50 protein-coding genes, 1 tRNA gene and 1 pseudogene (1 of these 52 running past the window's edge) are annotated in these 57,671 nt (G+C 42.7%); 25 read left to right on the forward strand and 27 right to left on the reverse strand.

Going from position 1 to position 57,671, the window contains the following annotated elements:
- Positions 1-71: 71 nt before the first annotated feature.
- Positions 72-827, reverse strand: a complete 756-nt coding sequence (locus tag PY364_RS17080) for a hypothetical protein (RefSeq protein ID WP_275524284.1) — start codon at positions 825-827, stop codon at positions 72-74.
- A 280-nt stretch (positions 828-1,107) separates the two neighbouring features.
- On the opposite strand from PY364_RS17080, the gene PY364_RS17085 reads away from it, so the two are divergent.
- The 5 genes from PY364_RS17085 (at position 1,108) to PY364_RS17105 (ending at position 5,660) form a co-directional block, all read left to right on the forward strand.
- Entirely contained in the window at positions 1,108-1,623 is a 516-nt protein-coding gene (locus PY364_RS17085; RefSeq protein ID WP_275524286.1) for a hypothetical protein, read from the forward strand.
- A gap of 42 nt (positions 1,624-1,665) precedes the next feature.
- Entirely contained in the window at positions 1,666-1,899 is a 234-nt protein-coding gene (locus tag PY364_RS17090) for a type II toxin-antitoxin system prevent-host-death family antitoxin (RefSeq protein ID WP_275524288.1), read from the forward strand.
- Positions 1,896-2,282: a type II toxin-antitoxin system VapC family toxin gene (locus tag PY364_RS17095; RefSeq protein ID WP_275524290.1), complete on the forward strand. Its 387-nt coding sequence runs from the start codon at positions 1,896-1,898 to the stop codon at positions 2,280-2,282. The genes PY364_RS17090 and PY364_RS17095 overlap by 4 nt, the downstream gene beginning before the upstream one ends.
- A gap of 12 nt (positions 2,283-2,294) precedes the next feature.
- The gene (locus tag PY364_RS17100) at positions 2,295-5,198 is read left to right on the forward strand and encodes a CHAT domain-containing tetratricopeptide repeat protein (RefSeq protein WP_275524291.1); all 2,904 of its coding nucleotides are present in this window, start codon (positions 2,295-2,297) and stop codon (positions 5,196-5,198) included.
- A 171-nt stretch (positions 5,199-5,369) separates the two neighbouring features.
- On the forward strand, positions 5,370-5,660 hold the full coding sequence (locus PY364_RS17105) for a hypothetical protein (RefSeq protein WP_275524292.1): 291 nt from the start codon (positions 5,370-5,372) through the stop codon (positions 5,658-5,660).
- 283 nt (positions 5,661-5,943) lie between these two features.
- On the opposite strand, the gene PY364_RS17110 is transcribed toward PY364_RS17105, so the two are convergent.
- The 7 genes from PY364_RS17110 to rfbC all read right to left on the reverse strand — a co-directional run bounded on the left by PY364_RS17110 (position 5,944) and on the right by rfbC (position 12,974).
- Positions 5,944-6,795, reverse strand: coding sequence for a glycosyltransferase family 2 protein (locus PY364_RS17110; RefSeq protein WP_275524293.1), 852 nt, complete (start codon positions 6,793-6,795; stop codon positions 5,944-5,946).
- Positions 6,792-7,865: a glucose-1-phosphate thymidylyltransferase gene (locus PY364_RS17115; protein WP_275524294.1), complete on the reverse strand. Its 1,074-nt coding sequence runs from the start codon at positions 7,863-7,865 to the stop codon at positions 6,792-6,794. Before PY364_RS17115 ends, PY364_RS17110 begins: the two co-directional genes overlap by 4 nt.
- A 95-nt stretch (positions 7,866-7,960) precedes the next feature.
- Positions 7,961-8,596, reverse strand: coding sequence for a methyltransferase domain-containing protein (locus PY364_RS17120; RefSeq protein WP_275524295.1), 636 nt, complete (start codon positions 8,594-8,596; stop codon positions 7,961-7,963).
- A 79-nt stretch (positions 8,597-8,675) separates the two neighbouring features.
- Positions 8,676-9,659: a glycosyltransferase family 2 protein gene (locus PY364_RS17125; RefSeq protein WP_275524296.1), complete on the reverse strand. Its 984-nt coding sequence runs from the start codon at positions 9,657-9,659 to the stop codon at positions 8,676-8,678.
- A 2-nt stretch (positions 9,660-9,661) separates the two neighbouring features.
- Positions 9,662-11,557, reverse strand: coding sequence for a hypothetical protein (locus tag PY364_RS17130; RefSeq protein ID WP_275524297.1), 1,896 nt, complete (start codon positions 11,555-11,557; stop codon positions 9,662-9,664).
- Complete coding sequence (rfbD, locus tag PY364_RS17135; RefSeq protein WP_275524502.1) at positions 11,554-12,426, reverse strand: dTDP-4-dehydrorhamnose reductase; 873 nt, start codon at positions 12,424-12,426, stop codon at positions 11,554-11,556. The genes PY364_RS17130 and rfbD overlap by 4 nt, the downstream gene beginning before the upstream one ends.
- The gene (gene rfbC, locus PY364_RS17140) at positions 12,426-12,974 is read right to left on the reverse strand and encodes a dTDP-4-dehydrorhamnose 3,5-epimerase (protein ID WP_275524299.1); all 549 of its coding nucleotides are present in this window, start codon (positions 12,972-12,974) and stop codon (positions 12,426-12,428) included. Before rfbC ends, rfbD begins: the two co-directional genes overlap by 1 nt.
- A 130-nt stretch (positions 12,975-13,104) precedes the next feature.
- Between rfbC and PY364_RS17145 the strand changes: the two genes are divergently transcribed.
- Positions 13,105-13,785 (forward strand): methyltransferase domain-containing protein, encoded by a 681-nt coding sequence (locus PY364_RS17145; RefSeq protein WP_275524301.1) that lies wholly within the window; start codon positions 13,105-13,107, stop codon positions 13,783-13,785.
- Between the two features lie 273 nt (positions 13,786-14,058).
- Here PY364_RS17145 and PY364_RS17150 read toward each other — a convergent pair whose 3' ends face one another.
- From PY364_RS17150 to PY364_RS17190, 9 genes are all read right to left on the reverse strand, one after another.
- Positions 14,059-14,499, reverse strand: a complete 441-nt coding sequence (locus PY364_RS17150) for a DUF726 domain-containing protein (RefSeq protein ID WP_275524303.1) — start codon at positions 14,497-14,499, stop codon at positions 14,059-14,061.
- Positions 14,478-14,678 (reverse strand): hypothetical protein, encoded by a 201-nt coding sequence (locus PY364_RS17155; protein WP_275524304.1) that lies wholly within the window; start codon positions 14,676-14,678, stop codon positions 14,478-14,480. Before PY364_RS17155 ends, PY364_RS17150 begins: the two co-directional genes overlap by 22 nt.
- Positions 14,679-14,901: 223 nt before the next feature.
- On the reverse strand, positions 14,902-15,969 hold the full coding sequence (locus PY364_RS17160) for an NAD-dependent epimerase/dehydratase family protein (protein ID WP_275524305.1): 1,068 nt from the start codon (positions 15,967-15,969) through the stop codon (positions 14,902-14,904).
- Positions 15,962-16,723 (reverse strand): glycosyltransferase family 2 protein, encoded by a 762-nt coding sequence (locus PY364_RS17165; protein WP_275524306.1) that lies wholly within the window; start codon positions 16,721-16,723, stop codon positions 15,962-15,964. Before PY364_RS17165 ends, PY364_RS17160 begins: the two co-directional genes overlap by 8 nt.
- Positions 16,720-18,462: a hypothetical protein gene (locus PY364_RS17170; protein ID WP_275524307.1), complete on the reverse strand. Its 1,743-nt coding sequence runs from the start codon at positions 18,460-18,462 to the stop codon at positions 16,720-16,722. Before PY364_RS17170 ends, PY364_RS17165 begins: the two co-directional genes overlap by 4 nt.
- Positions 18,463-18,569: 107 nt before the next feature.
- On the reverse strand, positions 18,570-20,570 hold the full coding sequence (locus PY364_RS17175; RefSeq protein ID WP_275524308.1) for a biotin/lipoyl-binding protein: 2,001 nt from the start codon (positions 20,568-20,570) through the stop codon (positions 18,570-18,572).
- A 212-nt stretch (positions 20,571-20,782) separates the two neighbouring features.
- Positions 20,783-23,770, reverse strand: a complete 2,988-nt coding sequence (locus PY364_RS17180; RefSeq protein WP_275524309.1) for a peptidase domain-containing ABC transporter — start codon at positions 23,768-23,770, stop codon at positions 20,783-20,785.
- On the reverse strand, positions 23,767-24,519 hold the full coding sequence (locus PY364_RS17185; protein ID WP_275524310.1) for a peptidylprolyl isomerase: 753 nt from the start codon (positions 24,517-24,519) through the stop codon (positions 23,767-23,769). Before PY364_RS17185 ends, PY364_RS17180 begins: the two co-directional genes overlap by 4 nt.
- Before the next feature lie 371 nt (positions 24,520-24,890).
- On the reverse strand, positions 24,891-28,781 hold the full coding sequence (locus PY364_RS17190) for a glycosyltransferase (protein ID WP_275524312.1): 3,891 nt from the start codon (positions 28,779-28,781) through the stop codon (positions 24,891-24,893).
- Between the two features lie 200 nt (positions 28,782-28,981).
- Between PY364_RS17190 and PY364_RS17195 the strand changes: the two genes are divergently transcribed.
- Together PY364_RS17195 and PY364_RS17200 are read left to right on the forward strand one after the other, a co-directional pair.
- Positions 28,982-30,661, forward strand: a complete 1,680-nt coding sequence (locus tag PY364_RS17195) for a methyltransferase domain-containing protein (protein WP_275524314.1) — start codon at positions 28,982-28,984, stop codon at positions 30,659-30,661.
- A gap of 1 nt (position 30,662) precedes the next feature.
- A complete protein-coding gene (locus PY364_RS17200; RefSeq protein ID WP_275524316.1) occupies positions 30,663-31,532 on the forward strand; it encodes a calcium-binding protein in 870 nt (289 codons plus the stop codon).
- Between the two features lie 86 nt (positions 31,533-31,618).
- Here PY364_RS17200 and PY364_RS17205 read toward each other — a convergent pair whose 3' ends face one another.
- The 3 genes from PY364_RS17205 to PY364_RS17215 form a co-directional block, all read right to left on the reverse strand.
- Positions 31,619-32,566: a hypothetical protein gene (locus PY364_RS17205; protein ID WP_275524318.1), complete on the reverse strand. Its 948-nt coding sequence runs from the start codon at positions 32,564-32,566 to the stop codon at positions 31,619-31,621.
- Between the two features lie 130 nt (positions 32,567-32,696).
- Positions 32,697-33,761 (reverse strand): hypothetical protein, encoded by a 1,065-nt coding sequence (locus tag PY364_RS17210; RefSeq protein WP_275524320.1) that lies wholly within the window; start codon positions 33,759-33,761, stop codon positions 32,697-32,699.
- 145 nt (positions 33,762-33,906) lie between these two features.
- Positions 33,907-34,575 (reverse strand): Npun_F0813 family protein, encoded by a 669-nt coding sequence (locus PY364_RS17215; protein WP_275524322.1) that lies wholly within the window; start codon positions 34,573-34,575, stop codon positions 33,907-33,909.
- On the opposite strand from PY364_RS17215, the gene PY364_RS17220 reads away from it, so the two are divergent.
- The 3 genes from PY364_RS17220 (at position 34,574) to PY364_RS17230 (ending at position 35,532) form a co-directional block, all read left to right on the forward strand.
- Entirely contained in the window at positions 34,574-34,702 is a 129-nt protein-coding gene (locus tag PY364_RS17220; RefSeq protein WP_275524324.1) for a hypothetical protein, read from the forward strand. The genes PY364_RS17215 and PY364_RS17220 overlap by 2 nt on opposite strands.
- A 204-nt stretch (positions 34,703-34,906) precedes the next feature.
- Positions 34,907-34,980, forward strand: a tRNA-Arg gene (locus PY364_RS17225).
- 396 nt (positions 34,981-35,376) lie between these two features.
- On the forward strand, positions 35,377-35,532 hold the full coding sequence (locus PY364_RS17230) for a hypothetical protein (RefSeq protein ID WP_275524326.1): 156 nt from the start codon (positions 35,377-35,379) through the stop codon (positions 35,530-35,532).
- Between the two features lie 104 nt (positions 35,533-35,636).
- Here PY364_RS17230 and PY364_RS17235 read toward each other — a convergent pair.
- The 3 genes and pseudogenes from PY364_RS17235 to PY364_RS17245 form a co-directional block, all read right to left on the reverse strand.
- Positions 35,637-35,786: pseudogene (locus PY364_RS17235) on the reverse strand (peptide-methionine (R)-S-oxide reductase); the annotation flags it as partial.
- Positions 35,787-35,868: 82 nt separating this feature from the next.
- A complete protein-coding gene (locus PY364_RS17240; protein ID WP_275524327.1) occupies positions 35,869-37,788 on the reverse strand; it encodes a hypothetical protein in 1,920 nt (639 codons plus the stop codon).
- 115 nt (positions 37,789-37,903) lie between these two features.
- Positions 37,904-39,127 (reverse strand): glycosyltransferase family 4 protein, encoded by a 1,224-nt coding sequence (locus tag PY364_RS17245; protein ID WP_275524329.1) that lies wholly within the window; start codon positions 39,125-39,127, stop codon positions 37,904-37,906.
- A 130-nt stretch (positions 39,128-39,257) separates the two neighbouring features.
- Between PY364_RS17245 and PY364_RS17250 the strand changes: the two genes are divergently transcribed.
- Both PY364_RS17250 and PY364_RS17255 read left to right on the forward strand, forming a co-directional pair.
- Entirely contained in the window at positions 39,258-39,728 is a 471-nt protein-coding gene (locus PY364_RS17250) for a tetratricopeptide repeat protein (protein ID WP_275524331.1), read from the forward strand.
- A gap of 126 nt (positions 39,729-39,854) precedes the next feature.
- Entirely contained in the window at positions 39,855-40,802 is a 948-nt protein-coding gene (locus PY364_RS17255) for a glycosyltransferase family 2 protein (protein WP_275524332.1), read from the forward strand.
- A gap of 222 nt (positions 40,803-41,024) precedes the next feature.
- On the opposite strand, the gene PY364_RS17260 is transcribed toward PY364_RS17255, so the two are convergent.
- On the reverse strand, positions 41,025-41,675 hold the full coding sequence (locus PY364_RS17260; protein ID WP_275524333.1) for a hypothetical protein: 651 nt from the start codon (positions 41,673-41,675) through the stop codon (positions 41,025-41,027).
- A gap of 203 nt (positions 41,676-41,878) precedes the next feature.
- On the opposite strand from PY364_RS17260, the gene PY364_RS17265 reads away from it, so the two are divergent.
- The 3 genes from PY364_RS17265 (at position 41,879) to PY364_RS17275 (ending at position 45,570) form a co-directional block, all read left to right on the forward strand.
- Positions 41,879-43,048 carry an IscS subfamily cysteine desulfurase gene (locus tag PY364_RS17265; RefSeq protein ID WP_275524334.1) on the forward strand — a complete coding sequence of 390 codons (1,170 nt, stop codon included), beginning with the start codon at positions 41,879-41,881 and terminating at the stop codon, positions 43,046-43,048.
- Positions 43,049-43,395: 347 nt separating this feature from the next.
- Positions 43,396-44,304 carry a ribonuclease HI gene (rnhA, locus tag PY364_RS17270; RefSeq protein WP_275524335.1) on the forward strand — a complete coding sequence of 303 codons (909 nt, stop codon included), beginning with the start codon at positions 43,396-43,398 and terminating at the stop codon, positions 44,302-44,304.
- 135 nt (positions 44,305-44,439) lie between these two features.
- Positions 44,440-45,570 carry an AI-2E family transporter gene (locus PY364_RS17275; RefSeq protein WP_275524336.1) on the forward strand — a complete coding sequence of 377 codons (1,131 nt, stop codon included), beginning with the start codon at positions 44,440-44,442 and terminating at the stop codon, positions 45,568-45,570.
- A gap of 35 nt (positions 45,571-45,605) precedes the next feature.
- Here PY364_RS17275 and glgX read toward each other — a convergent pair whose 3' ends face one another.
- Positions 45,606-47,675 (reverse strand): glycogen debranching protein GlgX, encoded by a 2,070-nt coding sequence (glgX, locus tag PY364_RS17280; protein ID WP_275524337.1) that lies wholly within the window; start codon positions 47,673-47,675, stop codon positions 45,606-45,608.
- A gap of 151 nt (positions 47,676-47,826) precedes the next feature.
- Between glgX and PY364_RS17285 the strand changes: the two genes are divergently transcribed.
- Positions 47,827-48,027 (forward strand): hypothetical protein, encoded by a 201-nt coding sequence (locus tag PY364_RS17285; protein ID WP_275524339.1) that lies wholly within the window; start codon positions 47,827-47,829, stop codon positions 48,025-48,027.
- On the opposite strand, the gene PY364_RS17290 is transcribed toward PY364_RS17285, so the two are convergent.
- Positions 48,021-48,407 (reverse strand): DUF202 domain-containing protein, encoded by a 387-nt coding sequence (locus PY364_RS17290; protein ID WP_275524341.1) that lies wholly within the window; start codon positions 48,405-48,407, stop codon positions 48,021-48,023. The two genes, PY364_RS17285 and PY364_RS17290, sit on opposite strands and share 7 nt — an antisense overlap.
- A 299-nt stretch (positions 48,408-48,706) precedes the next feature.
- On the opposite strand from PY364_RS17290, the gene PY364_RS17295 reads away from it, so the two are divergent.
- Positions 48,707-50,068, forward strand: a complete 1,362-nt coding sequence (locus PY364_RS17295) for an EAL domain-containing response regulator (protein ID WP_275524343.1) — start codon at positions 48,707-48,709, stop codon at positions 50,066-50,068.
- A 120-nt stretch (positions 50,069-50,188) separates the two neighbouring features.
- Positions 50,189-50,884 carry a response regulator gene (locus PY364_RS17300; RefSeq protein WP_275524344.1) on the forward strand — a complete coding sequence of 232 codons (696 nt, stop codon included), beginning with the start codon at positions 50,189-50,191 and terminating at the stop codon, positions 50,882-50,884.
- Positions 50,885-51,112: 228 nt separating this feature from the next.
- On the opposite strand, the gene gatA is transcribed toward PY364_RS17300, so the two are convergent.
- A complete protein-coding gene (gene gatA, locus PY364_RS17305) occupies positions 51,113-52,570 on the reverse strand; it encodes an Asp-tRNA(Asn)/Glu-tRNA(Gln) amidotransferase subunit GatA (protein ID WP_275524346.1) in 1,458 nt (485 codons plus the stop codon).
- 288 nt (positions 52,571-52,858) lie between these two features.
- Between gatA and PY364_RS17310 the strand changes: the two genes are divergently transcribed.
- From PY364_RS17310 to PY364_RS17335, 6 genes are all read left to right on the forward strand, one after another.
- The gene (locus PY364_RS17310) at positions 52,859-54,109 is read left to right on the forward strand and encodes an HhoA/HhoB/HtrA family serine endopeptidase (RefSeq protein WP_275524348.1); all 1,251 of its coding nucleotides are present in this window, start codon (positions 52,859-52,861) and stop codon (positions 54,107-54,109) included.
- A 159-nt stretch (positions 54,110-54,268) separates the two neighbouring features.
- Positions 54,269-54,802, forward strand: coding sequence for a peptide deformylase (gene def / locus PY364_RS17315; protein WP_275524350.1), 534 nt, complete (start codon positions 54,269-54,271; stop codon positions 54,800-54,802).
- A 54-nt stretch (positions 54,803-54,856) separates the two neighbouring features.
- Positions 54,857-55,426, forward strand: coding sequence for a TerD family protein (locus tag PY364_RS17320; protein ID WP_275524352.1), 570 nt, complete (start codon positions 54,857-54,859; stop codon positions 55,424-55,426).
- Positions 55,427-55,479: 53 nt separating this feature from the next.
- Positions 55,480-55,629: a hypothetical protein gene (locus PY364_RS17325; RefSeq protein ID WP_275524354.1), complete on the forward strand. Its 150-nt coding sequence runs from the start codon at positions 55,480-55,482 to the stop codon at positions 55,627-55,629.
- Between the two features lie 38 nt (positions 55,630-55,667).
- Complete coding sequence (locus tag PY364_RS17330) at positions 55,668-57,113, forward strand: TerD family protein (protein ID WP_275524356.1); 1,446 nt, start codon at positions 55,668-55,670, stop codon at positions 57,111-57,113.
- A 95-nt stretch (positions 57,114-57,208) separates the two neighbouring features.
- Positions 57,209-57,671, forward strand: the 5' portion of a protein-coding gene (locus PY364_RS17335) for a TerD family protein (RefSeq protein ID WP_275524358.1). It continues 134 nt past the right edge of the window; the window shows 463 of its 597 coding nt (coding positions 1-463); the start codon lies at positions 57,209-57,211; its stop codon lies off the right edge, out of view.

Genomic DNA, 57,671 nt, shown 5'->3' on the forward strand with positions numbered 1-57,671 from the left:
CCTGATAGTTAGTCTTAAATCGTATCCATAACAAGGATGGAGTTATCAAGGAGCGGAATGATGCGAAAGTATCACGTTCCGTTCTGAAGGAGAGGTAGGAGTGGCAACGCTCCTATCGACTCTAACTGATCGCCGTTCGCACTTCCTTGAATAACAACAATTGTCGGGCGTTCTTTGGAATCGGCATTTGGCGGTAAGGAACGAAATAAATAGAAAAAGCCGTTGCGGTCAATTAATAATCGCCAAACTCTCTTATCGTTTTGCTCGTTGAGTTCTCTGCCGATGAGTTGATTATATCGCTTTGCATCGCCGATAATGCGGAAGCCAGAAGGATTATCTGTGCTGCCTAATTTGCGTCCAAGTCCTAAGTGCTTTTCAGGAGTAACGACAGTAACAGCAGGTAATGTTGATTGTAGGCCTGCATCCCGTCTCGCGTCCGCAGTTCCCTGGAAACGAGCTAACCAAAACAGAATAATTAGAATAACTGAAACTATCACTAATTCGTCGATGAAGGAGTCGTTTAAATTTACTTTAATCAATCTTTGTCTTTTAAGCAGTCTCAAGATAATTTGAATTAAAATAGCAGTGAAAGTCCATGTCAATACCGTTAGTAAGCACCTGAAAGGATCGCCTAAAAATACTTGTAATGGAACCATTAAAAATGACTCGAAGGGGAGGTCTAAGGTGGTGACTTCGAGTTGAAAAAAGCTGAAATATGCCCAGCGGTAAATCCAGCCCGTGAAGTAAAGGGCGGCTCCTAGTAAGGTGACGATTGAGGCAAATTTTCCTAGTATATTGGGTTGAGTTTGTGGGGAGGTTTCGGACACGGTGATACTTGCGGGATCGTAGGTGTAAAATTAACGTTAAACCATTAGTCCGTCAGGGGTTAAAACCCCCGCCTCAAAGCGAAAGTCCTCTTAAGAGGACTGAAGAAATAGCTAACAACTTATTAGTCCTCTAAAAAGGACTTTAGCTATTAGCCAGGGGTTTTAACCTCTGGCGGGCTTTCAGCTTAAGTTGATAGTAATGCTGTGGGAGGTGTGGCTACGGCAAAAGAAATTTGATCTATAATAATAGTGTAGCGCAGTTATAAGTGCTGTCAAAAAAATGAAAGTTTTTTCTAAGTTACTGGTTGTGGCATTGTTGATGGGAGCCAATGGTTTAGCGGGTTGTGGTCAGGTAATGACGGCTAACTCGGCACCAAAGGCAGACGAAATTGCCCTAGATTTGCCTAAGTTGGCAGATGTGCAGCTAAAGACGGGGGGCTCGAAATCGGGACAGGTCAAGGGGTTTGACGCGACGGGTCAGAAGTTGCTGATTGAGTCTGAGTCAGTGCCCATTGCCCAAATTGAGACAGTCACCTTTAAAGCCAATGACTCGGAGGGTCAAACGAATAAGGGGCCAGTGATTCGGGGACAGCCGGAAGTTTGGCGGGTACAGCCGATGAGTGCTTTTAAAATTGAGGGGGATAAAGCAAAGGTGAAGCTAGAGGCTAGAAACATAGAAAAGCAATCGCAGCCAGATGCGTTGGGAACTCCTAGTCGCTATCAACTTCGAGCAATTTGGTTTGATGCAGCATCTCCGGGAACGATGCGGTTGAAGGTGACAGGTATTCGCGATTAGGTGACAGAAATTCCAGTTAAATTGATAGAGGATTCAATCATTATGCAGCACAAAGATATTGCCGATGCGATCGCGAATATTTCCTCGTTACTAGAGGCGGCGATGGGTGGGGAAGAGGTGGTGATTCTCAAAGATAACCATCCTGTTGTGAAGTTAATGCCGATGTTACCTGAACAGAAGCGTTGGCCGGCCAAGGCGGGAAGTGCGATCGGTTTGGTGACATTATCGGCTGATTTTGAAGAGCCAATCGCCGATTTTGAGGATTATCTACAATGAGGCTATTGTTGGACACCCATACGTTTATTTGGTTTATTATCAATAGCCCTCAACTGAATTTGACGGTAAAGCAGTTAATTGAGGATGAAAAGAATGAAAAGTTAGTCAGTATAGCAAGTATTTGGGAGATTGCGATTAAGCAAAATACTGGTAAGCTGAGTTTCGGTCTACCTTTTCAGGAGTTTGTAGAGCAGCAGCTTAGTGTTAATAGCATAAGTCTGCAGAATATTAATTTAGACCATATTAATGTTATTGAGTCATTGCCGCTTCACCATCGCGATCCGTTTGACAGGTTGATTATTGCTCAGGGAATGGTGGAACATCTGCCGATTTTGAGTGCGGATTCTATCTTTGATGCTTACCCGATTCAGCGGTTTTGGTAAAGAGAGGAAGGAATGAAAAGAGTTTTAGCGGGTTTGTTGGGATTGGGTATTTGTCTATCGCCGTTGAGGGGGGTGGCAGGTGGTGTAGAAATTGATTTGCGGCCTTTGAGTGTGGGAAGTCAGGGGCGTGAGTTGTTGGCTCAAGGAATTGATAGTCGGAAAGCGGAAGCTAAGCGGCTTATGGATCAAGGGGATATGTATTATCAAGCCAGCCAATTTGAAGCCGCTATACAGCCTTGGGAACAGGCTCTTATAATCTATCAGCAAATCAAAGACCTTCAGGCAGAGGGAGCACTTCTCACCAATCTAGGTAATATTTACGGCCCATTAGGCTATTCTAAAAAAGCGATCGCTTACCATAAAAAAGCTTTGCTAATTCTACGGAAAATCAAAAGCCGTGAGGCAGAGGGAGCTACTCTCATCAACCTGGGTAATACTTACTACTCTCTTGGAGACTATAGAAAAGCGATTTTTTATCTTGAACAGGGGTTGCTCATTCTACAAACAATTAAAACCCGTTTGGGAGAGGGAACTGCACTTGGAATTCTGGGTAATACTTACAGCTTACTAGGAAATTATAAAAAAGCGATCGATTACCAGCAGAAGTATTTGACTATTGCAAAAGAAATAAAAGACCGTTTTCTAGAGGCAACTGCTCTCGGCAATTTGGGTTTTACTTACAACGAAGTAGGCGACTATGGAAAAGCAATCTTTTATCTTGAACAGGCGTTGGTTATTGCACGGATTATCAAATACCGCAACGGAGAGGCAAATCATCTGGGGAATCTAGCCGGTGCTTACATAGCTTTAGGCGACTATGGGAAAGGAATATTTTACTACAAAGAGGCATTAACCATATTTCAGGAAATCAAATACCGCAATGGAGAGGCAATTGCTCTAGGAAATTTGGGGAATGCTTATTCCTTACTAGGGGACTATAGAAAACAGATTGATTATAACAAGCAATATTTGACCATTGCACGGGAAATTAAAGACCGTCTTGGAGAAGCAAATGCCCTCGGTAATCTGGGTTATGCTTACGAGTCACTAGGAAATTATGAGAAAGGGATTGCATTCCATCAACAAGCTTTGGCTATTGCACGGGAAATCAAAGAGCGTAAGAGTGAAGGAAATGAGCTTAATAATTTAGGAAATGCTCTCCTCAAGTCTGGCAAACTATTAGAAGCAGAGCAAAGTCTACGTGAAGGAATTAAGGTGTGGGAATCCCTAAGAACAGGATTAGAAGATGCTGATAAAATATCAATTTTTGAAGGGCAAGCTAGAACTTACAAACTGTTGCAAAAAGTCTTGATTACACAGAATCGGTACACAGATGCTTTAGAAATTTCTGAACGCGGTAGAACAAGAGCCTTTGTCGAGTTACTAGCACAGCGCTTGAATGCCAATCAACCCTCATCAATCAGCATTCAACCACCCTCTATTGACTCAATTAAAACAACTGCGAAACAGCAAAATGCCACCATCGTTGAATATTCAATTATTTATGATACTTTTAAAATTCAAGACAGACTACAAGGCAAAGAATCAGAACTCTATATTTGGGTCATTCAGCCTAATGGTAATGTCACCTTTCGCGCCGTTGACCTCAAACCCTTGTGGCAAAGTCAAGAACCTGTAGAATCTCAAAACATTACCCCAATCAATCTATTTTGGCAACAAAACCTACAAACTTATAGCTATCCCATAATCATACTATTGTTGGTAATCGTTATGGGTAGCTTTACGACTCTAGCCTATTCAGCCGTTTATGCAGATAAAACCTCTAAAAAAAGTCAAGCTTTCCGCCCAAAACTCGCTCAAACTTTGCTAGGATTAGTCGCAACTAGCGGCACAATTAGCCTCATCTTCTTACTCATCCAAATGCAAAACCAGCAGAGCCTAGAGGTAGCCACTCGCTCCCCACAGCAACCCAAATCACCTCTCGCAAAACTGGTTTTCAGCGCTCAAGAATCCCTCGGAGTTCGCAATCGTGGTTTATTACAAATTACCAGCGGTCAAAGTAAAAAAACTATCAAAGAAAACTGGCAGCAACTCCATCAAATATTAATCCAACCCATTGCCGACTTACTGCCAACTGACCCCAACTCCCGCATCATTTTTATCCCGCAGAACGACTTATTTTTTGTTCCCTTTCCCGCCCTGATCGACGCTAATGGCAAATACTTAATCGAGAAACACACCATCCTCACCGCTCCCTCCATTCAAGTTTTATCATTGACTCACCAGCAACGGCAACGCCTGGGCGCATCTCGCTTAATTTCATCCATTACTAATCCGAATTTCCTAGTAGTCGGCAATCCCACTATGCCCAAAATTTCCCAATATCCGGGAGAACCGGCTATCCAATTAGATGATCTGCCAGGAGCAGAAAAAGAAGCCACAGAAATCGCTAATCTCCTCAAGACTAACGCGATTATTGGCAACCAAGCCACAAAAACTGCTATTGTTGAAAAGATGCCACAAGCGCGAATCATACATTTAGCAACGCACGGCTTACTCAATGACTTATATACTGGAGATATACCGGGTGCGATCGCTCTTGCTCCTAATAATCAAGGGGATGGTTTGCTGACTTCCAGGGAAATTTTGCAGATGAAACTCAATGCTGAATTAGTTGTTTTGAGTGCTTGCGATACAGGGAAAGGTAGAATTACTGGTGATGGTATTATCGGACTTTCTCGCGCTTTATTTACGGCCGGAGTTCCTAGTGCGATTGTATCTCTTTGGCCTATCAATGATGGTTCTACCGCCTTCCTGATGGCTAATTTCTATCAGAATTTGCAGCAGAATCCGAATAAAGCTCAGGCATTGCGGCAAGCGATGTTGGTGACAATGAAAAAATATCCAGATCCGAGAAGTTGGGCGGCTTTTACTTTAATGGGTGAAGCTGAGTAACAGGAAAGTCTGCTTTGAGGAAAAGTGCGATCGCTAAGAAGATATCGACCATAATAACTTCCTTGACCTAATTTTCACGATCGTGTTAGAGTTAGTTAACAGGAGTGATTCGGCTTTAAATCGAGGCTAACTTCCCTAGCACCAGTTGTGTTTTTGAGTGAGGACTTCAATATGACTACAGCAAAACCAACAAAAACAATAATCAACCCCAGAGAAATCAATAACCCAAGCAATATCGTCGCTGAAATTGCCCAAACTGAGCTAGAAAAACTCAACACACCTGACGCTACAATTACCTGGTATAACCCAGAAGACACAGAAAATCCCGAACAATCGATCAAATTTGATGAGCTTTCAGTAGAACTCCAACAAGCTATTCTGAACAAACTAGACCTTTGCCAACAAGGTAAATTTGTCTCCCTTGAAGAGTACAAAACTCAGAAACAAAAGAATAACAGTTAATAAAAAGGGAAGAGTTAAGTGTACGAAATATGGCTCTATCCAGTTGAACAAGTTCTCGAAAGTTTTGATAATGAGACAAGAGAAGAGATAATTTCTCAACTAGAAGAATGGTCACAAAGAGTAATTTTTGATAGACGAACGCAACCTCGCGGTTATTCAATTGCCCCTATAAAGACTTCAGAATACAGGGGTGTTCTTTGCTTAGTTGACCATATCCACAAAACCATTATTATTTTAGAATTTCTCCCCAGGGTTTAGTTTCTTAGAGAGATTTGGAGAAGCATTACAAAACAAATCGCCTGCAATACAGTAAAACTCCTTTTAGCTCATTAACAGATATCTTATTATTAGTTTGCAAAGAAATCAATGCTGACACAGTTATCCGACTCAATCTATAAAGTAAGACCAATTTACTCGTATGTTTTTCTAAAGTCAAGAGATAACTATAAGTGCTATGTTTTATTTTTTCATCAGGTATAGTCCCAGTAATAGATGATGGCTGGTGAATGATAGAGATTTGTTTAGTTAACGCAATAATATGTCCCTGTTTAGCATAGCGTCTACAAAAATCAAAATCTTCATAATATAAGAAGTAATCCTCATCAAATTGAGGACAATAATTAAAGTTTCTTAAGTTAATTATTAAACTACAACCCGTTACCCAGGTCATTTCTATATAAGGCAATACTTCTAATTCAGGTGACAAACAATCATCAGCAATAATTGTGCCCTTGTCCGCGAAAAATTGCCCATTCCCAAACCAAATTTTACCCGTAGGCTCGTAAACTACTGTCCCTAAAATTGAAACCTCTGGATAAGTCTCAAAGAACAGCGATGCTTGCTTAACAGAACTTTCCACCAAATAAGCATCAGGGTTAATTAGCCAGATAATAGCTTCTGAATTTTGATTAGAAATCCAGTTCAAACCTAAGTTACAGCCTTTCCCAAACCCTAAATTATCCCCAGCCTCAAGAATGAATATAAATTCAGACTTAAGGCTATGAATTGAGTCATCATCAGGAGAGTTATTAACGATAATAACTTGACAGTCAACATCCTGATTTAGTAGAATAGAACTAACTAACTTTTCTACAAGTGAAGTTGAATAATAATTGACAGTAACAAAGTAAATCACGTCAGTTCAATTAAACTATCATCACCAATCATAAACCGTAGAGCTTTAGGGCGTGCAGGGGCAGGGATTAGTTGAGCACGTTGTCCAATTACACTATCAACAATTCGCTCCTTAATACCAACAATTTTAGCTGATTGTAATATTACACTATGTTCCAGGTCAGCATCAATTAAAGTTGCGCGATCGGCAATACTACTGTAAGGGCCAATGAAAGAATTTTCTATGTGGCAGTTTTCGCCAATAACAACCGGGCCGCGAATGGTAGAATTAATTATCTGACTGCCTTTGCCAATTTGTACCCGTCCAATGATTTTAGTTGTAGCGTCTATTTCTACTTCTACTGCTGGAATTATACAGCTATCTAAGATGATTTGGTTAGCACTGAGCAAGTCATCTTTTTTCCCAGTATCTAACCACCAACCATCTAAATTGCAAGCTTCTACTCGCTTTCGTTCGTTGATAAGTTGTTGAATAGCATCTGTGATTTCTAGTTCCCCACGAGAAGAGGGTTGAATTTGCGAGATTGCATCATGTATAGTCTTAGAAAAAAAGTAAATCCCCACGAGTGCTAAATTAGATGGTGGCACTTTTGGTTTTTCTACTAACTCTAAAACGCGCCCCTGTGCATCCACTGTAGCGACACCAAAAGCACTAGGATTGGTTACAGGTCGCAGTAAAATTAAAGCATCAAGATTGTTATTTTTAAAAGTCTGCAAAAACGGGTCAAGCTGACTTTGAATCAAGTTATCTCCCAGATACATAATAAAGGGAGAATCGCCTAAAAATGGCTGAGCAACTTTAACAGCATGAGCGAGCCCAGCAGGTGTTTCTTGGAGAATATAGGTAATTTTAGCACCGAAGCGATCGCCATTTCCAGTTTTAGCCTTCACCTCTTCCCCAGTCTCAGGACTAATAATAATCCCAATGTCTGTAATTCCAGCCGCGACAATTCCCTCAATTCCGTACCAAAGTATCGGCTTATTTGCCACTGGTACGAGTTGTTTTGCACCCGTGTAAGTTAGGGGACGGAGGCGTGTACCTTTACCGCCAGAGAGGATTAATGCTTTCATATTTTCCCGGTATATAGTATCAGTTTGAGTGCGTGACGCTGATCGGGTTAACAGGTTCCCCAAGTTCATATTTTCCCACAGTTCAGGACAAAATATCACTTAACTTTAGCCAAAATTACCGTCCAAGGTAAAGGGGACTTTACTTTAATAATCTCAAATTTGGTTTGCACTAATTTTATAAATCCTCTTTTTGACCAGTGTTGAATGTGCCCTGGACTATTGCCAAATTGAGCAAAATGAGCTCCCCGAATAAAGTTTAATGTTCTAAATATCGGCTCTCGCGGCACACTCAAAAGGCAGTAAGGTGAAGCAACGTTGTATAATTTTTCCAGTCCTAAAATTGGCTCGTCTAAATGTTCTAATACTTCGCAGCAAACAACAATATCCGAGCGATCTGTTTCAGATTTTAATTCATAGATATTCTTATTTTCAAAGGATACGCGGGGAGAGGAAATAGCATCTTTGGCAATATTCAAAATCGTATGAGATATATCAGTACAGTGGATTTTAGCATCAGTGCTGTCAACTAGAACTTTAGTAATATGACCTTCTCCACATCCGACTTCTAAAATAGTTTTAGGATTAATTTCTTTGACGATTTCAGCAATTACGTCAGCAAAATTCTTCAATAATAATTGACCAATCGGATTTCGCATCTGATATTTATTCGATCCTGTTCCGACGACAATACCATTTTCAATCACAGGACTTTTCTGCCTTTGCTTAATCATTAAATACCTCCCTTTTTCGTAACGCCGCCCTCTGGGCGGTTTAATTAATTACCGCCCAGAGGGCGGCGTTACACTAATTTTAACAATTTTCGTCAAGAACTTCAGCAATTTGCTTGTCTACATAATCAGCATCTACATTGCGAGTGATTAACTCTGCTAAGATTCCCAAAGAGATCAACTGCACTGATAATATTGTACACAAAATCCCAAAAAATAGAAGGGGGCGAGTGCCGATCGGCCCTAAGTGCATACCACCTAAGTTAAGAAACCATACTATTATTAAGTAAGTCAGGGAGAGAAAACCTATTGAACCGAAAAATAATCCTAACCCTCCAAATAAATGACCTGGTTTATGTAAATAGTGAGTTGTCGCTAAAACAGTTAAAAGGTCAATAAATCCCCTTGCGTAACGTTCCCATCCATACTTTGATTGACCGTGTTTTCGGAAATGGTGTTCGACAACAACCTCGCCGATTTTAAAACCCAGATTGTTTGCTAAAACTGGAATATAGCGGTGCAATTCGCCGTACACTTTGATGGAATCTAAAACTTCTTTGCGATAAGCTTTGAATCCGCAATTTATATCATGCAATTGTACACCTGTCAGGATTGAAGTAACTGTATTAAACAGCTTCGATGGTAACGTTTTAGAAAGCGGGTCGTTTCGTTTTTTTCGCCAGCCGGAAACTAAATCGAAGCCCAATTCTAGATGCTGCAAAAAGTTAGGAATTTCTGCCGGATCGTCTTGCAGATCGGCATCTAGGGTAAAGATAACTTTACCCATTGATTTTCGGAAACCAGCGGAAAGAGCCGCAGATTTACCGAAATTACGCCGCAATTTAATCGCCTTAATTAAGCTAGGATATTGGTTAACTAAATTGCTGATTTCTATCCAAGAACGATCGCGACTACCATCATCTATAAAAATGATTTCGTAATTGTCAATTCTTTCTTGTAACATCACCTCACTAATTTTATCAAACAAGATTTTGAGGGTAGCTTCTTCATTGTGAACGGGAATCACGAAGCTGAGTTGTTTTGGTAAATTGTTATTGCTAATCAAGGTTAATTCTTCTGTAAAAATTGGGAATTACGCAATGCTATCCAACCTTCGCGGTTTTTAAATGAGGCATAAGCTGTCAACATTTTATCTACTGGTGATATCTCAATATATCCCCTCCAGGCCGAGAATTCGTAGGATTGCCCAAATATTTTAACTAAATCTGGACGGGGAAAACCTGACATGGCAAAACCTCTGATAACATTTTCTTGATTGAGAATAGCAATACATTTAACCTTATTTTCTGGATCTCCCACCCAACCTATTACTCTAGCTGCTTTAGGTGTAAATTTAGTCACTGTATCAAAATATCCCGGCACTCCATCTTTGGGTGGTGATAGTAAATTAGGATTAATTTTTTCATCTATTGCTGCGCAAAAGTTATGCTGTTTAACATCGCGATTAAAAGGAACTAAATTGTTAGCTTTCAAGGCATCAATTAACCCAATAAAAGCTGCTGGTTTGTTGCCTACCCGTTCTTTAATTAGGCTGACATCAGTTATTCCTAGCTGAAGTGACAGTGCTACCAATGGTTGATAAGTTGCTCTGTATGCGATCGCATCTGCCGTCTGCCCCCCAATTTGGTACATTGAAATAATAGCAAAGGCAACAACTGCTAGTAGCGGTATCAGGAAACGCCCTTGAATTTTAAAGGTTAATTGCCATTGCCGAAACCACAATATTGTTACTACAATTAAGCCGATCCAAAATAGTGCAGGCAGAGAAGCATAGCGTGAGGCGGTAGCCTGTTCTACACCAAATCCTGAACGGCTGACAGCGGCCATAAATGCAGTTGCGATCGCATAAGTTTGGATAGATAGCCAAGGCAGCCATTCTCGGCGATTAGGATTATTTTTTGACAACAGCCAATAAACTCCAAAACCTGTGGCAGCTATTAATCCTATTATCCCAACTATTAAGGAAATAGTAACTTTGTTGCTAAAAATACCACCTAGATAAACTGGAATATAGGTAATAGTATCGCCAAGACTGAGTTTAGCTAACGACGGGCTATTTGAGGGGGTTTTATAGGTTAAAAAGTAAGTACCAACAACTAAAATAGCGGCAGTAATATATGAGATAATAACTTTACGAGGCAACTTTACCAGCACTGGAAAAATACACAAAACAGGCCATAATGCTAGCGATGTGCTGTAACTCATAGAGCCTAATAGAGCAAAAACAATGCTAGCAATTAGCCATTTAATATATTTTGGTTTAGACATATCTCCGTCGTCTATTGCCATTACCCGCCAGGGATTAAAATCCTCGGCTAATAGCTGAATTCTTCTAAAGAAGGCTAAAGATTTAGATTGTTTTTCAGTCCTCTTTAGAGGACTTTTACTATGAGACAGGGATTTTAATCCCTGGGGGATATTGGGGACAGCGATAGATGCTATGTCCGCAATCTTTGTCATCGAAAAGATAGAAGCAATTACAAATAAATTAGCACCCATCCAGGCCACACCGCTAAACCCCCTCATCCAATTGTGAGCAGCAGCGGGAGTAAAATTAAAGATAGAAATGCAGAGTAGCAAGCAGATAAACATAAACCGCGATCGCCGTATACTTAAAGGTAGCATCGCGATTAATATGTGACACTGAATCCAAGCAAAAATCCAGGTAATTAACGATAAGCCAATATTAGACCCTTTGGTGACAACAATATTGAGAGCATAGATAACTGATGGAATTAGTAGAAAATGCTCGTTTGCCCGAAATATCCAGTTGAAAGGATTAGTAGAGAAGCCATCAACTGTATAAAAATTCCAGGTAATCCACCAATAGTCAAAATTAGATAGCTCTCCTGACTGGGATGTCAAGTACAAAATATAAGCCGCTGGTATCAGGATAGCGATAATTGCTGGGGCAATCAAAACAAACTGTGACTTCTGTTTCATTTCGCCTCTCTTGCTAACATTTTTCTGAGTCCTTCCCGCCAGTGAGGGGGATGATTACCCAAAACTGCTGATATCTTTGCAGACGAAAGAACAGAATAAGCGGGGCGTTTTGCGGGTGTAGGATATTCAGGAGTGGCAATAGGAATTACACGCTGTACTTTGAGGGGAAATCCTAGTTGTTTCGCTTCTTCAAAAATGGCGATCGCAAAATCATACCAACTAGCAACACCGCTGTTAGTGTAATGGTAAGTGCCAAAAATTTCAGGTTTAATGCAGGAAGTAATTTGAGATATGGCAGCCGCAAGATCGCCAGTCCAAGTCGGACTTCCTATCTGATCTGCTACCACCCGAATTTCTTCCCGATCCTTTCCTAATCTCAGCATGGTTTTGACAAAATTGCCTTTACCACCATTGCCATAAACCCAAGCTGTTCTAATAATAATATGTCTATCTGAAGCTTCCTGAATTGAAAATTCGCCAGCTAATTTAGACTTGCCATAAACACCCAATGGATTAGTAGAATCTGTTTCGCAATAAGGATAACCTTGGCTACCACTAAATACATAATCTGTAGAAATGTGAATTAATGTCGCTCCTAATTTTTCACATTCTTCTGCTAGAATACCAGGCGCAATTCCATTAACAGCATTTGCCAGTTCCGGTTCACTTTCCGCTTTATCCACAGCAGTATAAGCAGCACAATTGATGACTAAATCTGGTTTGATTTCCCCCATTAACTGACGAATGCTGTCTGGTTGGGATAAGTCTAAGAGAGTGCGATCGCCAGCAATAACCTCTCCTACCGATAATAGAATTGGTTCCAATTCTTGAGCGAGTTGTCCGCCGCTACCTGTAAGTAAAATTTTCATCATGAGAAAACTTCCGCTGTTTTCAAAGTTTGTCCTGCTCGATCTTTTGCCGACAATATAGGTTTCCCATCTGCTAGCGGCCATGCGATCGCTAAATCGGGGTCATTCCACAGAATACACCTTTCGTGTTCAGGTGCATAGTATTCAGTAGTTTTATATAGCACCTCCGCCACCTCCGAGACAACTAAAAAACCGTGAGCAAACCCCGCCGGAACCCACAATTGCCGCTTATTTTCAGCACTTAGCAAATAACCAACCCATTGCCCAAAAGTGGGGGAGTTTTTTCTAATATCCACCGCCACATCAAATATTTCTCCCATTCCTACTCTTACTAATTTACCTTGAGGTTGCTGCATTTGATAATGGAGGCCTCGCAGGACATTTTTAGCTGATTTGGAGTGATTGTCTTGCACAAAGTCGGTTTTAACCCCCGTCTTTTCGGCAAATGTGCGATGGTTGAAACTTTCAAAAAAGAACCCGCGATCGTCACCAAAAACACGAGGTTCAATTATTAAGACTTCTGAAATTTCAGTAAATACAATGTTCATGGTTCTAGAAAAAGTGGTAAGCTGAGTAGCAATCCTAATAGTATCAGGGTTTAGACCTTTTTGATGCAGCAACACTGCCTGTTTAGGTGGCGGCAAGTCACGATAACGGAGTTACCAAAATTATTTTACTATGAAACCAGACGAATATCTAAAAAAGTTGTATGCCAATCGCTTTGATGCCAAACAGATGCGCTCAAAAGTGACGCTTTGGAAAATTTTAATTGACGATTTCTTACAAAAATATGTTTCCCCCGAATCAAGTGTTTTAGATATTGGTGGTGGCTACTGCGAATTTATCAACCAAATTCAGGCAAAAGAAAAATACTTAATTGACCTCAATCCTGATTCTAAATTATTTGCGAATCCTGATGTTAATGTACTTAACTTGGATATTTTAAGTTTGAATGAGCAAAAATTACTCACTTGCCAATTTGACATAATTTTTATTTCCAACTTTTTTGAACATCTACGCAATAAAGAAGAACTAATTGAAATTCTAGCCTTTTGTTTAAACTCTCTTAAACCCCAAGGCTCTCTCTTAATCGTTCAACCCAATTTCAAATACTCCTTCAAAGAGTATTACGATTTTATCGACCATCAATTACCCATAACCCATCTATCACTTAAAGAAATTTTACAAACTGTAGGCTTTAAAATAGACTTAATTATACCAAGATTTTTACCTTTTTCCACAAAAGGTAGACCAGCCTCACCACTACTACTAAAATTTTACCTAAAAATGCCGTTACTTTGGCAATTTTTGGGAGGACAAATGTTTGTCAAAGCCTCCAAACCACATCTAGGTACGTAATTGGTGAAACAGGAGTAGGAAAATCCTCTACCCTCAACGCACTTTTTAATGCAGGTTTAGAGGTGAGTCATATCGAGGCTTGCACCCAAGAGGTGCGAGGAGTGGAAGTCTCATTAATAATTCTATAAACTCTTGCATGGTAGATTACTCCTATGTAGCTTTGCTGAGGCTTAAAGCAGCCACAACATAAATTTCAAAAGCGAAGCGATGTCAGATGAAATAATTTGCCCTTTTCTTGCTTGACTGCCTCATGTAGGATGAAAAGCGCTAATTTTACAGCCACAAGCTTCGCCCTACTGTTTCAGGCAAAACCCGCAGATAATGTTTTTCTGCATGGTCTGATGTTGCGATCGCAGACGTTGCATCTACATTAATAATTCTGGGGTGCGCGTCTTTTATCGGTTTTAGACCGCAGGGGCTTTTTAGATAAAGTTCTCCGATTTTGAAGTGTATGTTTAGCACTTCATCCTGGGAGTTGTAGACATTCACGAGTTTGCCTGCCAATATTGAAGCCCTGATTCCCCATTCTTTATTTCTGCGGACAGCACCACCTAAAAGAATTGTGTTGTTGATTATTTTTGGGGATTCCGAACAATATGCTAACCCATAGTATATAACGCGAACTCCTAGCGAGTAGCCGATTAGGGAGACGGATTTCTCAGGAATTTGTGAAATCAGTTCTATAAGCAGGTTTAGGCTCCTTTTTCCTCGCACAGACCAAAAACCTCAGCCACCCAATCAGAAACAGAGTTTTCGTAATACTCGATCGCCAGTTTCCCCGCAGCTTGGGTAGTAAACCAGTCCATGCCACCGCCGATCGCAGCCCCAATAACTGGAATTGCTTTTCCGAAAGATTTCTGAATGCTCTTTTCTACTGCTTTTCTACCTCCCACCTTCCAGAGTGCTTTGATCAGGTGCTTGGAAATTCCAGAGTAACTCTTCTGTAAGGGCTTGTCAATAGTTTCAATAACAAGTTTAAGCTCTTTAATTACTTAATGGTGTTGGCGGTTGCTATATAAACCGGATTTGGTATAAAAGAGGGCTAAAGCCCAACTACATACTTTTTTACCTTTCTTTTCCTTTTCCCTCTGCATCTCAGTGACGAAAGCGGTTCGCCTAATAAAATATCGAACTCAACACAGATTCATTAGCAAATATCCACTCATAAATATCCTGCAAAGCCGCTTTAGGTTCAATAGTCGGCTTCCATCCAGTTTTCTCAATCACTCTAGAAGAATCAGTAATAAAAATAGGGATATCCCCAGGTCGTTCTTCTAGCAAAGCATTAATCTCGATACATTCTCCCGTAATTTCTTGACATAACCTAGTAGTTTCCACCAAAGAAAGACTATTACTAAAACCGCCGCCCACATTAAAAACCTCTCCATCAAACTCAGCAAAATTTTCTAACTGATAATTAATTAGCCTCACTAAATCCTCAACGTGCAACAAATCTCTAACTTGCTTACCGCTACCACCAAAACCAATATAATTTAGCGATTTTTGGAAATAGTGAGCAGCCACCCATAACCCATAAACACCCTGATCGACTTTACCCATCTGCCAAGCTCCAGTTATTAGTCCACAACGGTTTATAATCGCTGGAATATTGTATGCTTCCCTGTATTCTTCTATTAGCAACTCCGAAGCTAGTTTAGTAGATCCGTACAGCGAACGATATCCTTTTAAAGGGAAATCTTCAGAAATACCTAGTTGAGAAATGCCTGGTAAAGTTTGCTCTGGTGCAATCGCAAACCTTGACGGTAATTCTAACAATTTTACAGATTTAAGAGCCGCAATTGGATAAACCCGACTCGTAGATAAAAACAACAAACCCGCACCCGTTTGTCTAGCCAACTCCAGAATATTAACAGTTCCTAGTAAATTAGTTTGGAGAACATATTTAGGTGAAGTAAAACCAGCCACCACAGAAGGCTCAGCAGCACAGTCTACAATACAATCTACTTTAAGAACAACTGGATCTAGATCCGCAGAAGAGCGAATATCTCCATAAACAAACTGGATATCAAAATGCTTCATCCTGGCAAGATTCAACTCCGAACCCCTGCGCCGCAGGTTATCCAAACAAATAATTTTCCACTGAGGATGAAGTTTTTTAAGTCCAATTGCCAAAGAACTACCGATGAAACCTGCACCTCCTAAAATCAAAATACTTTCAGGCATTAACTCTCAACTCACCCATTTGTTTATTCCGGTGATAATCGCCACGAGACAAGTGTTTTTCCAGCCAGACATACAGAACAATAAATAAATATCGGCTCCCCATCTCTTTAATTTTTAGCTTGGAAATCCCTGAAGTCCGATTATACCACCGCATCGGAATTACCGAGTAAGAGAAACCCCTAACAATTGCTTTCAATGGCAGTTCAACTGTCAGATTGAAATGATAGCTCAATATTGGTTGAACTCCAGCAATCGCTTCTCTACGGTAAATCTTAAAAGCATTAGTTACATCATTGTACGGCAAACCAAAAATGCTTTTAACAAACCAATTTGCCAAACGGTTAATCGCCAACTTATGAATCGGGTAGTCAACAACATAACCCCCCTTGATAAATCGGGAACCAAAGATGCAATCATAGCCTTCTAACAGTTTGTGATAACCCGCCACCAAGTCTTGAGCATCGTCTGAAGCATCCGCCATCATAATTGCTACAGCATCCCCTTCAAACTCATTCAAACCACGACGTACAGCAAAACCAAAACCATTTGGAGGTTGATTATTGATATACCTAACTGTTTGAAAAATCTCTGACAAATGTTGACAAATTTCAAGAGTTTTATCGGTACTATTGTCATTGATAATCAGAATTTCATGAGGTATTCGCTCTTGTAAGAGAGTGTCCGCGATCGCACTGACAGTGCCGCCCAAACTGCTCTCCTCGTTATGAGCTGGTATAATAACTGAAATTTTCACTCCTCCTCCACTGTGACTTTAACGCCACCATTCAACTTAACAAATTCCTTACCATCAGGATTATACACCCAAGCGCTGATTATTGTTTCGCCAACTGGGAGAGAATTAGCTGAAAAAGTGACTCCCCATCTCGCTTGCTTGTAGCGATTAGAGTTTAACGTCTTGGCAACGTCATCACTATCTAAGTTTACATAAGCACTGGCAAAAAAAGATTTTTTATTCCCGTAGGAAAGCAACGCGATTTTTGGTGATTCCAATTTGTCTGGCAAAATTGCCCACCCAGCAACCTGTAATGTATCGCTTTCTTTGACAATCAGTGACTTGTCTCTCGTCTGCGGATTATCAATATAACCGTAAATCTTACTAGGTTTATTCGTAAAAGTGATATCTTTCGCTAACTTTCTAAAACCTATTTTATCAAGAATTCCTGCCCCTTCCCTCACTAACTGCGTTTTTTCAGTCATTACCCATAAGCAGCTATCTGGTGAATTATCTAAAAAATTTGATGATTCTAGATAGTTGATTAACTCTAAGCAAGTTTTACTACCTTGTCTGTAAGAAAGTGCAGCTTGAGATTGCGCGATCGCTTGTTGTGAATTAAGAAATATTATACAGATTAAGATTCCCGCAAATCCTTTATATATAAATTGTGATGACCTTATTTTTACTATATGATTCTCTTTGTTAAACAGCAGCCATAACTGAATTATAGCAATCAATAAAAATATCGAAACTGTTGTATATCTTGACGATTCTATAGCATGATTAGCTCCAAATCTTGCCCTGCCAACCGTAATAAAAATAGCAGATAAAACTGAAAATAAACCTAGCGATAGCCAAGGCGCAGCATCGCGATCCTGATAGTAGTTTGCTGTCATAAAATTTTTGCTAAAATGAAAGACAAAAAATACAAAAAGTAAAAATACGATCAAGCCTACGAACCCAGAGATAACAGGTAAACGTACAATTGGAGAACCCAATAGATTAAAAAAATAGTTAACTGTAACTAAAGGTTTTTGCAACAGTAAAATAATGCTAAGCTGACGCTGGGGATGATAATCAATAAAATATAAAGTACAAGTTCCTATAAACAGTAGCATCCATACTAATAATCTTTTTCTGATCTGTGCAATACTTCCCTCAATAGCAACAACTGAAGGGATTACAGCCAACCAAGACAATAAACCTTGTGCCAGCGAGAAACTAGCGATTCCACAACATATAGCAGCAATAGCTAGTCTAACGTTAGGCAATAATTTATTTTCAATATTTAGCATGAAAATGGCAATAATTACACATAAATTAACTAAAAACCAGGCTAATTGAAATCCCCACAGCCAGTTTTCATGTTGAACTAAAGAAAAGACCCATAGGCAAGTTAAAATATTAGCTAAATGAAACAAGTTATCCCCTCGACCCTTAACTTGACTGGAGGATAACTTATAGATAAAAACAAAAGTTATGACCGACAAACAAATGCTCAAACAAATTTCATAATTAATATTCCAATTAGAAAGAAAAGCTAGAATTGTAATAATCATCTTTGGAAATACAATCCGGTGATTGCTATGTAAAGCCCAAAAATCTCCAAAAGTTGCATTGCCAACAGCTACTTTATCAAAAAGACTAACTAATCTCCACTGATCGTGGACAGGAAAATTGACGCTAAAACTAGCTACAAAGCCGATTAGTAAAGCAAGTGGAATCAGATAGAGAATTAATAAGGCAGTTTTTTTCATCAGTCTGCGATCGCACCCTTCGATCGTAACGCCGCCGTCCCGGCGGTAAAGAAACCGCCGTCCCGGCGGCGTTACGATTGTCTTCCTAATAGTCAAACTTGAAAAATTTACTTGACATTCTTGAAAGTATCAAGCTTGCCAGTAAACCTGTCAACAAACATCTGCAAAACACTCCGCTTGCCGATATTAATATTAGAACTAACAGACATTCCCGTCTGCAAGGCAACCTCAACTTGATTTTCCTTACCCTTGTTCAAAGTAAAATTTTGACTCTTCAACTTGATTGTAGTTTTGAAGGCATAGTATTTGCGAAGTTCAGTAGGAGGTTCGGCATCCTTACTAATCTTTGTAACTTCACCCTGTACCGTGCCAAACTCCATCGCCGGGAAAGCTTCAACATTAACCTCCACAGGTACGCAGTCGTAGCCTTTTAAGTCTAGTTTTTGTCTGTTTACTTCTTTTTCAGGGCAAACACAGGCTTTCCCTTTTTCACAATCAATCTTTTCACCATCTAATTCTTTACCGTTATATTTCTCCAACTTTTCCCGTTTCCGGCGCAAAGAATCTAATACCAAAGCTACATTGCTGTTTTCCAGATAAACTACCGCTTCAATCCCATTTTCATCAGGCAGAATTTTGAGCAGCTTCTCAGTTTGTTGGGCTTCATAATAAGCCTCCTTACATCTTTTCGGGCGAGGTTCCCCTGGCTTAAGCACAGAGTTAATCACGTATTGGCACACATCATCGTTCTTGAGTTCTAATTCAGCTTTCTCCTTCGATGAAGGCTTGAGATCGTAGATCACACCCGATATAGGAGCCTTCATCAATTGAGTATCGCGGGTTTGTTGAGCCTTTTCCAACTGAGCATTGACCTCAGACAGCTTTTTCTGGTTTTCTAGTTTTAATCTGCTGAGCTGAGAATCGCTACTTGCAATCTGTTTTTGGTTGTCAGCAATTCTGGTATAAAGCTCTTTAGCCCAGGCATCTTTAGTATTTTGTAACTGTTCCTGTGCACGGTTGATGGACTCTAAAATGCGTTCTTGTTCTCCCTTTTGGCGCTCTATATCTGCTTGAATTTTCTGGAAATCACCTTCGCGGGCATTGATTTCACCTCTGCGCGAATTGATTTCACCTCTGCGGGTGTTAATTTCACCTCTGCGGGAATTCATTTCACCTTCGCGCTGCTTAATTTGATCTTGCTGTCTGAGAACTTCACTTTCACTTTTTAATACTTCTTGATCTTGGCGTTCTTTTTGAAGCTCCGCGATCGCACCTTCTTGCACCAGTGGGGCAAGCCGATCGAGAATGTTTTTCTGTGACTTAAACACCTCTTGAGATTTCGTTAATTGTTCCTGAGCCAATCCTCTTTGCTGCTCGGCAGATTTTAATTGCTCCTGGGAGTAATTTAATTGCTGCTCGGTATTTTCTAATTGTTTCTGGGCATAATTTAATTGTTGATTGGCTATTAGTAATTGATCTCTAGCTGCTGTTTCAGCATCCACAGCCTGCTTCAATTGTTTTTCTAACTCTTGAACCTGTCCTTGGGCCGCTGCTACGCGAGATAGATATTCAGAGCGATAGTTAATATAAAGTCCTTGTTGACTTTGGTCAAAACTGCCGCCACCCCCTCTATTTAGGTACAACTCATCAATCAGAGCTTGCAAAACTTGATTTTGCGAAATTAAGCTCTGCCGATCCTTAATACTTGATTCCAGATTTGAGGGCAGAGGGCCTTGAATTCTGCCGCTGACAACATCTTCGTAAAATTTATTTTCTTTTTCTAGAGCCTCTTTAACTTTCTTGACAGAATCTAAATCAGCGCTGGGAGCAGTAGGGCTAAAGGTAAGTAAGGGTTGATTTTTTTCTACGCGATCGCCATCTTCTACGTGAAGTCTAACCACCGCTCCCGTTGTCGGTGCTTGAATATCTCTGGAGCCATCTTTTAGTTCCAACTGACCCACTGCTGGGACAGCTTGTTCAATTTTGGCAAGATAAGCCCAAACTAAAGCCGAAGTAGTCATGAGCATAATCATCCAGAGAAATAGGTGCGCCCAAAAGGCTGGCTTCTCTAGAATGACGGGTTGTTCGGAAAGTATTACCGATTTCATGGTTAGTTGTTAGTTGTTAGTTGGTAGTTGGTAGTTGTTAATTGTTAATTGTTAATTGTTCGTTGTTAAGGGGAATGGGGGTTAAATCCTTAACTCAAAACTGACTAACTCAAAACTCAAAACTGCTTAACTCAAAACCGCGTTGGCGTAGCTTAACCGCAGGATTTAACCTTGCGAGGAACGAAGCTTGCCGGTAGCAATCTATCAAAACTTTACTGAGCGGCTTCCTGTTGTTGGAACAGGCAATAGTAACGCCCTTTAAGAGCCATTAATTCATCGTGAGGGCCTTGCTCCACCACAGAGCCTTGATCCATCATAATAATCACGTCAGCATTTCTGACTGTGGTTAAACGGTGAGTAATAAAAAACACCGTTCGACCTTTAAAAGTTTCAGCTAAGTTATTGCAAACTTGGCGCTCAGAATGATAGTCAAGGGCACTCGTGGCTTCGTCCAAAATCAGTAGCTTCGGGTTTTGGAGTACAGTCCGCGCGATCGCAATCCGTTGTTTTTGACCCCCAGACAGCGAACCACCCCGCTCTCCCACCACCGTATTGTAACCAGAAGGCAGACCCATAATAAAATCGTGAGCCACTGCTGCTTTTGCAGCCCGGATCACCTCATCATCACTAGCATCAGGATTGCTCAAGGCGATATTTTCCCGCACAGTGGTGTTAAACAAGAGAGTATCTTGCAGCACCACCCCAATTTGACTGCGGAGCGAATACAATTCCACCTTAGACGTATCATAATCGTCAACAAAAACGCGACCAGTCAGCGGTGGGTAAAGGCGTTGCAACAACTTCATCAGCGTACTCTTCCCAGACCCAGAACCGCCTACAATCCCCACAAAACTACCAGCGGGGAATTGCAAATTCACATTTGCTAATTGTAGCGGGCCACTCTCACGAAACCGGAACGAAAGCTCCTCAAACTTAACAGAGCCAACAATGGATGGCATCCCAATATTACTGCGGTCTTCCTCACTCGTCTCCGTCGGGTGCTCCACCACATCTCGGAGCATATCAATAGACATCGTAACTTCTTGGAAACTCTGCCACACACTCACAAAACGCAGCAGCGCTCCAGTAACGTTGCCAGTAATAATTCGGAAAGCAATCAACTGACCTAAAGTCATCTCATTTTTCAACACTAAATGCGCTCCTACCCACAATTGAGCCAGGTTGCCCACCTGATTTAAAAAGCTACTAAATGTCCCCGCCGCCGTACCTGTGAGAATAGTTTTAAAACTTGCCGTAACGAATTTAGCATACCGACCCGACCACTCCCAGCGAGTTTTCAGTTCAATATTTTGAGCCTTAACCGTTTGAATCCCACTAATAACTTCTACTAGATAAGATTGAGCATCAGAAAAGCGAGCATTTCTCTGCTTAATCAGCCGTAGCACCATTGGGTTAATCAACACGATCATCAGAGCTAGTACAGGCACAACCCCCAAAGAAACAAAGGTTAACTGGGCGCTGTAGGAGAGCATCACGGCCATATAAACTACCGAGAAGATCGCATCCATGACTACAGTCAGGGCCGTCCCGGTCATAAATTCGCGGATGTGGCTGATCATCCCGAATTTATACACCAAATCTCCCACCCGCCGATTATCAAAATAGCCTTGGGGAAGCCGGAGTAAGTGGTCGATTACTTCCGCACTCAGTTTGACATCAATGCGGTTTGTGGTGTCTATAAACAAAAAGGTACGCAAACCATTAAGCAGCCCTTCAAACAGGGCAACTCCTAATAAAAACGCCCCTAAAACATCCAGGGTGTCAACACTGCGCTGTCCTAGTACCTTATCAATAATTATCTGGCTGATTAGAGGGTTTGCCAGACCGAATAGCTGTAAGAAAAACGAGGAAAGTAAAACCTCAAAAAAGACTGTTTTGTGTTCCGAAAGCGCGGGTACAAACCACCAGAAACTGAACTGTTCTTTCTGTTCAGCTTGGGCAGCCTGTAGCAGCAGCACTTCTCCGCCTTCACCCCAGATTTCCCTAAACTGTGCTATTCGCTTGCGAACAATCCCTTGCTCCGGCACTGCCATCACCAATTCTTGCTCGGTGATGCTGTAGATAATGGCAAAGCTGCCTTCCCATCTGATCATCAGCGGAGCTTTCAACCGATTGATGGCATCAGAGGGCACTTGGGCCAATTGAGGAACAATGCCCATGCTTTGGATAATGGCACCGCAGGCTTGCAAGGTAATTGAGCCGGTAGTTTTGTACTGATTTTCTACAGCTTTGCGGACTACCTCCCGGCGAAATCTGACCCCAAAATACTTGCTTAACATTTGGAAGCAGGCTAGGGGAGCGTCGATCGTTCCTTTTCCCCGGACAATTGGAAATTTTGATGGTACGGCAGGATCTGGAGTCTGGGGGGCTGCCAGTTCTGGGGCTGCGGGTACTGCGGAGATATCTAAGGGAGCTTTTAAGGCTGTCTGAGAGCCGTCAATGGCGATCGCTTGCTCTTGGGAAATTACGGCTTCCCGGAAGCCTACTAACCTCGCTCCTCTTGGGCCTTCCACTTTTAACGATCTATTGGTTCCGTCCAAGGACAGTCGGCTGCCGGTGGGAAAGTCCCCAATGACACCGCTGCTAACCAGCCAAATCCGGTCAGGGTCAAGTTGGTTGGCTAGTTCTTGGGTCTTTTTCTGACCGTTGGGTAAGTTGAGGACGATCGCATCGGCCCAAGATTGTTGGGTCAGTTCTTTCAGGTTCGATGTCCCGTCCGCTCGCCGCTGTAATTCCAAGCTCCACAGTTCAAAGACTTCGCTCAAGGAACAGCGATCGCCAAAGGCTTCTCTGAGTGCCGGCTCAGTTTGTACGAAGCTCAAGAAATCTTCTGCCGATAAAATTATGGCAATCACATCAGTGGAGGCGAGGGCCGTTTCACAGGGGACTCCCCGCAGCAACGAAGACCAGCCGAGAACTTCTTTGGGCCCCACCAAGCGCAAACTTACCAGGCGTTGCGATCGCTGGTCATAACCCAACTGGCGAGCCTGACCTTGAAAAATAATCGCCACCTGAGTCGGCATTCTTTCCCGTTCTAACAGGGGTTGCCCCGTTCGGTAGCCCAGGAGTTGACATTTCGACACTAAAGCTTGCAGGGATGCCTCCGAAAGTCGGTCGAACGGAGGTGTTTCTGCCAAAAAAGCTTGAATCTGGGACAGGGAAACTGCGGAAGAAGTCATGATGCTGAAGATACTGAGGATCGGAACGGCTGTAGCGGAGCAATTTGAGACAATTGCTCGGCGACCCAGGTTTCAAATAGTTCGTTGATTAAATGCCGACGCATTGAGTCGTCGAGCTGAGCTGGCATGAACTTATCTAATCGGATAATTACCATCCATTCTGCCAGAGCCCGGGGAGCCCACAGTTGGCCGGATTGACTAACTGACAAAAGCTTACTAATTGCTGGGTGCGGCTGTGAGAGAGATACTGGCCCCAATCTTCCCCCGGTCTGAGCTTCCGGGCCTTCGGAGTAGTCGCGGGCTACTTCCTCAAAGGTCTGTTCGCCTTCGGCGATGCGGAAGTAAAGCTCGTGGGCTAGTCCTGGATTTTTGGTGCGGATTAGGGAGTAGACTACGCGGTCTAGGTGGGTCTTGCGACCCAGAAAGTAGTTGTCTACTTTGCTGCTCCAAGTTTCCTGCTTAAATTTTTCTATAAGTACGGGTCGGATTGCCATCTGCACAAGTTCCTCTTCCGTTAGGTCTTGACTTTGCAGCCAAGCTGCTTTAGCTTCCGAGGATGTCAATTGGTGCTGCGCGTAGAATTGTTCGAGGGCTGCGCTGCGCTCTTCTTCCGTACAAGTAAAGGACGCGATCGCTTGGTCTTCGATCGTCCCCCGCAAAAATTGGGGCATCAATTGATACCGCTTCAACAGTGACGGGATATCCTGGGCTTGCAGCAATTTATCACCTATTTGAAAAAGTCCTGTCATTTTATAATCTCCAACTGAGGTTGCACTACCCTTTTAAATTTAGCTGTGGAAGTAAAAGAGCGACAGCCACCTCGATTTTCAGATGATAGCAGAACGCTAAGGGGGTGAGCGCTGTCGCTGTCAAATACCAGGGGGCGGGTTTGGCATCGGCATACGCTGCGGGTGGTGCTAGCTCAAATCAAGCAAGGCTTGATCTACTCGATCTATAGGGGCAATTCTATACTCACCTGTGACGCTCTGCCATCTGAGGGGTTCCCTCTACCAGGACGGGATCGAGTTTTGAGTTGACCTTTGGTAGTTGGCAGTTCAAGATTTTTCTGTCTTCTGCCTTCTGCCTTCTGCCTTCTGCCTCCTGTCTCCTGTCTCCTGCCTTACGAAGCAATCCCCCCACCTCCTTGCCTTAGCGATCGCCATAGTTGCTCAAATAGCGCTCCCATCTGAGCCGAGTAAGTGCGGCTGTCCAGAAATTTGGGGTTTTCTGCCATTTTTTGCTGGATGTGCTGCCTTACGCGATCGCGCAATTCTGGGTTGGTTCCCAATGCCACGCCTATATTGATATAAGAATTCTCCGTATTTGCTACTAATTCAGGAAGTTGCAATTCTCTCAATATTGCCCCAGATTGGCGCGATCGCGCTGTTTGTCCTTCTCTAACTACTGTCGGTACTCCCCCTAGTAATGGCTCTACCATTGATGCTGCGCCCGCGTAGGGGAATGAGTCTAAATAAACATCTGCCAGCTTCAAACATTCTCTGAAATCTGCCCGATTTGGCAGCACTTTGATTACAACAATTCGTTTTTTGTCAATACCTTTTTCCCAAAAAACTGATCGTATTTGGTTAAAGAAAGGAATTATCGGATAACTCTCGCCATCAGAGCGAAAAGGATGTAAAACCAGAATAGAATTCGGTACAGCCGCAATAATTTTAGCCCAGGTTTCCCTGATTTCAGGAATAATCTTAAACGCTCTAGCACCAGACATAAAAATGACAGTTTCCTCAGATGCTCCCCAACTCTTTTTAGTTGGGTGAACCGTAGCAATTTCAGATATTACAGGATAGCTAAAACAAATACCAGAGCTATTCAGAGCAATTAATTTTTCCCGATATTGTTCTGGGGCATCGACTACGGGCAAAGTCAAATTTCCCGCCAGAAAGTAGTCAATATTTCTGATGCCAGTAGTTGTAGCTGTTGGTATCGCCGCCGCCACTTGTAGCCGTGCCAATCGATGCAATGATAATAAAAAAGTAGGTTTACGAGCATCTGCCCAATTCGTCGCAATCAGCAGAATATCTAAATCATCCGAGCGAAGTGCTAGTACCTGACTTGGCAAAGATTCTGGTAGTTGAATCTGCTTATCTACCAAATTTTGACAGTAATCGGCCAGTTTACTATCCTGGACTTTTAAATTATACAATATAATTTCAAATTTAGTTTTATCTAAATATTCAAAAGCAGCAAGTGCGGCAAAAGTTTCTTTCCTAGAGCTAATTTCCTCCAGTAAAATGCCAACACGAATCTTGTTTCTGTCAGAGGGGATATCCCCAAATTCCCAGTCAATCTGACACCCCAAATTTCTGAGCGTAAATTCGACAATATTTGCTCTCTGAGTACAGATATGTCGAAGATTTTTATCGCTACAATACAAGGGAGTAAAATTGGCATTTTTGCTCACAAACAAAGCCAAATAACGCCAAACTTCAGCAGTGGAATCTTTAAAGATATTCTCATGGATGTAATCTATCAAAACCTGCATATAATCGGCATACTTTTCTGCATCTCCGTTTTTCTGAAAACAGGAAACAGCCTCAAATATAAAATTTAAAAAATCATTAAAAAACCACCTAGGAATTGCAGCATTTTTATAGGCAAATGGTAACTGATAAGCCTCACAGTAAAGCATAGCTGCTAAATACTGATTGATGTTATTACATACATCGTTACCTTTAGACAAAAGAGCAGATACTTTATCTACAAAACTCTGTTCTTCCTCAGTTAAAAATTCATTTCTAATACCGCTTTTCATTAACAGATTATGAGCTTTACCGATTTCGCCAGCATAAGTATTTTCCACGTTAGATGCTGGCAAATTTAGCCATTTTTGAGTGATTTGCTTACGGATTTGTCGAAGGCGAGAGAGAGTAGATTGATTAGTAGGAGATTTTTGATATTGTTCAACTAGCTTTGATAATTCAGATAAAGAAAACTGGGATTTTAAAGCTAATCTTTGTCTAATTTTATCTTTTGATTCTTGACTCAAAAAACTGTAATCATCACTCTGTAACATTTTCTCATAAAGTCTGCGGACATCCTTACTATTTTCTCCAGCCGCGAAGTTTTTCCAAGTTTGCTGTCCTGCATGAATCCGCAAAAAAGATAATTTTTCATCAACAAAACCAATTTTATAATTCCCCATAATTCTAAACCACATATCTAAATCTAGATATTGAGATAACTCACCATCAAATAACCCGATTTTGCGAAAAACATCAGCAGCAATCATCACCGTACTAGGTTCCCCAATTTTGTTAATTGGATTATTCATCCAATTAGGATCTGATAATAGCTCAATTCCCGGTTGAATTGGTTTTAAATTAGACCAACTCTTATGCAAATCTTTAATCGATTGAGAAGCACCCAGCAAAAGTGGATTGGATTTAGCATCGTCTCCAATAACAATACCGCGAGGGGAGAAAATCATGCCAATTTCTGCATCTTCTTGAGCCAAGGCTACCATTTTTGTAATACAGTCTGGCTCTAGCAAATCATCATGGAATAAAAATTTGATATATTTACCTTTCGCCTGAGAAATACAGAAATTCCAATTCTTAGCTAAGCCATAGTTGCGATGAAGAATAATCCGAAAATCAACGGCTGTTTTAGTTTGAAAAGACTGAGCAATTGCTACAGTTCTATCGCTCGAACCATCATCAGAAAGAATTACCTCTATGTTACTATAAGTCTGATTTAAAGCACTCTCTATCGCTTCAGCTATAAATGTTTCTCCATTGTAAGTAGGAATGCAAATACTAACTAGAGGCTGTGCTTGTTGTGGTTCTCCTTCCGAAGATTTTACCAGCTCAGCAAATTGTCGATCTGCACTTATTAACTGAGATTTTTTTTGCTCTATTGTCGGCTGAGACAATCTGGTAAAATTATTGGTAATATTGCCAATATATTCCAGCCGAGCTTTGATTTTATTGCCCATTGCCTGGGGACTAAGTAAAGACTTGATTTCCTCCGCACCTCTAGCTCCAATCTGCTTGGCTTCTTGATAGTTATTAAACACATATCGCATTAAATTAGCAGCGTGTTCAATGTCTGGACTTGCCCAAATATTTCCTTTCTTATAAGGCCCTAAATCTGCCTTGATTTCTTCCAATTTATATTTCACTAAAAAACTGTTACCTACATTCATAAACTCAGTATTAGATGAATAGGCAGTGGCAATTACTGGCTTTCCAAAAAACATAGCTTCAGCCATTGTCAAGCCAAAGCCTTCGCAGCGATGGAGGGATACATAGCAGTCACAATTGTAAAGCAGAGCGTTAACTTCATTTTTTGATAAATACCCGTCTATATGTTTAATAGATTGGCAATTTGCTATAGCAGATTTTAGTAGCTCTCGCTGCTCAGGAAAATATTCAGAGTTAGAAGATTTGATTATCAGTAACACATCTTCATTTGAATGAGCAAAAGCTTGTTTAAAGGCAGCAATCGTAGCCAAAGGATTTTTGCGTTCTATCCTGCTAAAAAAATCGAATAAAAACAGAAAAATAAATTTATTTTGTGGCAATCCTAGTGCTTCTCTGTCTAGAGAAGGCGTAACTAGAGAAATGCTAGGCATGATTTTAATAACTGGAATAGGGGATGCCATTGAGATTGCTTCCGCACAGTGATTGCTATAAGTCCAAATCTCCTGAAAGCCATTAAAAATTGAACTTAATTCTGGAGGAAATGTGGTGAGTTCCCATGCCCAAAACCCAATATTATATCGACGTTCGAGATAGTTATACCCAGCAGACTTAATAAACTTAGTCACTTCATCAGCATTTACTTGAATCAAGTTGACGGGGTAGGGATTATCTTGAGAAAAATCCTGATAGGTAGTATCTTGTTTTCTGTGAGGACTATTGGTAAAATTATTGAGGACGAAGGGGATGCCAGCAGCCTCAATTGCTCTAATATTGGCTCTAGCACCTTCTCCAACCCCAAATTCTCCATTAATATAGCCGCTGATGTTAATGCCAAAATTCAAGTTCATAGTTTTTGAGTTTGATAATAAGAAGGAAGAAGGAATGAGGAAGAAGGAATCAGGATTAAATTATTAGTGCTTGACAAATGTAGCAATCACCGTTGTATACTAACATCCAAATGCTAATTATGTCGTAACGCCGCCCTCTGGGCGGTAAAGAAACCGCCCAGAGGGCGGCGTTACGTAAAGCTTAGTAATCAGGAAATATTTTGGAACTGCTCCCTCTTATCAATCCCGATATCTTTAAACTGCTGCCACCGGATGCTAATATCGTCCTAGATGTTGGCTGCGGTACAGGAGCTTTAGGCGAACAATACAAGCGGATTAACCCCGATAGCTTATATATTGGCATTGAACGCAATCCAGAGAAAGCAAAAATAGCTTCAGAGCGACTGGATCGTGTCATAATTGGTGATGTAGAACAGCTAGATATCCAAAGCCTTGAAATTGCCGAGGACACAGTAAATTGTTTGGTTTACAACAATCTACTACCCTATTTAACAAACCCTTGGAAATTGCTTAGCCAGCACAGCACTTTACTAAATCCAGACGGGCAAATTTTAGCTACTATTCCCAATGTCCAACACTGGATAAAAATTGTCAATCTCCTGCAAGGACAGTGGGAAAATTCAGATAAAAAGATACAGCACTGGTTTACTATAGAAGCGATTAAAGCACTTTTTGCTCACGCAAAATTACAAGTTTATGAGCTGCAAGTACGGGGACAAAAAACTGAGAATTTTGTCCAGTTTCAGCAATTACTGACACCAATGGTTCAAGCTTTAGGCTTGGAAGCGGCAGACTTCGCTACCCAGACTGGTGCAGAATATTATATTGTGCGAGGGGGTAAGTCACAAACATCTCCCCGGCGAGTGCTGATTCAGACAGCGATTATGGCTCCAACGGGATGCGATCGCGTTAGAGTATTAGAGCCTGACAGATTTAGTGCTACAATTCCCGGAGTCCGCACTGCTTCTACAATTAAATCAGCACAATTAATTTTACCTCTGCCTGGAGAAGAAAAAGTATTTATTTGGCAGCGGACAATCATGTACTATCCAGCCTATATTCCTCCCCTAAAAGAACTTCTGCAAAATGATTATTTAATAGTGGCTGAAATTGATGATAATCCAATTAGACGTAAAGAATATGCAGATAATCAATACCTAAGTTACCGAGGTTGTCACTGCGTTCAAACTACTACGGAACCCCTAGCAGAATTTTTAAGGAAACTCAATCCCAATGTTGCCGTCTTTAACAATCAATTGGCATACTTGCCAAGTGAGCGCACCTATCCAGATAATAATTATATCACCATCTTTTTCGGCGCACTTAACCGAGAAAAAGATTGGCAACCCATCATCTCTGCGCTAAATCGAGTCTTGGTCGCTCACAAGCGCCGGATTCGAGTTAAAGTAATCCACGATCGCCATTTTTTTGATGCCTTGAAAATAGACAATAAAGAATTTGAGCCATTTTGCAGCTATGAGCGCTATCTAGAAATTATGCACTCTGGCGACATCGCTTTGCTTCCACTCCTTTCCAACCCAGTTAACGAGATGAAATCTGACCTCAAATTTGTTGAATGTGCGGGGAATGGAGTAGCAGTTTTAGCAAGTCCCACTGTTTACGAAAAATCTATCGCTGATGGCGAAACGGGCTTAATTTATCGCTCAGTTGCGGATTTTGAAGCGAAACTCAATTCGCTGATTGCTGACACCCAGATGCGGCGGAAAATAGCCGCTAATGCCTATAAATGGGTGCGGGAAAACCGTTTGCTGTCCCAGCATTATCGTCAGCGGCGAGACTGGTACTTACAAATGCGCGACGAAATGCCGCGCTTAAATGCAGAATTGCAAAGTCGCTTGCCAGAATTATTTACTAACTAAGATGCGAATTCTCTTCACGATTGCCCACTTTTTTAACCCTCACGGTGAAGGAAGGCACGCTTCCCAGCGAAATGACCCCCACCCACGTCTAAACGCTTTAACGGCCTGTTTGACGGCTTTGCAGGCACTCTATGGCAAGTCTCAGTCCATGATTCACATTGGTCAATGTGCCACAGTCCCAGTCAATGAATCCCAGACCCACGATATCGATATAGTTGTTTGTACGACCCAAGATTATCACCTAATTTCTCAACTCTCCCTTCCACCCAAATTATTTCTGCATAATGCTACAAGCGTTGAACCGCTGATGTTGGGATTTGAGTGTCAGGCAGTGATGCGTGCTTGCCTTGATAAATACGACTATTACTGTTATTTAGAAGATGATTTAATTCTACATGACCCTTGGCTATTCGTTAAATTAAACTGGTTTACTCACCATGCGGGTAATGGGAATTTACTTCAGCCTAACCGCTATGAAATATCTCCTCAAGGGTTAGTTCGCAAAGCCTATGTTGATGGCGATTTAATACCACAAGTAACTGCAAAATTTCAAAATGTGCAAGAGCAACCCCAGTTTGCTGGTTATGTTATGGAACAGCAGCTTATGTTCCATCGCGCTCTTAACCCCCATTCTGGATGCTATTTTTTGAATGCGGAGCAGATGGCTTATTGGACAAAGCAGCCATATTTTTTAGACGGTGACACGAGTTTTATTGGGCCATTAGAAAGTGCGGCAACTTTGGGGATTATGCGAAGCTTTAGAATTTACAAGCCTGCTCGTTCTAATGCGAATTTCCTAGAAATTCAGCATTTCGGTGCTAATTTTCTTAACTTAATTGGTAACAAAGTTAGCCATTCGCAGCCAGGATAAGAGTTCCGATGCTCTTTAAGAACTACCAACTACCAATTACCAACTACCAACTACCAATTACCAATTACCAACTACCAATTACCTAATTAAAGTGAATATACCTGACCATCAATCAACAACCGAGTAATTCCCTTTGCTTGTAAATAGGGAGCGGTTTTTTGTAGTAACTGGCCGTCAGGCACTTTGAAAACACGCTGGTTGCGCGTCGAAAAACGGCGTGCGACTCGGTGATTATCAAAAACAGGCAGAGTTTTCTCTCTAATTTCTTCTGGCGGAATCTGTCCGAGTTCGCCAAATGCTTTCAGAGGTCTAGTAATTAGTTCCGCAGCACGGTCAACTACCAAATAGCAGATTTTAGGAAGAGACGCTTCACTTAAGGGTAAAACTTGAAGTAAAGTTTTACTCCTAAGCTGGATAGAAATGCCGGGGTTCGAGCTCGCCATCCCCTCAAAATCGTCATCTTCCAAATCATCTGAGCCGAAATCATCTAAATCGTCATCTTCCTCATCCTCATCCTCGTCGAAATCAGTGAACTCTTCAGCTTCTAGGGGCCCTTCATCTCCGAGCATTTCCCCTAAATTTCTAGCCCCAGTACCATAATCATCATCCGCGAACTCTGCTGCATCCTCTTCTGGCAACTCAGAAGTATCCAAACGCCGAGGTATAATTTCTCGGATATCAATCGTCGCGCGGGTTTCAGGCGTAGCCATTGTGCGTTTACGGATCAGTTTTGAGTTTGGTATCGGGTCAGAGACTCCGAGATATCCAGACTCAGGCAGATTGCTATCTACTGGTTCGTCAACATCCCTTACTGTCGGCTGGGAAATACTGCTTTGGGAATGAGGCAAACGTTTTTGCTTTTGCTGGACTAGGGCATCATATTCTGCCTCTGACAAAGCGCTCTGGAGGATACGCCTGACTGTAGAACTGCTCACTCCGTAGCGCTTAGCCAGGGTAATAGTATTCTCCTCGGAATGTCTATACAGTCCGAGGATTTCGTGTTTGTCAGATTCGGAGAGTTTTGTAGGCGTCATGCCGAGTTTCCAAGCAAAGAGACGGGAGAGGGTGCAGCGTCGAGGCGCTGTATTTTAGATTTTAGATTTTAGTGTTTCAGGAGAAACCCATTGCTGGCGGCTAATCGCAAAATCCTGTCATCAAAAATCCCTAAGCCGAGCGCCGCCCGCGCCTACTCTGACGAGAACGGGTTGAGATGTCATGTTCTAAAACAGCTCCAACCCCAAATAGAATAGCGCTGAAAACAAAAAATACTTCCAGCAAGCTGCCACTTTGGTAATCACCCTCAGCCTGGGTATCGCGCCACTTGAAGTACATATCTGCAATGTAAAGGGAAAAAGTGGCAGCGGCAATCATTCGCCAAGACTGGGAAAAACGCCCACCCCAAAAGGCAAGGAGTAAGGCTGTAGCAATAATTAGCAGAAAAACATCGCCAACGATGTAAAACAAATTCACCCAATAGGCATAGGGAGTGAGTTGCACGTCAAGGGCCTTAACCCAAGCTGGTGCGTTTGATTCTTCGACTTGGGCTTCGGCTTCAGCTTCCGGGTCAGTGGCCGCAGCAGGTGTTGATGTTTGTGCCTTTGAGTTAGGTGAAGCTTGGAGTGCGGGAGCTTTTGCTGCTTTCAGGTCAGATGTGGCAACTGTTGCTACTTGGGGCGCAGGTGTAGAAGCGAAACCAAATTGTGACTTGAAAAAGTCAGGGGCCGCAACCCAGGAAGCTACAGCAATACCAATTATCGCAATTCCCCCTAACAGTCCCCACTGCCAAATTTCTAGATTCAACCGCTTGGAAGTAACAGCTAGAACCATGCCCCAAATCAGTACCACGTAGCTGCCTACATAAAAGACATCGGCTGGGGAAATATCGGGGTCGAGTCCAAAATATAACTCCCAAACGCCAAATACCACATTTGCTAGAAAGTAGAACAGCATCCCCAGACCAAGGCCTAGCCAGACGTTCCGTCCGCTGACCATTTGAGGGCTCTTCCAGTTTCTAAGACAGACTAAAGCTGCTCCCAGATAAGCCCCGCATTCAAAAATATAGGTGCCGAGGGAATACCACAGGGGTAGTCCCTCCTCCTTAGAGAGAGGGACGCTGAACAGCAGAAAGAACAACAGTGCCAATACAGCCCAAACAACTCCCAAAATCACGAGAGTCTGAGCTGAGAGGAAGGATGGAGAAGTAGATGACTTTTCTGAAGTGCTGCTCATAGGGGTTCAAGAGACATAATTAGCAATTGAATTGCAGAAAATGTAAGTGGGAGTGAAACTGTGTTAACAGTGGGGCTTTTTTATACAAGTCTGTCATCCAGCGTTGCATATTGGTGCCGCCTGCGGTGGAATTATCAAAGATTTTTTATTGTGTCCACAGTTTGGCAAGGGGGGATTGTTTCAGCCAAGCGATAAACTGGGAGCGATCGCCTGCTGGCATATCTTGCAAGATTTCACTGATTCCCTCGGCAAAGTTGGTATTGCCAAAATAGGATTTTCCTAACCTGTGGAGCTCTTGCAGTAAGGTATTAAGGTGCTGCTCTTGCCACGAAGGCATTTTGAGGCTGTTGAGCGGATCGACGGTTAGCAAGTTTTTGACCGCATCTGGGGAGTCTGCGTGCGGGAAGTTCCCCTGCTGAAATACCTTAGCGATATCTTTCTGAAACGATGCGGCTTGCCTAGCACCTAAAAGGTCTTCAACGTCGAAGTAAACAGCTTGGAGCAGCAGCAGACAAGCTTGTGCGAATAATGGAGCCTTGGCTTCGGAGCCGGCTGGTTCTTCACTGGCAAGCTGATCTAAACGGACTTTTCCCCAGACGCTATATCTATCCGGCTCTTCTAGCAAAACGCAGGCTTTGCCTCGATTGTCGGTTAGATCCCGCCACAAGGCTCTGGCTTCTTCTGCTTGTTTGCCGTTGAAGGCGCTGATTAGGCGAAAGGTCTGCCCCTGATAATTGAGAATTGGGATCTGCTGATCCCGTTTTGGATGTTGAAAGCTGGTGATTTCAACATCCTGTCGTTTCAGAATAAACATGACACTGCGATTTGACTCCTGTCATGGCCGGGGGTACTTTGCAAGTCATTGTACTCGCGCATCGCGTGAGTTGCTACCTGCGGACGACTGGTGGGTGGGTTTTGCTGAGTTGCGATCGCCCATCTAGGCTGAGCCGCTCAGATAAATCCCGTTAACTAACACCCTATCTTAATCTATGCTTGAATGATCTAGTCTGCTCTGTAAATTTGCAGCTAACCTCTCTGAGTCTATTTTTCCTCTGTACCCATTTTTTCTCAATTAGTGGTTTGACTCTGACGCAAGTTAAGATATAATTGAGTTATGTGCCTAGATTGGTTAGCTCAAGAATGTTGGGTGCGTAACTCAGTTGGATAGAGTAGCGGATTTCTAATCCGCCTGCCGCAGGTTCGAGCCCTGCCGTACCCGTTTTAATTTAATCTGAACCCTCGATACTTGCCTAGGCTAGACTAGCTGAGCAGTTTGAGGGTTCAGATTTTGTGCAGCACACCAAAAATAGGGGAGATATCCCTGCAACAAAGGCGATTTAAAAAATAAAAGGAATTTGAGCTGGGAAAAGAATTAAGAATTGGGATAGATGAATCCCCCAGAAGGATGAAGCGAATATCTCAGGATAATGATATTTATGCTAAGGATTCTATGTATACCAATATACATTTAATCATATTTTAATAACAGCATTCATAAATCGCATTAATTGTATGTAGTTAGTGCATAATTTGGCTTGAATTAAATTAGATAATAGAGTTAAGATATAAATTACTTATAAGCAACGGTCATCAGTCTGTTCAACAGGAAATTCTAATGAATACTCAAGTACGCAAGGAATCGAAGACTCCGCTTCCTGACGAAGCTCAAAGCAATAGTATTAATAGTTCTGACTTTGATAATTGGGCAAAAGCAGTCAAACGTCAGATGATTGCAGCACTCTCCAAAAAAGGTGCGATCGAACGTCCCTAAAGTTACCCTCTTTAATTGCTAGGCGGTTGAAACCGCTACTATACAAACTTTTGTCCGCCTAATTGGACTAAAGAATAAAGAGGGTATTAAAGTTGGATTCGGTCTCACTCTTTAGGAACAAACTTAAGCGCCGCTGAATTCATGCAATATCGTAGTCCAGTCGGTTTGGGGCCGTCATTAAATACATGGCCCAGATGAGCGTCACAGGCAGCGCACAGCACCTCTGTGCGGCGCATAAACAAACGGTAATCTGATTAGTGGTGGGTGATTGACTCTGACATTAATATTAGCCGCAGTGGGTCAATTAGAATATCTCAATGTAACCAAAGAACTCGCCTAGCCAGATTTCCTCTCAACGGCCGCCAATAAACGCAGCATACCATCGCGAAGTTGAAAAGCCTTTACCGTTGCTACCTCAATCTTTTGCTGACCATTTGGCATCGCCACCTCAATCTTAATCTTCGGGTCATTGTGCAGGCCTAACCGCTTCCAAAAACGCTTCACCTGAATAGAGGGAAAGGAACGCAGATCCAAGTCTAAAAACGGAGCCTGAACCAAACTTCTCCCATCAAAAAAACTTGTCACCTGCACTTGATACCAAACTTCTTGGGCTGCCAATTTTAGGCCTTGATTCGGTTCCGGTACTTGCCATTGTTCTGGATCTATACTATTAATTGGAAAAGCTGAACCAGTAATTTTACTCGTGTGACCCTCGAAACTTTCTAACTCAGAAACCGCATCACCCAGTCGATCGAGCAATCCCCGGATACGAGATTTAGTTTCGCCGTCAGTGTCAGGTAGTCGATCTAGCCAAGCAGCGGCCGATCGCTGACCTTCCTGAGCTGCTACAATTAAAGCCCCCCAAGCCTTTGCCCCTTCATCCTGTGAATTGACCTTCAGCGCCGCATCTACGCGATTCCAGAGGCGATTGCCATCATTTTTCAGCATCGCGGCAATTTCAGAACTACTCCCCAAATCCGCCTCAAATACTTGCAAAGCTTCACTCCAACGACCATCAATTAAATCTGCGAGAACTTGCTGACTGGGAGAAGCCCAAGATGCGATCGCCTGAGACCGAGTAACATTAGCGTGAAACTTAATCAAATCTAGCTGCGCTTGCGCCTGCGGCGACCAACCCCCCTGCGCCTTAGTCTTCAAAGCCCGCATCATTCCCAAAGCCGGCGACCACAAGCCACTTCTAGCCAACCGCAGCGCAGCCTTGTAAGCAGGGTCTTTTAACGCCGGTTCTTCCAAAGAAATTGCCGTCAACTGAATCGGGTTAGGTACAAACTTCCGAGGCTGAACCTGATAAATAGTAAATTGCGGTTCTAAACCTATAGTTTGATCGATCGCCAATTCTGGTTGGCCACCCCCCGTTACCTGTTGCCAACTCGGAACCTTTCCCGCCGCACCAGTCCACTCCAATAGAGAGAGCAAATGAGTTTGGCTAGGATTATAATGAACCACCTGCCCGTAGGGAATTTTCTTATCTGCCCGCAATAGTTGACCGCTGAGGTTAAACCAAGCCCCCGAACTGGGAACCTTACCCTCAAAGAGTCTCAAAGTTGTTAGCGGTAAAGACTTATTTGAGCCTTGGCTGTCATTAGCATCAGTGTGAGAAGCAATTACAAAAGATTCCGCCGGGCCTTCGACATTCACAGAACTCGCTAGCCGATAATATTGCTCAGTTTCATCACCTTGATAGGCAATTTGCACTGGCTGATAAACCCGCAATTCGACAATCTGGCGACAAGGATTTTTACACACTATAGACGTAGTGGGCTTCCGTTCTACCATCACAGGTACTAGCAAGTCTGGAACCTCGCGTTCGCTAGATTTCTCCTTGGGAAGCAGTAGCATTTCTCCGGGTATTAGTCCCACTTGCCCCAAACTGGTTCGGATTTGGGAGAGAGTCTGAATCGATTTACCGCTAGCAAAGGGAAGACGCGACCATTCTGGCAAAAACTGATTGATCCAGATGCTTGCATTCGGATCGACAATTAACTGGTAACTCAGCCAAGCACCTCCTCCCATTGCACCCGCACCACCCCACAAAACGGTAAGGGCGACAAAATTGGTAACTGCCTTTTTCCAGAAGAACTTAGCGGTGGATTTTACCAGCTTTGGCCTGGATTTTTGAGGATTTTGGCGTTGCTTGTTGACCGCCTTCCGGGGAAGTTGCGCCTTTCCCTGAGCTATTTTGACGTTCTCAGGAGGTTTTCGCTTGCGATTTGCCGGCTCAATCTTGTTTTCCATCGGTGGCGGGGGAGGGGGAGAGGGGGCGAGGGGTAGGGCTGTTTTATTGTTTTTAAATCTTATAGTCCGCCAGGGGGTTTTAACCCCTGGCGGGTTCTAGGAGATTGAATCAGTTCTAGAGAAGATGGGGAGGAACTAAGCAATCTTTCAAAACTTGCTCATAGCGTTGACCTATTATTTCCCAGGTATATTCGGTTTCAATTAGCGATCGCGCATTTACTGACAACTCCTCCCGCAGTTGTCCATCTTCAAATAAGCAACTAATCGCCTCAACATACTCCTCAAGTTGGTTCCCTCGCAAGGCCCTTAAAGGCGATCCTTCGCCATCAACGGCTAGTCCTTCTAAACCGCGATCGCTAGCTACAACAGGGGTTCCCGCTGCCATCGCCTCTAAAGTTTTATTTTTAATTCCTAAGCCAATTCGCATCGGTACTGCACAAACTGTAGCTTGATGCAAATATTTTGCCATTGAAGGGACTTGACCCGTTACTGTAATTCCAGGTCGCGATCGCAATGCCAATACCTCCGCTACTGGTTTTGATCCCACTATAGTCAGGGTAGCGTCAGGATACCGCTGCTGCAAGGCTGGCAACACTTCTAAACTCAGAAAGCGTACTGCGTCAATATTTGCCAAATTATCCATTGCCCCGATAAATATTAATCTATGTCCCCCCGGATCTACTTGTCTGTAGGGAAATTTTGCTAAATCTACACCGTTAGGTATTACTTCAGTAGGAAAGTTCTGTAACTGTCGCCGATCTTCCTCTGTTGTCACCACAATGCGGGAGAATTTGGAACAGTAGCGTTTTTCGTAGCGAGCGAGTAAAGGTAGATTGAGGCGATCGCGCAACGGTTTCTCGGAAGTACCAGTTTCTAGAATTTGTCGGCAAGTACCGTAAACTGAACTGTGAATATTTACTACCGTCCGCAGCCGTTTGGCCCACTCAGGACGTACATAAATCTCATTAACGCTATGTTCGCAGGCGATCGCATCGCATTTACCGGCTTCCACAAATTCATCTACCCAATTTTGCATCGCTGGAGAGTAGATAGATAGTACATTGGGAGGCGTTCCTTCCCATAAAAACCGACCAAATCGCTGCACCTTTCCCTGCCATCCTAAACCAAGGGGTATCTGGGGACGAGGGAAAATAGCTAACTCTTGGACATACTGTCGTAGTTCCTCTATTTCTCTATCTGTCACGTCGTGCGATGACAGTGTTGCCAGAGTGATAGAATGTCGCTGACTCAAATATTTCAACAAATTAAAAGTTCTTACTTGAGTTCCCCCCCGCCCTGGCGGATAAGGAAACGTTGAGGAAAGCATTAAAATCTTCATATTGGTATGCAAAAAGTCAACAAAAAAATATTAGGACGTAGCCAGATATCCTTATTCTCTCCTAGATCCCTAAATCCTTCTTCCCCTAACCCCTAACCCTGAGCATCGTAGCCCCTAGTCCCTAGCTATAATGGACGATTCATCTATCAAAGCATTACTTGAAGACCTCAAAGACTCTAACGAAAGGGTTCGCGATCGCGCTACTACAGAACTGTGGCGCAGTTGGTTTGAGCAAAAGGGAGCCTACGGAATGGAAATGCTCAGGCGATCCCAGATTTTACTCGATGCAGGTGACTTTTCCCGTGCCTTAGATATCCTGATGAAACTAATATCAGATAGTCCTGATTTTGCCGAAGCTTGGAACAGACGGGCTGTACTCTATTACGCTCAAGGTGAGTATAAAAAATCTCTCACTGATTGTGAAGTAGTTCTCGAACTCAACCCGATTCATTTTGGGGCGCTGCACGGTCTTGGTTTATGCTACGCTGCCCTTGGAAATTATAGAAAGGCTATCCCTGCTTTTCGTCGCGCATTGGAAATTCAACCCTATTCCCTAGTCAACCAAAAATTAATTCTCGAATGTACCGCTCGACTTAATTAAAATTATACACTTCTAACATAACGCCGCTGATTCTATTCCCTTCTTCCCTGAGCATCGGAGCATCGGAGCATCGGAGCATCGTAGCTATATATCCCTAAAATTTTAAACTAAAACTTATCTGAACTCGTGGCTAAAATTAGTGTTTGTATTCCTACTTACAATCGCGTGCATTTACTATTAAGCGCCATTGAAAGCGTTTTAAAGCAGACTTATACAGACTTTGAGTTAATCATCTGTGACGATGGTTCAACTGACAGCACTCCGGTAATTATGTCTGAATTTAATACTCCTAATATTCGCTACATCCGCCATTCTCAAAATATTGGGAAAAGTAACAATATGCGCTCAGGTTTTGCCACAGCGAAAGGGGAATATTTTATCAAGTTTGATGATGACGATCGGCTGGTTCCAGAGTTTCTAGCGCGGACATCTGCTATCCTAGATAAAAGCTCGAATATTGATTTTGTGAGCACAGATCACTGGATAATTGATAGTCAGAATTGTCGCGATCGAATCGCAACTAAACTCAATTCAGAGCGATGGGGACGCAGTGAACTTTCTGCTGGAACGATCGATAATTTGCTAGAGGTAGTTTTTATTAAACAAAGCCTGCAAGTTGGCGCAACTTTATTTCGCCGTAGCGCTTTGCAAGAAGTTGGTTTTATGCGCCCCAACCTCCAAAACTGCGAAGATAATGATTTATTTGTCCGTCTTGCCATAGCGAGGAAAAAATGCTATTATTTATCTGAATTACTAATGGAATATCGTTTTCATTCAGAACAGCAAGGTATTAACCGAGCCATCCCTTATTTAAGGGATAAATTGAGTTATTTAACGAGCTATGAGTTTGATTCAGAAAAGCTGGAATTAATTAGACTTAAACGGATTGCAGAAACAGAATTAGTGCTAGGTTTGCGATTAATTGAGATTGGTGAAACCGAAAAAGGTCGGGAGATGATTTTGGCAGGAAAGTCTTTTTCAACGTCGAAAACATTGACTGGTTTAGCAATTTCATTTTTGCCGATGGAGTTACGGAAAAAAGTATTTAAAATTTTGCGGCAATTACGCAATTGAGACAAAATAATAATGCTAAGTAGTCGGACATAAATAAACGCAACCATGTCATTGCGAGCCCAGCGAAGCATAAGCCCTTCGGGCAGGCTACGCCAACGCAGGGGTTTGGGATTGCTAAGCCCTAACGGGCAGGCTACGCCAACGCTGGGCTCGCAATGACATTATTTATTTTTGTCCAACTACTTAAAAAATTTGGTACTTTGTGCGTAAGTCCTGTTAACGCTAACTTCTAGTGTGTCTCTCCTGTAACTTTTCCATTTCCTCCTGTACGCCTACTGCTATTTGCAAAGCCTCATTTAACAATCGCCCTTGCTCGCTCGCCCTATCGTTAATTTGCAACGCAGTCAAAGCTCGGAAATTAGTATCAAACATATCGGCATTACTAGCAACAAATTTTTTATTTTCCCTGAGAATCCTCTCTGTTTTTAAAGCTCTAATCAAATCTTCTCTAATCAGATGCAAAGCTTCAATAACTTGTTCTCGATTACGAATAGTCACTTTTTGATTGCCAGCTTCTTCTATATTATCGTTAATTTCAATAGCTTTAATGATAGCATTATATCTATCCACATCGTCAAAAAGATTAACAAGATGTTTATTTCTGCTACTCAACCAGATTTTAGAAACGTCATCAACTATTAAGGCGACAGCCGCAGCTAGATGCAGGACAATCAATAACAAATAGTATCTCGGAAATATTAGCAAAAGTAGCAAACAACTAATGGCAACTAAAGCAATAACAGCTAAAGTTTTCAACCCTTCAGTGACAAACTTACGGAGTGCAGGTGGTCTGTACGTGCGGTCTGTTCCTACACCACTTAGGCGCTTGAGTTCACCCTTAGTAATTTCTAATCCCTGGATATCAGGTCGCATAAATAATTTTAACTGTTAATTTTAGTTGCAGGTGCTGGCACTGGTATAGAATAATCTAACACCTTGCTTGTAACTTTATAATTAGCTACTATGCTTGATATCTAAGTTGCAGCTATAGGAACGCTACACTGGAACGACCAAGTTGACAACTCAGTTGCCTACAATACGCGATCGCCAACCCAGTTGCCCAATTCTCTTCAACTATGTCTCAACGCCCTATTTACCTAGACAATCACGCGACAACCCCTGTTGATGAACGGGTACTCGCTGCCATGCTTCCCTACTTCCGGGAACACTTCGGCAACCCCGCTAGCATCAATCATATCTATGGTTGGGAAGCTGAAGCGGCAGTCAAACAGTCCCGGCAAGCGATCGCAGATGCCATCAATGCCTCACCCGAAGAAATTGTCTTCACTTCCGGCGCAACCGAAGCGAACAATTTAGCCGTCAAAGGTATTGCCGAAGCTTATTGCAACAAAGGCAGACATATCATCACCGTAGCAACGGAACACAACGCCGTGCTCGATCCCTGCCATTATTTGGAAAAATTGGGATTTGAAATCACCTTTCTCCCCGTCCAAAGTGACGGACTGATCGACTTAGGCAATTTAGCAAGATGTATCCGAGCCGATACAATTTTAGTCTCGGTGATGGCTGCTAATAATGAAATTGGAGTAATCCAACCCATCGGAGAAATTGCGGCAATTTGTCGCGGTGCAGAGGTGTTTTTCCATACAGATGCAGCACAAGCGATCGGCAAAATTCCTCTGGATGTCCAGGCCTTAAAAATTGATTTAATGTCCTTGACAGCGCACAAAATTTATGGGCCAAAAGGCATCGGCGCTCTTTATGTTCGCCGTCGCAACCCCAGAGTTCAGCTTGCGGCGCAAATGCACGGTGGCGGACACGAACGGGGAATGCGTTCCGGTACACTTTACACACCACAAATTGTGGGATTTGCCAAAGCTGTAGAACTGGCAATTTCAGAAATGGACTCGGAAGTGGAACGGGTGACAAATTTGCGTCAACGGTTGTGGGACTATTTATCTCCTTTGGGCGACATTGTTATCAATGGTCATCCTATTCATCGCTTGCCGGGAAATCTTAATATCAGTGTAGATGGAGTTGATGGTCAAGCGCTGCTGCTAGGACTACAACCTGTTGTAGCTGTTTCTTCGGGTTCGGCTTGCACCTCTGCGAAGATAGCACCTTCTCATGTGCTCGAAGCGATCGGGCGATCGGAAAAGTTGGCTTATGCTTCGCTACGTTTTGGCATTGGTCGATATAGTACCGTAGAAGAAATTGATACGGTAGCTAAACACTGTGTAGCAACTATCAAATCTCTGAGAAAAGTAGCAGTTGCCGAAGTTTAGTTTTGCGATCGCTCAGATACGATTGGTGCTGAGTGATTAGTGGTTAGTAGTTAGTAGTTAACTAATGAAAGAAACATTTTAAATTGGTGGGGATTTTTAACAATGATAACCCCATCTTTTTTTGACCACAAACTGGACTTACGCAAAATATGTAACGCCGCCAACAAGCACGGTAAAGAAACCGCCAGGATGGCGGCGTTACATAAAGCGTGCGTAAGTCCTGACAAAACGTTTCAAAGCTGCACAGACAAAGCTTTCGAGGGGGTTTTCACCCCGTGATTCCTTCTTCCCTCTTCCCTCTTCCTTCTTCCTTCTTCCTTCTTCCTTCTTCCTTCTTCCTTCTTCTTATGACTCTTCCCAAAATTAAAAGCATATACACTGATGGTGCGTGTTCTGGCAACCCTGGCCCTGGTGGGTGGGGCGTAGTCATCTGCTTCGCTAACGACAATATTCAGGAACTCGGTGGTGCCGATCCTAAAGCTACAAATAACCGCATGGAGATGCAAGCTGCGATCGCAGCTTTGGAATGGTTCGCTAAATCGGGTCAAACTGAACCTGTCACCCTTTACACAGACAGCGAATATCTCAAAAACGGCATTACAAAATGGATTCAAGGATGGAAAAAAAAGGGTTGGAAAACCTCAACAGGTGCTCCCGTGATCAACCAAGACCTCTGGGAGTTACTTGACGAACTAAATTGTAGACAGATACAGTGGCAGCACGTCCGAGGTCACTCAGGCGATCGTTATAACGATCGCTGCGATGCGATCGCTCGTGCCTTCTCTCTCCGTCAAACCCCCACTCTACAACAATTCGAGCAAACCACTAGCGGAGAATCAACTAATTTCAAACCTCCATCCCCATCTTTATCTTTCAATACAATTGTTTCACAGGCAACGGACAAAATTGGTAACAAAACGATAGAATCCAATCTCGTAGCCCCTGACCTTCTCATCTCCAATTCTGCTATGATCGACTCCACTGCCGATTTCCTAGATAACTTGCCACGCGAGGTGAGGGTTGAGCAACTCCGCAACCTGATAGAAACCTTGCACATTGCTGATGAAGTTGCCACTAAAGGCTATTTAATCACAAGTTCTGAATTGGCTGACCTCATGGATGTTAATGCCAGTGCTGTTACCAGTCGAGGCGACAAGTGGGTTTGGCGTAACTGGGTGGTATCTAGGGCACGCCGCGAAGGCAACCAAATTCTTTGGTTACTAGAACGCATAGACCATGTTAACTCTAATGATTAGGTAATAGTTAACAGTTAACAGTTAACTGTTAGCTGTTAACAGTTAACTGTTAACTATTACCAAAGATTTGAATTTTGACTTCTGAATAATGTATTCTAGAGTGATTTTATAAAGGGGAATGGGGGAGTGAGATAGATGAACTTTGGACAGTGGCTGGGCTTAGTCGCTCTGATACTTTCTCTCTCTATTCTTTGGGAAATTAGGCAACTGTTGCTACTGCTATTTGTGGCAGTAGTCTTTGCTATTGCCCTGAACAGACTTGTCCGGTTATTGGGGCGAGTAGGAATCAAGAGAGGTGTCGCTTCACTGATATCATCAGTCGGTTTGCTAGCACTCATTGGGCTGTTTGGGGGACTTGTTGTACCTCCTTTTCTGAGTCAGTTTAAGCAATTAACCCAATTAGTACCTCAAGGGTTAATATTATTGGAGAATTTGATTAACCAGTTGTTTGTCTGGCTACCTACCGAGGCTCGTCAATATCTCCCCAGTGTTGGAGAGTTGGGCAATCAAGTTCAACCTCTGGTAAGTGGACTAGCTAACAACTTTTTTAGGCTGTTTTCTGGTTTTCTAAACCTTACAGGTGGTTCGCTATTTGTGATCGTAATTACTATCATGTTGCTGCTTAATCCTCAAGCTTATCGCCAGGGTTTTTTGCGGCTATTTCCCTCTTTTTACCGCCGTCGCGCTAATGAGATTTTCTCTCTTTGCGAAACTGATTTGGTGGCTTGGATTGTGGGTACGCTATTCAATATGTTAGTGATTGGGTCAGTTAGCGGGATTATCTTGCAGATTTTGGGGGTAAAATTGGTTCTAGCCAATGCTCTGCTGGCAGGATTTCTAGAGGCTGTACCTAATGTGGGGCCTGTTTTGAGTACGGTTGCACCGGCTGCGATCGCTCTCCTAGATTCTCCCTGGAAAGCTCTTGCAGTTGTAATTTCTTACTTTTTGATTCAGCAGTTAGAACAGTTTTTGCTAGTTCCTATAGTTATGGGTCAACAGGTTTCTTTGTTACCTGCGGTGACGCTGTTAGCTCAGATTTTCTTTGCATCTTTCTTTGGTTTTTTGGGTTTATTTCTCGCTCTCCCTTTGGTGATTATTGTCCGAATTTTGATCCGCGAAATATTGGTGAAAGATGTGCTGGATCGATGGGAAGGAAATGTAGACTGGGAGAGTAAGAAAAGTGGAGAGGAGGAGAGGGAGAAAGGGGGAGAGAGGGAGACTGGGAAACTGGGAGAAACTGAAGATTTTCCCCCAATTAGCAATTAGCAATTAGCAATTAGCAATTAGCAATTACCAATACTTCAATGCAACTTCGATCGCGCTATGAGTACGATAGCGGATCGGGCCTCTGCCTGATAAGCTTTTCCTGTAAAAGGTGGCGAGACTTCTGGAGGGGAAAAATCATCAGGACTTGCTAATGCAGTATCGACAATGCGATGCCAAGATTCCTCTCTTCCTAGGGGCGGCAATTCAAATGCTAGGGGTTCCCAGTAGGCATTGAGTATAATGTGCAGATTTTCCCCAGCTTTGGGATGTCGGAGAGTAAAAGCTAGAGCGTGAGAGTTAATACTCCAATCTGGCTGGCCTAAACGCACTCCGTGCCAAATAATATGGGGTTCTTGACTGCCAAAGGTAACAGTTAATATTTTTTCTTGGTGAAAAATCTCTAGGGAATGAGAAAACTGGATTAGCCCTTTGACAAAGCGCACTAAACCTGAGTGTTCTTCTACACCATTCCAGTTAAACCAACTCAATTCGTTGTCTTGACAGTAACCATTGTTGTTACCTTGCTGCGATCGCCGCACTTCGTCCCCCATCAGCAGCATTGGCGTACCTTGAGAAGTCAGGATAATCGTGAAGAAATTCTTGATCAGCCGTAAGCGCAAAGCTTCAATGGCAGGGTCGTCTGTTTCTCCTTCTAAACCGCAATTCCAGCTAAAATTATCATTAGCTCCATCGCGGCTATCTTCGTTATTTGCTTCGTTATGTTTTTCGTTGTAGGAAACTAGATCGTTGAGAGTAAAACCATCGTGGCAGGTGATAAAGTTAATGCTGCGGTTGGGTTCGCGGTCAACTTGGGGGTAGATGTCGGGACTGCCCATAATCCGGGCGGCTAGTCTGACTAAGGTTCCTGGAGTTCCTTTGACGAAACGTCGTACTTCGTCTCGGTAAGGGCCATTCCATTCGGCAAAGCGATCGCCGATAAAGGAACCTACTTGATAAAGTCCCGCTGCATCCCAAGCTTCTGCAATTACCTTGGCGTTTACCAAAATTGGGTTGGATTCGATCGCCCACAAAATCGGTGGATCTGTGAGAGGATGACCTGATTGGCTGCGAGAAAGTACTGAGGCTAAATCGAAGCGGAAGCCGTCTACGTGCATCTCGGAAACCCAGTATTCTAGGCTATCAATAATCATCCGCCCGACAATATCGTTATTACCTTTCAAGGTGTTGCCGCAACCGCTGTAGTTACTATATTTAGCTGGGTTTTCGCCCAGAATGTAATAAGCTGCATTCTCTAATCCCTTAAAGGAAAGTGTCGGCCCATCTTCGCTACCCTCAGCCGTGTGATTAAATACGACATCGAGGATGACTTCAATTCCGGCTTTGTGCAGGGCTTTAACCATATCGCGAAATTCGTCTACGGGCCCAAGGGGATCGCTGCGGTAACTGTAGGCCCGATGGGGAGCGAAAAATGCGATCGTACTATAACCCCAGTAATTCTTAAGTCCGGGCCGCACGTCTTGTTCGTCAAATTCGTGGACTGGTAGCAATTCGACTGCGGTTATACCTAATTCTTGCAGGTAGGGGATTTTTTCGATCAGTCCTGCATAAGTGCCGCGTTTTTCAGGGGCCACCCCAGAGTTAGGATTGCGCGTGAAGCCGCCGACGTGCAGTTCGTAAATTAGAGTCTGAGAATAGGGGCGGCGTTGGGGAATATCCCCTTCCCAGTCGTAGGTGTTCGGATCGACAACTACGCCTCTGAGGGCGGTTGAACAATTGTCTCCGGGAAGACAGGCTGCCGATCGGCTATAATTTTCCCATCCTACGACTGCCAGAGCATAGGGATCGAGGAGGACTTTTTCACCATCGAAGCGCAGTCCTCTTTCTGGGTCAAAGGGGCCGTAGGCGCGGTAAGCGTAAATTTGCCCTGCCCCAATACCGGGAATAAAGACGTGCCAGTAGTAGTGAGTTCTGTTTTCTTTGGGATCAAGTTTGATGACGCGATCGGGTTCGGGTGCGTCAGGGGCGTGGAACAGCAGCAGTTCTAAAGCTGTAGCGTTTTTGGAGTAAATGCAGAAGTTAACGCCTTCGGAGATGACTGTAGCGCCGAGGGGGAAACTTAAACCGGGTAAGATATCAGAATTCATAAGGTCTATTTCGGTAAATCCAGAAAGTATAGCAACCGCCAAGGCGGTTAGGGGTTAGGGGCGCTTAGGCTAGGGGCGCTTAGGCTAGGGGCTAGGGGAAGCGTGAAAGAAGGGGAAGAAGGGGAAGAAGGGAATAGAATCAGCGAGTTTCATGAACTCAGAACGTCTTAACTGCCAAGAAGGTTGCTATAAGATAGAAAATCAGATGATGATGGTGCTTGCCGATCGCTCAATTGTTCACTTGCCTCTAAGTCCGATAAAATTGTACAACACTCAGCAGCACACTCTACTGCGATCGCTACCCCTCTACCAAGCCCTAGCAATCTCAATATTAGGAATTAAATTTTATTGAAATAATACCAAATATATAATCCCTGTTCCTAAAAGCGTGACCGTAAGACTTAAAAGAATAACCCAGCGATCGCGTGGTTCATGGACATCTAAATCAATGTCGTGGCGGACGGCAAAATAGTGTTGAGTTGACATCAACACCGTCCCTAAAGCAACCAGAGCAAAAATTATACTTAACTTCCAGCCAACGCCAATACTGGGAACCAGAGGCGGATGAAAAGCTCGCAGACGAACAATCAGAACCGCAAACGCCATTAGTGCGATCGCAGTCCGCATCCAAGCTAAATAAGTGCGCTCGTTTGATAAGTGTTCCCGCACCCGCGACTCATTGTCCTGCCTTGATTTTACATTAACTTTTCTAGTTTTCAACCGCAACTGCATCAGTAATACTCCTAATTTTTATTAAAAATGATAATAAAGCCTAATTTTCCCCCAAGCATCAATTATATCACCTTATCCCTGATCCTCCCCTTGCAACTTTCGCTAGGATTAGATTGAAAATATCAGGACTTTTAACCCTTAATAGTTAGCAGTTAAACGTTAATGATTAATCGTTAAATGTTAGCCAAATGGCGAAGTATTGATTGGCTATTTGGCTAAAGTCAGCAAATGAGTAAATTTAGTATAGTATACTCAAGTTGGTTGTGTTATAGTAAAGACCCATTTGTTATTTAACTGCCATGACCAAAATTTTGGTAATTGAAGATGAACAACTAATCCGGGAAACCCTAGTGGAACTGCTGGAAGCCCATGATTTTCGAGTTAGTGCTGTTGAAAATGGTCGGATTGGCGTAAAAGTGGCGCTTTCCGAACTGCCAGATTTAATTTTGTGTGACGTGCAGATGCCGGATCTCGATGGTTACGAAGTGCTGCAATCCCTCCGCCAAAACGTAATCACATCGGCGATTCCATTTATTTTTCTCACTGCTCAAAGTGCCAAAGCTGAATTTCGTCGGGGGATGGAATTGGGAGCCGATGACTATCTCACTAAGCCATTTACTAAGCAAGAATTGCTCGGCGCAATCGCGTCAATTCTTTCAAAAAGGGAAGCTATTACTCAACCTCTTACCCAAGCACTCCAACAAGCCGAAGCAAGGCTAAATGATTTAGTTAATGAGTCGCTAATTACGAATACGATTTCTAGTGAAAAATTGGCTCTGGAAGTTGAAATTTGCCGCGCTTTAGCACAGAATGAATTTGAAGTTTACTATCAACCGCAGGTAGAACTTGCAACTGGTGAAATTATCAGTGCAGAGGCATTAATCCGCTGGAATCATCCCGAAAAAGGTAGGATATCGCCAGCAGAATTTATTCCCCTAGCAGAGGAGACAGGCTTAATTATCCAGATGGGAGAATGGGTATTGTTGACTGCTTGTACTCAAACTGCCTCGTGGATTAACTCTGGATTTATCAACTTTCGAGTATCAGTAAATCTTTCAGTCCGCCAACTCTCAGACCCCCAGCTTTTGCTCCGAATAGTTGAAATATTAAAGGTTACTGGTCTAGAACCAGGTAATTTAGAATTAGAGGTGACAGAAAGTGCAGTTATGGAGAATGTTTCTGTCGCTACTGCTACTTTAAATGAACTTAAATCTCTGGGAATCCGCATTGCCATTGATGATTTTGGAACTGGTTATGCTTCATTAGGTTATCTCAAACAATTTCCGTTTAATTGTTTGAAAATTGATAAATGCTTTGTGAGCAATGTTGGTAGCGATACTCATAATAAAGCAATTACAACAGCGGTGATTCAACTCGCTCATAATCTGGGTCTAACAGTGATTGCTGAAGGCGTAGAAACTGAAGCCGAATTAGATTTTTTAAGAGAGCAACAGTGTGATATGATACAAGGGTATTTGTTCAGCCCAGCCAAACCAGCGGCAGAATTTGAACTCTTTTTAATGACGGGTAAGCGATTGTCCTCTCCTTCTTTGATGTCTAGATCGAGTCGAGTTGTCAATTTGCTGCCGCAGTCCGAGAAAGAAAAATCCAATCAATTCTTGCCCTCAGATTTCAAATCTTCTGGGTTCATCTATAAATAATGTCAGCTTTTTGGGATGATTGATATACTCCCACGCTAAATTAGCTAAATTAGGAGTAAGGAATTGCGATCGCAAAGGGTTGGCGCTACTATTGGGAACGCAACTTGGTAAAATACGAGTATGCAAAAGATATTAGTAGTTGATGACGAACTTGACTCTCAAGCAGTGCTAGCAATTTATCTTGAAAGCCGAGGATATCAGGTTGAATGTGCCAGTTCAGGTGTCCAAGCCCTCTCTATTTTTGAAGGCAACCCTCCGGATCTAGTAATTTCAGATGTGATGATGCCGGAGATGGACGGGTTTGAATTTTGCCGTCGCTTGCGTTCAAGCCGTTTAGGTCAGTTAGTACCATTTATATTTTTATCAGGTCAAGGAGAGTTAGAATCCAAAGTTGAAGGTCATTCTATCGGCGGAGATGACTATTTGGTAAAGCCTTTTCAACCACAGGAATTGTTAGCGAAAGTAAAGGGGCAGTTGGAGCGAAGTCACCGTATTCATGCTGAGATTGTCCGGTTGCTCCAACACTCTACTTTTGAACAGGAAAAAATTCCAGCTCCAACTGTAACACGGAAGTCTAAACCTTTGCCGTTAACGCCAGCAGAGGAAAGAGTTTTTTGGGAAGTGATTCAAGGTTATACCAATAAACAAGTGAGCGATCGCCTTTTTATTAGTCCCCGCACTGTGCAAGCTCATCTTAGTAGCATCTTCAGTAAGCTAGAGTTAGAAAATCGCTCTCAGCTAGTTCGCTTTGCCTTGGAAGGAGGATTTAACACTCCCGGATCTAAAGATGGGGGGATTGTTAAGGACAACCTTTAGGGGTAGCATCATATGATTACCAATTATAGAAGAAGGGACTAGGGGCTACGATGCTCAGGACTAGGGAAAGAGGGGCTAGGGACTAGGGAAAGAGGGGGAAAGAGGGGGAGATGGGGAGCAATTAGCAATTAGCAATTAGCAATTAGCCATTAGCAATTAGCCATTAGCCATTACCAATTACCAATTACCAATTACCAATTACCAATTACCAATTCCTATTTTGCTGAATTAAATTTGAGGGAGGCGTTGATGCCAAGTAGTTGATTGCTCGTAAGCATAAGCCACCTCAAATAGACGGGATTCTTGCAATACTTTGCCAATCATTTGCATCCCTATTGGCATCCCATTTTCGTCAAAGCCGCAGGGCATACTCAATGCAGGTAAACCAGCCAGATTAACTGGAATAGTCATTAAATCCGACAAGTACATACTCAGGGGATCGTCAGTTTTTTCACCAGCTTTGAAAGCCGTAGTTGGTGCAGTAGGACATACTAAAATGTCAACTTGAGCAAAGGCTTTATCAAAGTCTTCTTTAATCAAAGTCCTAACTTTTTGAGCTTTGAGATAGTAAGCGTCATAGTAACCAGCCGAGAGAGCATAAGTGCCGATCATAATCCGTCGCTTGACTTCCGTACCGAAGCCTTCCGCGCGAGTTTTGGCATACATTTCTAATAGGTTATCGGGGTCGGAAGTTCGGAAACCATACTTTACACCGTCATATCTTGCTAAATTTGCCGAAGCTTCTGAGGGAGCAATGATGTAGTAGGTAGGTAAACCGTAGCGGAATCGGGGACAGGAAATAACTTGTATTTCTGCACCCAATTCTTGCATTTTTTCGATCGCCTTAGTAACAGCTTTTTCAACTACGGAGTCTAAACCTACGCCAAAGGTTTCTTTAATCACGCCAATTCTAATTTGACCTTTAGGGCGCAAATTAGGTCTAAGAGCCGTGAGGTAATCGGGGACAGGGACATTAAGACTGGTGGAGTCTTTGGAATCATAGCCTGCGATCGCACCTAGCATAATCGCTGCATCCTCCACTGTCCGGCCAAAGGGCCCAATTTGATCCAAGGAAGAAGCGTAAGCCACTAAACCATAGCGAGAAACTAACCCATAAGTCGGCTTCATCCCCACTACGCCGCAAAATGATGCCGGCTGGCGGATAGAACCTCCCGTGTCGGAACCCAAAGCTACCACGCATTCGCGGGCCGCTACCGCCGCCGCTGAACCGCCAGAAGAGCCGCCAGGTACTCGTTCCAAATCCCAAGGGTTCGCCGTGAGTTGATACGCCGAGGTTTCTGTGGAACTCCCCATCGCAAACTCGTCCATGTTGGTTTTACCCAAGCAAACTGCGCCGGCAGCCTCCAGTTTGGAGACGACTGTAGCATCGTAGGGTGGCACAAAGTCTTTCAATATCCGGGAGCCGCAAGTTGTGGGTATCCCTTGGGTACACATATTGTCTTTAACAGCGATCGGAATCCCCGCCAAGGGCCCAATATTTTCTCCTGCGGCGATTTGAGCGTCCACCTTGCGAGCTTGCTCTAAGGCTTTGTCTGCTGTGACGTGCAGGAAGCTTCGCAACTTCGGCTCTAGCTGGTGAACGCGATCTAATGCTTCTTGAGCAATTTCGACAGCAGAGCGTTCTTTATTAACCAGTTGTTGGTGCAACTCGCGGATGGATGCCATGCTTATTCCTTATATCTTTTCTAGTCTAGTTAAAGCTCCTTAGCCAATATAGCTGGCAATTGTACCAGCCTACACCTATCCTGTGGAGTTCCGATAATTTTCCCTCATCTCCCTTGGAAATGCTAAAGTTAAAAAAAAGGAAATAAGAAGCCTACCGTCTAACGGTACTCCGTTGACTGTCGGGTTTGTTCACGGAAGTATCCTCAAAGTACACAATACTTTACAAAGTACAATCGGGGATTGAATCTACAACTGTTGTAATTTAGCTTGTTGGCTAATGGGGTCGTGATGAATAGTTCAACTGGCAAGTTTTGGAAACAACCGACGATTTATCTGTTGCTGTTGGTGACGGGAGCCGGAGCAGCTCTGCTCGGCGATCGCTTAGTATTGTCGAAAATGCCTGTTTCTGCTCAGAACCGGATACAGCAGAAACTTGACCAACCGCAAGTCAAAATTCCTTCTGAGAATAGCAATTCTCAGGTTCAGATCGTCTCACAACTTCCCCTGCCGATCGCTCCTGGTGATGAGAATTTTATTGCGGCGGCGGTGCAGAAAGTAGGGCCAGCGGTGGTTCGGATTGACTCTTCTCGGCGGGTAGGATCGGCAGGAAGAGGGTTAGATGGACAATCTCCTGAAGATTTTTTTAGGGGAGAACAACCGCAAGGTAGAGGACGAGTAGAGCGGGGAACTGGTTCCGGTTTTGTCATCAGTGCTGATGGTCAGGTACTCACTAATGCTCACGTTGTAGATGGGGCAGATACAGTAAGTGTGACGCTCAAGGACGGTCGCACCTTTGAGGGGAAGGTTTTGGGGGAAGATCGGGTAACGGATGTGGCAGTGGTCAAGATTGAGGCGGATAAGCTACCAATTGTGAAGGTGGGAAACTCCGATCAATTGTTACCTGGGGAATGGGCGATCGCGATCGGTAATCCTTTGGGTTTAGATAACTCGGTAACTGCTGGGATCATCAGTGCTACAGGCCGCTCTAGTCGAGATGTTGGTGTCCCAGATAAGCGGATTGGATTTATTCAAACTGATGCAGCAATTAATCCAGGAAATTCTGGCGGCCCACTGTTGAATGCTGCTGGTGAAGTGATTGGCATGAACACGGCAATTATCAGCGGTGCTCAAGGATTGGGGTTTGCAATTCCTATTAATGAAGCACAGCAAATTGCTCAACAATTGATTACAACTGGTAAAGTTGAACACGCCTATTTAGGTATTGAGATGGCGACGCTGACACCGGAAATTCAGAAGTTAGTTAATAGCGATCCTAATAGCAGAATTCGTGTCAATGTTAGCGAGGGGATTTTAATTAACAGCGTTGTTCCTTCTTCTCCTGCTGCTATGGCTGGTTTCCGACCTGGAGATGTCATTCAGAAGATTAATAATCAGCCGATGCTCAAATCGGAATCGGTGCAAAAATTGGTTCAGAATACTAAGGTAGGTACACCTTTACAAGTGGAGGTAAGCCGCGATGGTAAGCTGATTAAGTTGGAAGTAAAACCGGGAAATCTCCCAGTTCAATCGGCGCGATGAAGAGGGGACTAGGGGCTAGGGGCTAGGGACTAGGGAAAGAGAGAGGAGAGAGAGGGATGAGGAGGATGGGTAATTAGCAATTAGCAATTAGCAATTCCCAATTCCCCATTACCCATTACCCATTACCCATTACCAATTCACATGAATTACCAGTAAATCATGGCTGAAATATTAGAAATTTCTCAATTGGGGAATCCCGTACTACGTCGTCAAGCTCAAACTATCGAGAACATTGAAGATGAACAGTTGCAAAAACTGATTGAGAACTTAATTCATACAGCACAAAGTGCTAATGGCGTGGGAATTGCTGCCCCTCAAGTTGCTCAATCTTACCGTTTATTTATCATCGCTTCACGTCCCACTCTTCGCTATCCACAAGCACCGATAATGGAACCTACAGCGATGATTAATCCTCAAATTATTGCCCGCTCAAATGAGGTAATAAAAGACTGGGAAGGTTGCTTAAGCATTCCAGGGATTCGCGGATTAGTACCTCGATCCCAGGCGATTGAGATTGAATATACCAGTCGTGATGGCAAACAGCATCGACAAGAATTAACCGATTTTGTCGCCCGAATTTTTCAACATGAATATGACCATTTAGACGGGATCGTATTTTTAGATCGAGTAGAAAATACGCAAGAATTAATGACCGAGGAAGAATATCAACAGCAAGTTGTCAAAAGTCTATAAAATTTGCTATAGTTGGTATTAGTAAAAGCTGTTGAATTTACTAAGGTAATACGGATGTCTATCAATTTAAGCAAAGGCGAGAGAATCAATCTTTCAAAAGAAGCACCAGGGTTAAAAAATGCTGGCATTGGTTTGGGATGGGACATCAATGCTACAGATACCGGTGCAGCGTTTGATTTGGATGCTTCTGTATTTATGCTGGGTGCAAATGCAAAACTTCCCAGTGAAAAATACTTCGTTTTTTACAACAATAAAGAATCGCCAAACGCTTCAGTACAACACTTAGGAGATAGTAGAACCGGAGAAGGTCAAGGAGATGATGAAACAGTTCTAATCGATCTATCTAAAGTAGATGCTTCTGTGGAAGAAATTGTTTTTGTTGTCACTATCCATGAAGCTGAAACCAGAAGACAAAACTTTGGTCAAGTCAGGAATGCTTTTATTCGGATTTACGACACGACCACTTCTACAGAAGTGACTAAGTACGATCTGGATGAGGATTTTTCTAGAGAAACTGCGATTGAATTTGGGCGGCTTTACAAGAAAGATGGTGAATGGAGATTTCAAGCAGTAGGACAAGGTTTTAATGCTGGTTTACAAAGTTTTGTAGACAAGTATGCCTAACACAAACTCTATCATACTAAGGTAAATAGATCGAGGGGAAATTCAAAATTAAGGTGAATATTCCTCTTGATTTTAGTAATAACAACGTAGGGTGGGTACTCGCTGCAAAAAAACTTGTAACTCGTAACCATAAATGGTTTCGGCGAGTACCCACCTTACAAGTTTTAAGGATACCGCCGGGACGGCGGCGTTACGAAAAGTGATACGTAATTCCGATAAGATTAAAGAGGATATCAACAAAATGGGAATTCAATTAAAGAAGGGCGAAAGATTTAATCTTTATCAAGAATATCCCAATTTAAAAAAGGTGGCGATTGCACTTGGTTGGCACATAGATACTAGCTTAAGTGTCTCTGGAACCACCGGGAAATATGATATTGATTCCTCTGTTTTTATGTTAGGAACTGATGGCAAAGTTCCTGATGAAAAATATTTTATATTTTACAATAATCTCCAATCATTGGATAATTCTCTCAAACACTCAGGAGACAATAGAACTGCTCAAGGTGAAGGAGATGAGGAGACAATTTATGTAGATTTAACCAAGGTAAATTTGGCTATTGAGGAAATGATTTTTGTTGTTACTATCCACGAAGGACAGGCAAAAAATCAAAACTTTAGTCAAATTAAAAATGCTTTTATTAGGTTTTATAATCCAGATACAAGACTGGAACTAGCGCGATATGATTTACAAGAGGCTTTTTCAGAAGAAACAGCCGTAGAGTTTGGAAGATTTTATAGAAAGGATGGAACATGGAGATTTCAGGCCGTAGGACAAGGTTATAAACAGGGATTACAAAGTTTTGTTGATAAGTATTATGTAGAGATTAAACAGCCAGAGAAAAAAGCACAACCTACGTTACCTAAATTGCCAACTCCTGAACATAGCAATAAAAATCAGAAAGCTATTATGCTAGAGAAAAAGCTGGAGGATAAAGCACCGCACATTTTTGATCTTGTTAAAAAAGTAGATATATCGCTGGCAAAAGCTAATTTAACAAATCACCAGGCTAAAGTCGCGCTTTGTCTTGATATTTCTATGTCGATGACTTCCCTCTACACTTCTGGGAAAATCCAGCGTTTAGCAGAGAAAATTCTGGCTTTGGGATGTCGATTTGATGACGATGGTTCTATTGATATATTTCTCTTTGGAGCCAATGCTCACAATGCTGGTGAAATGACAGTAGATAATTTCTCAAACTTTATTCACAATATACTAGATGAGTATCCTTTAGAAGGGTGGACTTATTATGGTAAAGTAATGAAGGTAATTAGAAATTTCTATTTCCCTGATGCTCATGGAGGCAGACGCAACTCAGCTATTGCCGCAGATCAACCTGTTTATGTTATGTTTGTCACAGATGGAGCTACTGCGGACGAACAGGATACTAAACAACAGTTAAAATGGTCGTCTTATGAGCCAATATTTTGGCAGTTTATGGCGATTGGGAAGTCACGTAGCGATGTCAAAAGTAAGGGGATTGGTGGTTGGTTTGCAAAGGCGATGACGAGCGATTTTAGTTTTTTAGAGCAACTTGATGAAATGACAGATCGCTACTTAGATAATGCCGATTTTTTTAGTATAGAAGATCCTGAAGCTATTGCTGATGAAGAATTATATGATTTGTTGACAACTGAATACCCAAATTGGGTAAAATCAGCGCGAAGGCAACATCTTTTACCATAAAGATAGCCTTTCAACGTAAATCCGTAAATCCAGGATAGTTTCAGGTTACAATCACCAAACCTCAGCATACGTAAACCTTAGAGACAGAGAACAATATGGCTATTAATTTGACCAAAGGACAAAGTATTATTCTCAGTAAAAGTGAATACGACTTGTCTAAAATGACGATGGGTTTAGGATGGGATATCGCCAAGTCGAAAGGTGGACTTTTTGGCGGCGGTGGTAAGGATTTTGACTTGGATTCTTATGCTCTTTTGTTGGGAGATAATGGCAAGTTAAAGAATTACAAGGAAGATGTCATTTATTACGGCCATTTGGAATCTAAAGATAAAAGCGTAGTTCATTTGGGTGATAATCTGACGGGCGCAGGGGAAGGAGATGACGAGCAGATAGTTGTGAGGCTTAGCTCTCTATCTGAACAATATCATCGAATAATTTTGGGTGTGAATATCTACCAGGCTAAAGAGCGAAAGCAACATTTTGGAATGGTAGAAAATGCTTTTGTCAGGGCCATAGATGCGGCGGGGAAAGAAATAGCTCGATATAGTTTATCGAGTG

The sequence above is a fragment of the Kamptonema sp. UHCC 0994 genome, from assembly GCF_029167235.1.
Taxonomy (GTDB): domain Bacteria; phylum Cyanobacteriota; class Cyanobacteriia; order Cyanobacteriales; family Microcoleaceae; genus Kamptonema.

Bases quoted from the DNA above. Each gene is read 5' to 3' on its own strand.
- PY364_RS17095 (WP_275524290.1), top strand. From the start codon at position 1,896: ATGAGGCTATTGTTGGACACCCATACGTTTATTTGGTTTATTATCAAT.
- PY364_RS17250 (WP_275524331.1), top strand. From the start codon at position 39,258: ATGGACGATTCATCTATCAAAGCATTACTTGAAGACCTCAAAGACTCT.
- PY364_RS17100 (WP_275524291.1), top strand. From the start codon at position 2,295: ATGAAAAGAGTTTTAGCGGGTTTGTTGGGATTGGGTATTTGTCTATCG.
- PY364_RS17115 (WP_275524294.1), bottom strand. From the start codon at position 7,865: ATGAAAGCATTAATCCTCTCTGGCGGTAAAGGTACACGCCTCCGTCCC.
- PY364_RS17295 (WP_275524343.1), top strand. From the start codon at position 48,707: ATGACCAAAATTTTGGTAATTGAAGATGAACAACTAATCCGGGAAACC.
- PY364_RS17190 (WP_275524312.1), bottom strand. From the start codon at position 28,781: ATGAACTTGAATTTTGGCATTAACATCAGCGGCTATATTAATGGAGAA.
- PY364_RS17300 (WP_275524344.1), top strand. From the start codon at position 50,189: ATGCAAAAGATATTAGTAGTTGATGACGAACTTGACTCTCAAGCAGTG.
- PY364_RS17290 (WP_275524341.1), bottom strand. From the start codon at position 48,407: ATGCAGTTGCGGTTGAAAACTAGAAAAGTTAATGTAAAATCAAGGCAG.
- glgX (WP_275524337.1), bottom strand. From the start codon at position 47,675: ATGAATTCTGATATCTTACCCGGTTTAAGTTTCCCCCTCGGCGCTACA.
- PY364_RS17320 (WP_275524352.1), top strand. From the start codon at position 54,857: ATGTCTATCAATTTAAGCAAAGGCGAGAGAATCAATCTTTCAAAAGAA.
- PY364_RS17085 (WP_275524286.1), top strand. From the start codon at position 1,108: ATGAAAGTTTTTTCTAAGTTACTGGTTGTGGCATTGTTGATGGGAGCC.
- PY364_RS17105 (WP_275524292.1), top strand. From the start codon at position 5,370: ATGACTACAGCAAAACCAACAAAAACAATAATCAACCCCAGAGAAATC.
- PY364_RS17275 (WP_275524336.1), top strand. From the start codon at position 44,440: ATGAACTTTGGACAGTGGCTGGGCTTAGTCGCTCTGATACTTTCTCTC.
- rfbC (WP_275524299.1), bottom strand. From the start codon at position 12,974: ATGAACATTGTATTTACTGAAATTTCAGAAGTCTTAATAATTGAACCT.
- PY364_RS17210 (WP_275524320.1), bottom strand. From the start codon at position 33,761: ATGAGCAGCACTTCAGAAAAGTCATCTACTTCTCCATCCTTCCTCTCA.
- PY364_RS17205 (WP_275524318.1), bottom strand. From the start codon at position 32,566: ATGACGCCTACAAAACTCTCCGAATCTGACAAACACGAAATCCTCGGA.
- rnhA (WP_275524335.1), top strand. From the start codon at position 43,396: ATGACTCTTCCCAAAATTAAAAGCATATACACTGATGGTGCGTGTTCT.
- PY364_RS17180 (WP_275524309.1), bottom strand. From the start codon at position 23,770: ATGACTTCTTCCGCAGTTTCCCTGTCCCAGATTCAAGCTTTTTTGGCA.
- PY364_RS17265 (WP_275524334.1), top strand. From the start codon at position 41,879: ATGTCTCAACGCCCTATTTACCTAGACAATCACGCGACAACCCCTGTT.
- PY364_RS17240 (WP_275524327.1), bottom strand. From the start codon at position 37,788: ATGGAAAACAAGATTGAGCCGGCAAATCGCAAGCGAAAACCTCCTGAG.
- PY364_RS17130 (WP_275524297.1), bottom strand. From the start codon at position 11,557: ATGAAACAGAAGTCACAGTTTGTTTTGATTGCCCCAGCAATTATCGCT.
- PY364_RS17120 (WP_275524295.1), bottom strand. From the start codon at position 8,596: ATGATTAAGCAAAGGCAGAAAAGTCCTGTGATTGAAAATGGTATTGTC.
- def (WP_275524350.1), top strand. From the start codon at position 54,269: ATGGCTGAAATATTAGAAATTTCTCAATTGGGGAATCCCGTACTACGT.
- PY364_RS17185 (WP_275524310.1), bottom strand. From the start codon at position 24,519: ATGACAGGACTTTTTCAAATAGGTGATAAATTGCTGCAAGCCCAGGAT.
- PY364_RS17145 (WP_275524301.1), top strand. From the start codon at position 13,105: ATGAAACCAGACGAATATCTAAAAAAGTTGTATGCCAATCGCTTTGAT.
- rfbD (WP_275524502.1), bottom strand. From the start codon at position 12,426: ATGAAAATTTTACTTACAGGTAGCGGCGGACAACTCGCTCAAGAATTG.
- PY364_RS17090 (WP_275524288.1), top strand. From the start codon at position 1,666: ATGCAGCACAAAGATATTGCCGATGCGATCGCGAATATTTCCTCGTTA.
- PY364_RS17285 (WP_275524339.1), top strand. From the start codon at position 47,827: ATGAACTCAGAACGTCTTAACTGCCAAGAAGGTTGCTATAAGATAGAA.
- PY364_RS17170 (WP_275524307.1), bottom strand. From the start codon at position 18,462: ATGAAAAAAACTGCCTTATTAATTCTCTATCTGATTCCACTTGCTTTA.
- PY364_RS17330 (WP_275524356.1), top strand. From the start codon at position 55,668: ATGGGAATTCAATTAAAGAAGGGCGAAAGATTTAATCTTTATCAAGAA.
- PY364_RS17175 (WP_275524308.1), bottom strand. From the start codon at position 20,570: ATGAAATCGGTAATACTTTCCGAACAACCCGTCATTCTAGAGAAGCCA.
- PY364_RS17220 (WP_275524324.1), top strand. From the start codon at position 34,574: ATGACACTGCGATTTGACTCCTGTCATGGCCGGGGGTACTTTGCAAGT.
- PY364_RS17215 (WP_275524322.1), bottom strand. From the start codon at position 34,575: ATGTTTATTCTGAAACGACAGGATGTTGAAATCACCAGCTTTCAACAT.
- gatA (WP_275524346.1), bottom strand. From the start codon at position 52,570: ATGGCATCCATCCGCGAGTTGCACCAACAACTGGTTAATAAAGAACGC.
- PY364_RS17260 (WP_275524333.1), bottom strand. From the start codon at position 41,675: ATGCGACCTGATATCCAGGGATTAGAAATTACTAAGGGTGAACTCAAG.
- PY364_RS17310 (WP_275524348.1), top strand. From the start codon at position 52,859: ATGAATAGTTCAACTGGCAAGTTTTGGAAACAACCGACGATTTATCTG.
- PY364_RS17245 (WP_275524329.1), bottom strand. From the start codon at position 39,127: ATGAAGATTTTAATGCTTTCCTCAACGTTTCCTTATCCGCCAGGGCGG.
- PY364_RS17200 (WP_275524316.1), top strand. From the start codon at position 30,663: ATGCGAATTCTCTTCACGATTGCCCACTTTTTTAACCCTCACGGTGAA.
- PY364_RS17230 (WP_275524326.1), top strand. From the start codon at position 35,377: ATGAATACTCAAGTACGCAAGGAATCGAAGACTCCGCTTCCTGACGAA.
- PY364_RS17160 (WP_275524305.1), bottom strand. From the start codon at position 15,969: ATGCCTGAAAGTATTTTGATTTTAGGAGGTGCAGGTTTCATCGGTAGT.